The 57,671-nt window shown below is 60.9% G+C and carries 46 protein-coding genes and 3 pseudogenes (2 of these 49 running past the window's edge); 28 read left to right on the plus strand and 21 right to left on the minus strand.

Going from position 1 to position 57,671, the window contains the following annotated elements; all coding sequences use genetic code 11:
• Window positions 1-672, minus strand: partial view of a M23 family metallopeptidase gene (locus P9250_RS11455; protein WP_310393063.1) — the 5' portion only. 312 nt of this gene lie to the left of the window's left edge; 672 of the gene's 984 nt are visible here — the first part of the coding sequence; it begins with the start codon at window positions 670-672; its stop codon lies off the left edge, out of view.
• A gap of 207 nt (window positions 673-879) precedes the next feature.
• Window positions 880-1,842 (minus strand): LysR family transcriptional regulator, encoded by a 963-nt coding sequence (locus tag P9250_RS11460; RefSeq protein ID WP_250466796.1) that lies wholly within the window; start codon window positions 1,840-1,842, stop codon window positions 880-882.
• A 192-nt stretch (window positions 1,843-2,034) separates the two neighbouring features.
• Between P9250_RS11460 and P9250_RS11465 the strand changes: the two genes are divergently transcribed.
• The 3 genes from P9250_RS11465 (at window position 2,035) to P9250_RS11475 (ending at window position 5,112) form a co-directional block, all read left to right on the plus strand.
• Window positions 2,035-3,582 carry a CoA-acylating methylmalonate-semialdehyde dehydrogenase gene (locus P9250_RS11465; protein ID WP_310393065.1) on the plus strand — a complete coding sequence of 516 codons (1,548 nt, stop codon included), beginning with the start codon at window positions 2,035-2,037 and terminating at the stop codon, window positions 3,580-3,582.
• A 13-nt stretch (window positions 3,583-3,595) separates the two neighbouring features.
• On the plus strand, window positions 3,596-4,489 hold the full coding sequence (gene mmsB, locus P9250_RS11470; RefSeq protein ID WP_310393067.1) for a 3-hydroxyisobutyrate dehydrogenase: 894 nt from the start codon (window positions 3,596-3,598) through the stop codon (window positions 4,487-4,489).
• A gap of 266 nt (window positions 4,490-4,755) precedes the next feature.
• On the plus strand, window positions 4,756-5,112 hold the full coding sequence (locus tag P9250_RS11475) for a hypothetical protein (RefSeq protein ID WP_310393069.1): 357 nt from the start codon (window positions 4,756-4,758) through the stop codon (window positions 5,110-5,112).
• A gap of 70 nt (window positions 5,113-5,182) precedes the next feature.
• Here the strand turns inward: P9250_RS11475 and P9250_RS11480 are convergent, their stop codons facing one another.
• From P9250_RS11480 to glgC, 4 genes are all read right to left on the minus strand, one after another.
• A complete protein-coding gene (locus P9250_RS11480; RefSeq protein ID WP_310393071.1) occupies window positions 5,183-6,619 on the minus strand; it encodes a dihydrolipoyl dehydrogenase in 1,437 nt (478 codons plus the stop codon).
• Window positions 6,620-6,683: 64 nt separating this feature from the next.
• Complete coding sequence (locus tag P9250_RS11485) at window positions 6,684-7,484, minus strand: SDR family oxidoreductase (RefSeq protein ID WP_244828381.1); 801 nt, start codon at window positions 7,482-7,484, stop codon at window positions 6,684-6,686.
• Window positions 7,485-7,542: 58 nt separating this feature from the next.
• The gene (glgA, locus tag P9250_RS11490; protein ID WP_310393073.1) at window positions 7,543-9,006 is read right to left on the minus strand and encodes a glycogen synthase GlgA; all 1,464 of its coding nucleotides are present in this window, start codon (window positions 9,004-9,006) and stop codon (window positions 7,543-7,545) included.
• 37 nt (window positions 9,007-9,043) lie between these two features.
• Window positions 9,044-10,318 carry a glucose-1-phosphate adenylyltransferase gene (gene glgC / locus P9250_RS11495; protein WP_244828377.1) on the minus strand — a complete coding sequence of 425 codons (1,275 nt, stop codon included), beginning with the start codon at window positions 10,316-10,318 and terminating at the stop codon, window positions 9,044-9,046.
• A gap of 450 nt (window positions 10,319-10,768) precedes the next feature.
• On the opposite strand from glgC, the gene pdxY reads away from it, so the two are divergent.
• Together pdxY and P9250_RS11505 are read left to right on the plus strand one after the other, a co-directional pair.
• Window positions 10,769-11,647: a pyridoxal kinase PdxY gene (pdxY, locus tag P9250_RS11500; protein WP_244828375.1), complete on the plus strand. Its 879-nt coding sequence runs from the start codon at window positions 10,769-10,771 to the stop codon at window positions 11,645-11,647.
• Window positions 11,648-11,762: 115 nt separating this feature from the next.
• Window positions 11,763-12,722, plus strand: coding sequence for an MBL fold metallo-hydrolase (locus P9250_RS11505; protein WP_309960588.1), 960 nt, complete (start codon window positions 11,763-11,765; stop codon window positions 12,720-12,722).
• 30 nt (window positions 12,723-12,752) lie between these two features.
• Here P9250_RS11505 and P9250_RS11510 read toward each other — a convergent pair whose 3' ends face one another.
• Window positions 12,753-13,235 carry a hypothetical protein gene (locus P9250_RS11510; protein WP_244828372.1) on the minus strand — a complete coding sequence of 161 codons (483 nt, stop codon included), beginning with the start codon at window positions 13,233-13,235 and terminating at the stop codon, window positions 12,753-12,755.
• A gap of 512 nt (window positions 13,236-13,747) precedes the next feature.
• Here P9250_RS11510 and P9250_RS11515 point away from each other — a divergent pair.
• A complete protein-coding gene (locus tag P9250_RS11515; RefSeq protein WP_310393076.1) occupies window positions 13,748-15,085 on the plus strand; it encodes a hypothetical protein in 1,338 nt (445 codons plus the stop codon).
• A gap of 19 nt (window positions 15,086-15,104) precedes the next feature.
• Here P9250_RS11515 and P9250_RS11520 read toward each other — a convergent pair whose 3' ends face one another.
• From P9250_RS11520 to P9250_RS11530, 3 genes are all read right to left on the minus strand, one after another.
• Window positions 15,105-15,236 carry a hypothetical protein gene (locus P9250_RS11520; protein ID WP_310393078.1) on the minus strand — a complete coding sequence of 44 codons (132 nt, stop codon included), beginning with the start codon at window positions 15,234-15,236 and terminating at the stop codon, window positions 15,105-15,107.
• Between the two features lie 150 nt (window positions 15,237-15,386).
• Window positions 15,387-16,214 (minus strand): shikimate dehydrogenase, encoded by an 828-nt coding sequence (locus P9250_RS11525; protein WP_310393080.1) that lies wholly within the window; start codon window positions 16,212-16,214, stop codon window positions 15,387-15,389.
• A gap of 572 nt (window positions 16,215-16,786) precedes the next feature.
• On the minus strand, window positions 16,787-18,505 hold the full coding sequence (locus P9250_RS11530) for a SulP family inorganic anion transporter (RefSeq protein WP_310393083.1): 1,719 nt from the start codon (window positions 18,503-18,505) through the stop codon (window positions 16,787-16,789).
• Window positions 18,506-18,876: 371 nt separating this feature from the next.
• Between P9250_RS11530 and P9250_RS11535 the strand changes: the two genes are divergently transcribed.
• The 5 genes from P9250_RS11535 (at window position 18,877) to P9250_RS11555 (ending at window position 24,541) form a co-directional block, all read left to right on the plus strand.
• The gene (locus P9250_RS11535) at window positions 18,877-20,655 is read left to right on the plus strand and encodes an FAD-dependent oxidoreductase (RefSeq protein ID WP_310393085.1); all 1,779 of its coding nucleotides are present in this window, start codon (window positions 18,877-18,879) and stop codon (window positions 20,653-20,655) included.
• Window positions 20,652-21,263: an NIPSNAP family protein gene (locus P9250_RS11540; protein ID WP_244828366.1), complete on the plus strand. Its 612-nt coding sequence runs from the start codon at window positions 20,652-20,654 to the stop codon at window positions 21,261-21,263. Before P9250_RS11535 ends, P9250_RS11540 begins: the two co-directional genes overlap by 4 nt.
• Before the next feature lie 10 nt (window positions 21,264-21,273).
• A complete protein-coding gene (locus tag P9250_RS11545; RefSeq protein ID WP_310393087.1) occupies window positions 21,274-22,098 on the plus strand; it encodes a sugar phosphate isomerase/epimerase in 825 nt (274 codons plus the stop codon).
• 69 nt (window positions 22,099-22,167) lie between these two features.
• Complete coding sequence (locus tag P9250_RS11550; RefSeq protein ID WP_310393089.1) at window positions 22,168-23,028, plus strand: IclR family transcriptional regulator; 861 nt, start codon at window positions 22,168-22,170, stop codon at window positions 23,026-23,028.
• A gap of 67 nt (window positions 23,029-23,095) precedes the next feature.
• Complete coding sequence (locus P9250_RS11555) at window positions 23,096-24,541, plus strand: cytochrome P450 (RefSeq protein ID WP_310393092.1); 1,446 nt, start codon at window positions 23,096-23,098, stop codon at window positions 24,539-24,541.
• A gap of 13 nt (window positions 24,542-24,554) precedes the next feature.
• Here P9250_RS11555 and P9250_RS11560 read toward each other — a convergent pair whose 3' ends face one another.
• Window positions 24,555-25,160, minus strand: coding sequence for an XRE family transcriptional regulator (locus tag P9250_RS11560; RefSeq protein ID WP_310393093.1), 606 nt, complete (start codon window positions 25,158-25,160; stop codon window positions 24,555-24,557).
• Between the two features lie 199 nt (window positions 25,161-25,359).
• Here P9250_RS11560 and P9250_RS11565 point away from each other — a divergent pair, with 199 nt between their 5' ends.
• The 9 genes from P9250_RS11565 (at window position 25,360) to P9250_RS11605 (ending at window position 34,523) form a co-directional block, all read left to right on the plus strand.
• Window positions 25,360-26,859, plus strand: coding sequence for an aldehyde dehydrogenase family protein (locus tag P9250_RS11565; RefSeq protein WP_310393095.1), 1,500 nt, complete (start codon window positions 25,360-25,362; stop codon window positions 26,857-26,859).
• A gap of 18 nt (window positions 26,860-26,877) precedes the next feature.
• Window positions 26,878-28,050, plus strand: coding sequence for an FAD-binding oxidoreductase (locus P9250_RS11570; RefSeq protein WP_310393097.1), 1,173 nt, complete (start codon window positions 26,878-26,880; stop codon window positions 28,048-28,050).
• A gap of 255 nt (window positions 28,051-28,305) precedes the next feature.
• Complete coding sequence (locus tag P9250_RS11575) at window positions 28,306-28,506, plus strand: hypothetical protein (protein WP_244828357.1); 201 nt, start codon at window positions 28,306-28,308, stop codon at window positions 28,504-28,506.
• Between the two features lie 348 nt (window positions 28,507-28,854).
• A complete protein-coding gene (locus P9250_RS11580; RefSeq protein WP_310393099.1) occupies window positions 28,855-29,403 on the plus strand; it encodes a hypothetical protein in 549 nt (182 codons plus the stop codon).
• Window positions 29,404-29,573: 170 nt separating this feature from the next.
• Complete coding sequence (locus P9250_RS11585) at window positions 29,574-29,960, plus strand: PaaI family thioesterase (protein WP_250466828.1); 387 nt, start codon at window positions 29,574-29,576, stop codon at window positions 29,958-29,960.
• A gap of 11 nt (window positions 29,961-29,971) precedes the next feature.
• A complete protein-coding gene (locus P9250_RS11590) occupies window positions 29,972-30,889 on the plus strand; it encodes a LysR family transcriptional regulator (RefSeq protein ID WP_244828354.1) in 918 nt (305 codons plus the stop codon).
• A 107-nt stretch (window positions 30,890-30,996) separates the two neighbouring features.
• Window positions 30,997-32,190 carry a CaiB/BaiF CoA-transferase family protein gene (locus P9250_RS11595; RefSeq protein ID WP_250466830.1) on the plus strand — a complete coding sequence of 398 codons (1,194 nt, stop codon included), beginning with the start codon at window positions 30,997-30,999 and terminating at the stop codon, window positions 32,188-32,190.
• A complete protein-coding gene (locus P9250_RS11600; RefSeq protein ID WP_310393102.1) occupies window positions 32,187-33,119 on the plus strand; it encodes a hydroxymethylglutaryl-CoA lyase in 933 nt (310 codons plus the stop codon). The genes P9250_RS11595 and P9250_RS11600 overlap by 4 nt, the downstream gene beginning before the upstream one ends.
• Before the next feature lie 75 nt (window positions 33,120-33,194).
• Window positions 33,195-34,523, plus strand: a complete 1,329-nt coding sequence (locus P9250_RS11605) for an MFS transporter (protein ID WP_244828349.1) — start codon at window positions 33,195-33,197, stop codon at window positions 34,521-34,523.
• A 326-nt stretch (window positions 34,524-34,849) separates the two neighbouring features.
• On the opposite strand, the gene P9250_RS11610 is transcribed toward P9250_RS11605, so the two are convergent.
• From P9250_RS11610 to P9250_RS11620, 3 genes are all read right to left on the minus strand, one after another.
• Window positions 34,850-35,956, minus strand: coding sequence for an acetate/propionate family kinase (locus tag P9250_RS11610; RefSeq protein ID WP_310393105.1), 1,107 nt, complete (start codon window positions 35,954-35,956; stop codon window positions 34,850-34,852).
• Between the two features lie 4 nt (window positions 35,957-35,960).
• Window positions 35,961-38,360, minus strand: coding sequence for a phosphoketolase family protein (locus P9250_RS11615; protein ID WP_310393107.1), 2,400 nt, complete (start codon window positions 38,358-38,360; stop codon window positions 35,961-35,963).
• 180 nt (window positions 38,361-38,540) lie between these two features.
• Complete coding sequence (locus tag P9250_RS11620; protein WP_310393110.1) at window positions 38,541-39,839, minus strand: hypothetical protein; 1,299 nt, start codon at window positions 39,837-39,839, stop codon at window positions 38,541-38,543.
• Between the two features lie 123 nt (window positions 39,840-39,962).
• On the opposite strand from P9250_RS11620, the gene P9250_RS11625 reads away from it, so the two are divergent.
• Window positions 39,963-44,417 (plus strand): DEAD/DEAH box helicase, encoded by a 4,455-nt coding sequence (locus P9250_RS11625; RefSeq protein ID WP_310393112.1) that lies wholly within the window; start codon window positions 39,963-39,965, stop codon window positions 44,415-44,417.
• Window positions 44,418-44,575: 158 nt separating this feature from the next.
• Here the strand turns inward: P9250_RS11625 and P9250_RS11630 are convergent, their stop codons facing one another.
• Window positions 44,576-44,797 carry a hypothetical protein gene (locus tag P9250_RS11630; RefSeq protein WP_244828340.1) on the minus strand — a complete coding sequence of 74 codons (222 nt, stop codon included), beginning with the start codon at window positions 44,795-44,797 and terminating at the stop codon, window positions 44,576-44,578.
• Window positions 44,798-45,415: 618 nt separating this feature from the next.
• Here P9250_RS11630 and P9250_RS11635 point away from each other — a divergent pair.
• Window positions 45,416-47,560, plus strand: coding sequence for a protein kinase domain-containing protein (locus tag P9250_RS11635; protein WP_310393114.1), 2,145 nt, complete (start codon window positions 45,416-45,418; stop codon window positions 47,558-47,560).
• Between the two features lie 51 nt (window positions 47,561-47,611).
• Here P9250_RS11635 and phaP read toward each other — a convergent pair whose 3' ends face one another.
• From phaP to P9250_RS11660, 5 genes are all read right to left on the minus strand, one after another.
• The gene (phaP, locus tag P9250_RS11640) at window positions 47,612-48,034 is read right to left on the minus strand and encodes a phasin family protein (protein ID WP_244828337.1); all 423 of its coding nucleotides are present in this window, start codon (window positions 48,032-48,034) and stop codon (window positions 47,612-47,614) included.
• Window positions 48,035-48,508: 474 nt separating this feature from the next.
• Window positions 48,509-48,895 carry a DUF3564 family protein gene (locus tag P9250_RS11645; RefSeq protein WP_310393117.1) on the minus strand — a complete coding sequence of 129 codons (387 nt, stop codon included), beginning with the start codon at window positions 48,893-48,895 and terminating at the stop codon, window positions 48,509-48,511.
• Between the two features lie 724 nt (window positions 48,896-49,619).
• Window positions 49,620-50,954 (minus strand): ATP-binding protein, encoded by a 1,335-nt coding sequence (locus P9250_RS11650; protein WP_310393119.1) that lies wholly within the window; start codon window positions 50,952-50,954, stop codon window positions 49,620-49,622.
• Window positions 50,951-51,664: a response regulator gene (locus tag P9250_RS11655; protein ID WP_250466845.1), complete on the minus strand. Its 714-nt coding sequence runs from the start codon at window positions 51,662-51,664 to the stop codon at window positions 50,951-50,953. The genes P9250_RS11650 and P9250_RS11655 overlap by 4 nt, the downstream gene beginning before the upstream one ends.
• A 12-nt stretch (window positions 51,665-51,676) precedes the next feature.
• Complete coding sequence (locus P9250_RS11660) at window positions 51,677-51,982, minus strand: EF-hand domain-containing protein (RefSeq protein WP_244828329.1); 306 nt, start codon at window positions 51,980-51,982, stop codon at window positions 51,677-51,679.
• Window positions 51,983-52,221: 239 nt separating this feature from the next.
• On the opposite strand from P9250_RS11660, the gene P9250_RS11665 reads away from it, so the two are divergent.
• From P9250_RS11665 to P9250_RS32610, 4 genes and pseudogenes are all read left to right on the plus strand, one after another.
• A complete protein-coding gene (locus tag P9250_RS11665; protein ID WP_310393121.1) occupies window positions 52,222-52,551 on the plus strand; it encodes a hypothetical protein in 330 nt (109 codons plus the stop codon).
• A 532-nt stretch (window positions 52,552-53,083) separates the two neighbouring features.
• Window positions 53,084-53,398 (plus strand): annotated as a pseudogene (locus P9250_RS11670) (DUF3303 domain-containing protein); the annotation flags it as partial.
• Between the two features lie 50 nt (window positions 53,399-53,448).
• Window positions 53,449-54,285, plus strand: a complete 837-nt coding sequence (locus P9250_RS11675) for a 3-keto-5-aminohexanoate cleavage protein (RefSeq protein WP_310393123.1) — start codon at window positions 53,449-53,451, stop codon at window positions 54,283-54,285.
• A gap of 645 nt (window positions 54,286-54,930) precedes the next feature.
• Window positions 54,931-55,059, plus strand: a pseudogene (locus P9250_RS32610) (ESPR domain-containing protein); the annotation flags it as partial.
• Between the two features lie 473 nt (window positions 55,060-55,532).
• Here P9250_RS32610 and P9250_RS11680 read toward each other — a convergent pair.
• Window positions 55,533-55,952, minus strand: coding sequence for a hypothetical protein (locus tag P9250_RS11680; protein ID WP_310393125.1), 420 nt, complete (start codon window positions 55,950-55,952; stop codon window positions 55,533-55,535).
• Here P9250_RS11680 and P9250_RS32615 point away from each other — a divergent pair.
• Window positions 55,873-56,721 (plus strand): annotated as a pseudogene (locus tag P9250_RS32615) (hemagglutinin); the annotation flags it as partial. The gene P9250_RS11680 and the pseudogene P9250_RS32615 sit on opposite strands and share 80 nt — an antisense overlap.
• 804 nt (window positions 56,722-57,525) lie before the next feature.
• Window positions 57,526-57,671: the 5' end (the start) of a YadA family autotransporter adhesin gene (locus P9250_RS11695; protein WP_244828318.1), read on the plus strand. It continues 1,627 nt past the right edge of the window; the window shows 146 of its 1,773 coding nt (coding positions 1-146); its start codon is at window positions 57,526-57,528; its stop codon lies off the right edge, out of view.

Here is a 57,671-nt window from a genome sequence, read left to right on the forward strand (position 1 = left end):
CAGATCCATGCCGGGATGGAAACTGAGCCTGCCGGTGAACGGGTCGAAGCGATTGCCGTAAGGCGAGCCGAAGTGCGAGCCCGGCGCGGGATCGCGGCCGGGGTAGGCCATGTAGGCAGCGTAGTGTGCAAAGGTCTTGTCCTGGAGCAGCGAGAGTTTGTCGCCGATACAGTCGATGATCTGCTCGGCGCGCTTCATGCGCTGCCGGGGCGAGCCGGTCGCGCTGCTGTTCGTATCGCAAAGATGCGGCGGCAATTCGGGGCCGCCCGCGCCATCGAGTGCGGGGCCGCCTTCGTCGCTATCGGGCAGCGGCGGGACGTCGTGGACACCGGGTGCTCCGCCCTCGCCGCCGTTCGCGGCCTTGAGGTGAGCGTCGAAATCGTGCAGTTCGCCGACTTGCGCGGCAAGACTTTCCACGCGCGGCGCGAGTTCGATCAGCGAGGCATTGAGACGGCCGAGTTGTTCGATCTCGTAGGAATTGCGCGAGACGAGCGCGTGTTCCTCGCCGAGATGACTACGCCCGAAGATCGTGCCGATGGCAATGCCGAGCGCGAGCGCCGCGATGAGCAGCGCGATCAGCGCGACGACGGCGATTGCACGCGCGGTACGCGCTTCGACGAAGCGAATGCGCTTGCTCGATACCGATCGCCGTGACCAGATGACGAAAGCCATTAGCGAGACGCGCGAGCAGAACGGGCGTCGTGAGCCCATGCGGATTGAAGCAGGATGAAACTAGGCGAAAGCATGAGGATAGGAGGATCGCGGCGCGGATCGAACATGGAAACCGGCCGGCGATTATGCCGCACGAATGCGCGTATTTGAGGTCTCGAATCAAAATGCTACGAATTCCGTTTTTTGCCTTATTTCTCTCGGAATTAATCAGGATGCCTTGACGTCGACCCACGTCATGTTCGAGTCGCTGCCCATGAGAAACGCGCGGTTGGCGTCCGCTGCTTCGCGCAAGTAATCCCACACTGTCGTGATGCGTCTGAGCTTGCGCAAGTCCTCGCGGCAAGAAAGATAGAACGCCCGCGTCACTTCGACTTGCTCCGGCAACACCGCCACGAGTCGCGCATCCGGCGCGGCCATGAAGCACGGCAGGATGGCGAGCGCGCGGCCCTGCAACGCGGCGAAGTACTGCCCGATCACGCTCGTGCTGCGAAAGCGCGAAACCGCGCCCGGCACCGCGCGCTCCAGATAGAGCAGCTCGTAGCTGAAGGCGAGATCGTCGATATAACTCGCGAAACGATGACGCGGCAGATCGTCCTTCGTCTGGATGCGCGGATGCGCGTCGAGATATTCGGCGGTGGCGTAGAGCTTGAGCCGGTAGTCGCAGAGCTTTGTGTAGACGTACTGGCCTTGCTCCGGGCGTTCGAGCGTGACGGCGATATCCGCTTCGCGTTTCGAGAGACTCACGAAATGCGGCACGGGCAGCAGATCGATGGAAATGTTCGGATGCGCATCTTGAAAGCGCGCGAGTTGCGGCGCGAGAAAGAAGCAGCCGAAACCTTCCGTCGAGCCGACACGCACGTGGCCGGACAGCGCGTGACCCGTGTTGGCGATCTGCTCGGTGGCGGACTGTACCGTGGTCTCGATCGAATCGACGAAACCGAGCAGATGTTGTCCTTCCGCCGTGAGGACGAAACCGCCACTGCGCGATTTATCGAAGAGCAGCGCGCCGAGTGCGTCTTCCAGCACGCGAATGCGCCGCGCGACCGTCGTGTAATCCACGCCCAGCCGCTTGGCGGCGTGGCTCGCGCGCTGCGTGCGGGCAACTTCGAGGAAATAGCGCAGGTCGTCCCAGTTGAGTTTGCTTAGATCGAAGTTCGTGTGTTTTTGCATATCGATCGGGTGTTTTTATGGCGCGTCGATGGACTTTTGCATAACTATACTCAAGGGTACGAGTGCGCTGCATGACGGCGCGCCGATAACGATTTCGGAGACGACATGCTGATTCCCTTGCCGCTGGCCTTCTGGCGCGTCCCGTCGCTTCCGTTCGTCCTTTCTGCATGACATTCCAACAAGGAGACATTCGTGAATATTGCTGCTGAACATCCGGCTCAAGGCGCGGCTCGCGCAGACACGTCGACTCGCACGGCCAAATTGCTGATCGACGGCAAATTCATCGACTCGAAGACTGCGGATTGGCGCGATATCGTCAATCCGGCGACGCAGGAAGTCGTCGGCCGCGTGCCGTTCGCGACCAAGGAAGAAGTCGATGCCGCCGTCACTGCCGCGCACAAGGCGTTTCAGACCTGGCGCACCACACCGCTCGGCGTGCGCATGCGCCTCATGCTGCGCTTTCAGGATTTGGTGAGGCAGAACCTGAAACGCGTGGCGCAGACGCTGACCGCCGAGCAAGGCAAGACGCTGGCCGATGCCGAAGGCGATATCTTCCGCGGCCTCGAAGTCGTCGAACATGCGTGTTCCATCAGCACGCTGCAACAGGGCGAGTTTTCGGAGAACGTCGCGGGCGGCGTGGATACCTACACGCTGCGCCAGCCGATTGGCGTCTGCGCGGGCATCACGCCTTTCAACTTCCCGGCCATGATCCCGCTCTGGATGTTCCCGATGGCGATCGTCTGCGGCAACACTTTCGTGCTGAAGCCATCGGAACAAGATCCGCTTTCGACCATGGAACTGGTCGAACTCGCGGTCGAAGCGGGCATTCCGGCGGGCGTGCTCAACGTCGTGCACGGCGGCAAGGAAGTGGTGGATGCCATCTGCACGCATCCGCTGATCCGCGCGATTTCCTTCGTCGGCTCGACGGCGGTCGGCACGCACGTGTACAACCTCGCAAGCCAGCACGGCAAGCGCGTCCAGTCGATGATGGGCGCCAAGAATCACGCCGTCGTCCTGCCCGACGCCAACAAGGAGCAGACGCTCAACGCGCTCGCGGGCGCGGGTTTCGGCGCGGCGGGACAACGCTGCATGGCGACATCGGTCGCGGTGTTCGTGGGCGCGGCCAAGGACTGGGTGCCGGAACTCGTCGAACGCGCGCGCTCGCTCAAAGTCAACGGCGGCACGGAGCCGAATACGGATGTCGGGCCGGTTGTATCGAAGGCAGCGAAGGAACGCATCCTCGGGCTGATCGGCCAAGGCGTGGAAGAGGGCGCGACGCTCGCGCTCGACGGACGCGACGTGTCGATCGAAGGCTACGAGAGCGGTAACTTCATCGCGCCGACCATTTTCACGGGCGTCACCACCGAGATGACCATCTATAAGCAGGAGATATTCGGGCCGGTGCTGTGCGTGCTGGAAGCCTCGACGCTCGAAGACGCGATCGAACTCGTGAACCGCAATCCGATGGGCAACGGCGTCGGCCTCTTCACGCAAAGCGGCGCGGCGGCGCGCAAGTTCCAGAGCGAGATCGATATCGGTCAAGTCGGCATCAACATTCCGATTCCGGTGCCGGTGCCCGCGTTCAGCTTCACGGGATCGCGCGGCTCGAAGCTCGGCGATCTCGGTCCGTACGGCAAGCAGGTCGTGCAGTTCTATACGCAGACTAAAACCGTGACCGCGCGCTGGTTCGACGACGCCACCGTCAACGACGGCGTCAACACGACCATCGCGTTGCGTTAAACAGGAGACAGCGATGCATATCGGCTTTATCGGACTCGGGCACATGGGTGGCCCGATGGCGGCGAATCTCCTCAAGGCCGGTCACGCGGTGACGGCGTTCGATCTTTCCGCGCCCGCGCTCGATGCGGCGAAAGCGGCAGGCGCGACGCTCGCCGCGCGCCCGAGCGACGCGGTGCGGGACGCGGAAGTGGTCATCACCATGCTGCCCGCCGCCGCGCACGTGAAGGCGGTCTATCTCGGCGATGACGGCGTGCTCGCGGGCGTCAAGGCAGGCGTTCCGCTCGTGGACAGCAGCACGATCGACCCGGCGACCGCGAAGTTCATCGGCGCGGCGGCGGCGAAGCACGGCAATCCGTTCGCGGACGCGCCGGTGTCCGGCGGCGTGGTCGGCGCGCAGGCCGGCACGCTCACCTTCATGGTCGGCGCGGAAGAGGCGCTCTTCGAAACCTTGCGTCCCGTGTTGGCGGGCATGGGTAAAAACATGGTGCGTTGCGGCGAAACCGGAACGGGCCAGATTGCAAAGATCTGCAATAACCTGCTGCTTGGTATTTCGATGATCGGCGTTGCCGAAGCAATGAAACTCGGAGAAACGCTCGGTATCGATCCTTCGAAACTGGCGAGTATCGTCAATACATCGACGGGGCGTTGCTGGAGTTCGGATACGTGTAATCCCTATCCGGGTATTGTCGAAACCGCGCCGGCTTCGCGCGGATATAGCGGCGGCTTCGGTGCGGATCTCATGCTCAAGGATCTCGGCCTCGCCGTCGATGCCGCGCGCGGCGCGAGACAGCCCGTCTTCATGGGCGCTCTGGCACAACAGTTGTATCAGTCGATGAGCCAGCAGGGATTAGGCGGACTCGACTTTTCGGGCATTATCAAGTTATACGGAAAAACCCAGGAGCGGTAACGCAGATTAAGCCATAGGTTAATTAGGCACGCACGTGCGTGCCTAATTCGTCTTAACGTAATAATCGCTTTATTAAGCTGCACTGCACCATGTCGCTTTAAACCCCTTACTGGGTGGAATCATCGGGATAACGATGATTCGCTTTCTCGAAAATTGTCCTATTCTGAAAGCACGACGCCCTTGTACTGTTAAAACACGGCTGCAATGGCGTTACTGGATGCAGGCGATTAGCCCGGCCTGTCGGGCGCTCAGACGAGGAGTACGCGATGCAAGTAACACGACACTTAAATATGGAATTGCGGCACGCCACGCTGCCGACTTATGTAGCCAGCTACTTTTTCCCGTTGCTGTTATTGGCATACGAAATCTGGCGAGTAGGGTCTTACGTTGCGGTCAACGGCTTTAATTTCATGAACTTCAACGCGATGGGTTATGAGTTCGCGCTGATGGTCGCCGTGTTCGCCATGCAGGTCATTGTTGAAATTGCTTTCCTGGCGGGCGCGGTATTGACGAAGCATAAGGACGTGGGGCATCGTCTTGCGAATTTGTCGCTGGGGCTGTTCTGTTCGCTCGTCGTGCTCGGTTTTGACCTTGCACTGCAATATGGCTTGAGCCAAAGCTAAATCACGCGTTCTTGCTCTGAGTCAAAAAGGGCCGGCTGCTTTTGCAGCCGGCCCTTCTCGTTTCAGGCGTTCAATAACCTGCGGCGCTGGGCAATCCCGGTGGCGTCTCCGAGCGTTCTTCATAGCACTTTCTATTCGCATCTTTTAACGCGGTGCGCAATCCTTCTTCGACAACCGGGTGATAGAAAGGCAGCTTCAGCGTTTCGTCCAGCGTCAAGTCGAGTTGCAATGCCCAGGCGAGTAAATGCCCGAGATGTTCCATCGCCGGGCCGCAGCCTTGCGCGCCGCGCAGCTTGCCGGTTTTTGCATCGGCGTAAATATGGAGAAGGCCGCGATTCTGCCGCATCACACGACTGCGTCCTTGCGTCTCGAACGATACTTCGCCCGTCACCGTCATCTGCTTGTCGAGATCGTCGTAGGCTGCGCCGACGATCGCCACCTGCGGCTCGCAGAACACGATGGAAAAGGGCACCTTGCGCTTGACCGGCTTCACGTCCGGGAAGCGCGCGGCATTGTCGCCAGCGAGCTTGCCTTCGTCGGCGGCATCCTGTAGCCAGGGACGGGTGCCGTCGCAATCGCCTGCAATGAAAATCGCGCTCTTGCCGCATTGCATGGTGTTTTCGTCGAAGAGCGGCACGCCCTTGTCGTTCAGCTCGATGCCCGTTTTGCCGAGGTCGAGTGGCTGCAGATTCGGCGCGCGTCCGGTCGCGGCGAGCACGAGATCGAAGCGCTCGATGCGCTCGTCGCCTAGGGGCGGCTTGAAGCGCAGCGTCGGTTGCCCGTCCATGAGCGACATTTCGTCGATCTTCGCATCCGCATCCAGATAGAACTCGTCGGCGAGCGCGGCGGCGAGCGCATCGCGCACGGGCGTGTCGCTGATCGCGCCGACGCCGCCGCCTTTCGCGAACATGAATATTTCGACGCCCAGCCGCGACAGCGCCTGTCCGAGTTCCAGCGCGATCGGTCCCGCGCCGAAGATGGCCATGCGCTTTGGGAACGTGTGCAGTTCGAACAGATCGTCGCTCGTGATGAGTTTGTCCTCGAAGACCTTCAACTCGTCGGGAATCACGGGCGCCGCGCCCGTCGCGATCACGATACTTTTCGCCTCGATGCGCGTCTCGTCGCTAACGACGAGCGTCGTCGGCCCGTCGAAGCGGGCGTGGCCGCGCAGGATCGACCCGTCGGGAAACGACTTCGTTTCCTCGATCACGCTATTCACGAAGTGATCGCGTTCGTGCCGCACATAGTCGAGCACTTGCGCGAGATTGGCATCGAGCGCATGCGTGCCTTCGATACCGCGCGGAGCCAGCGCGTGCGCGTCGTGCAGGCCATTCGCGGCGGCGAGCAAGAGCTTCGACGGCATGCAGCCGATGCGCGCGCACGTCGTTCCCAGTTCGCCGCTTTCAATCACGACGGCCTTCGCGCCAGCCTCGCTTGCCGCGCGAAACGCGGCGAGACCGGCCGTGCCCGCCCCGATCACGGCGACGTCTACTGTGATTGTCTTCATCGTATGTCCCGTTGGTTATGTGGTTGCGGCCCGCTGGCCTTCGTTTGTTGTCGGGACGAACAGATCATCCGTTGTCGGCGAAACCGGGGTAAAGCGTCATGCCGCCGTCGACGAAGAGCGTCGTGCCGATGACGTAATCGCTGTCGTCGGAGGCGAGCCAGACCGCCGCGCGCCCGATGTCTTCCACTTCGCCGACGCGCCCATAAGGCACGAGCGTGAGCAACCGGTCGAGCGCTTCCTGCGTGTCCCACGCGTCCTTGTTGATCGGCGTGCGGATGGCACCGGGCGCGATGGAATTGACGCGGATGCGCAGCGGCGCGACTTCCTGCGCGAGCGACTTCATCATCATCTGAATGCCGCCTTTCGACGATGCGTAGTTCACGTGCCCTGCCCACGGAATGATCTCGTGAACCGAACTCATGCAAATGATCTTGCCGAGCGCCTTCGACACCGGCCGCGGCCCGCGCCGCTGAAACTCGCGTACCGCGCGCTGCGCGGTGAGAAATTGCCCGGTCAGGTTCGTGTCGATAACCCGGCGCCAGTCGTCGAGCGTGAGTTCGGTGAACCTCGCGTCCTTTTGCAGGCCGGAGTTCGCCACGACGATATCCACCGTGCCATAGCGCTTGACGACGGCATCGAACATGGCGTCGGTTTCGTGTTCGTCGGAGACGTCGGCGGCGACGGCGAAGGCATCGCCGCCATTCGCCGTAATCTCGGCGGCGAGCTTTTCGGCAGGTTCCGCGTGCGAGTGATAGTTGATGGCGACTTTCGCGCCGGCATCGGCGAGCGACTGTGCGACACCCGCGCCAATGCCGGAACTCGCGCCCGTGACGAGCGCGATCTGGCCTTCGAGGGATCGTTGCATGAGCGTTTCCGTGTGATTTGCGTCACGTGGCGGCAAGCAAGGTGCGCGCCCGGCACGCTCACGCGCCGAGCAAGCCCTGATAGACCTCCGCGTAGCGCAATGCCGCCGTCTCCCAGCCGAAGTTCTGCGTCATTGCGCGTTTCACGACGGTCTTCCACTCCGTGCGACGCGCTTTCAACGCGAACGCGCGCCGGATTGCACCGACGATTCCCGCGCGGTCGAAGACATCGAAGGTAAAGCCGGTCGCGAGTTCATCCGCGAGATTTTCCAGCGAGCAATCGACGACCGTATCCGCAAGCCCGCCCACGCGATGCACGAGCGGCGGCGCGCCATACGACAGCGCATAAAGCTGCGTGAGTCCGCAAGGCTCGAAGCGCGACGGCACCATGACGACATCGCTGCCCGCGATGATCGAATGCGAGAGCGTTTCGTCGAAACCCAGTTCGACGGCCACCGCGCCCGGATGCGCGAGCGCCGCGTTCTTCATGCCGGTTTCGAGCGCCGGGTCGCCCGTGCCGAGCACGACGAGCTGGCCGCCGCGCTGCACGATATCCGGCACGGCGGAAAGCAGCAGGTCGAGACCCTTCTGCTCGGTCAGGCGGCTGACGACGCCGAAGAGCAGGGCGTCGTCATCGCGCGCGAGGCCCATGCGCTCCTGCAAGGCGGCTTTGCATTTGCTTTTCGCCGATGGCTTCGCGGCCGTGTAGCGCGACGCGATGGAGTCATCGACGGCAGGGCTCCAGATCGAATAATCGACGCCGTTCAGAATCCCGGTGATGTCGTGGGTACGCGACTGCAACAGGCCATGCAGACCCGCGCCGTGGGCTTGCGTCTGGATCTCGCGGGCGTAAGTCGGACTCACCGTGGTAATGCGGTCCGCGTAGTAAAGCCCGGCCTTCAAAAACGAGACATGACTATAGAACTCGACGCCATCGACCGCGAAAAAGTCGCCAGGCAATTGCAGCGCGCCGAACTCGGACGCGGGAAACACGCCCTGATACGCAAGGTTGTGCACCGTCATCACCGTGGCGACGCGCGGCGCGCCTCCACGCTCGAACGCGCGCATGTAGGCGGGCGCGAGGCCCGCATGCCAGTCGTGCGCGTGCACGATCTGCGGCTGCCAAGCGGGATCGGCGCCGCCAGCGATACGTGCCGCGCTCCAGCCGAGCAGCGCGAAGCGCCGGTCGTTGTCCGCATACGGCCGATGCGCGGCATCGAGATAAGGATTGCCCGGACGGTCGTAAAACTGGTCGGCCCGCACGACGTAGACGATCACGCCATGCGGCTGCAACACACCGCGTTCGAGCCGCACATTGCCGGCACCGAACGCAGCGCCCAGATCCGCGACGGGCTCGATGCCGGTGAGACCTTCGAGCACGGCGGGAAAGCCCGGCAGCACCACGCGCGCGTTCGTGCCCAGTTGCGATTGCGCCGGCGGCAGCGCCCCGACTACGTCGGCGAGGCCGCCGGTTTTCAACAGCGGAAACATTTCTGCTGCAACATGCAGCACGCACACGGTCATCGGCGCTCCCGTAGGTTGAGTTGACTACTTCGTGGCTTCAACGATCCGCGAGCCGCTGCAACGCTTCGCGCGTGACGAGCGTGACGCCGGACTCCGTGCGGAAAAAGCGCGCGGCATCGTCGTCCGGATCTTCGCCGATCACGAGACCTTCCGGCACCGTGCAACCGCGATCGATCACCACGCGCTGCAATCGGCAACTCGGTCCTATCGTCACCTGAGGCAACAAGACTGCCTCATTGATGTTACAGAATGAGTGCACCCGCACCGCCGACGAGAACACCGACTTCGAAACTTGCGAACCCGAGATCACGCAGCCGCCGCAGACGAGCAGATTGGTGATCGCGCCCTGCTGGCCGTTGAGATCGCGCACGAACTTGCCTGGTGGCAACTGTTCCTGATTGGTCCAGATCGGCCATTTGCGGTCGTACAAATCCAGTTCGGGGATGGTCGATGCAAGGTCGAGGTTTGCGGCCCAGTATGCATCCACGGTGCCGACATCGCGCCAGTAAGCGGGCGCTTCGGGATCGGCGCTGGAGGTCACGCACGACATGCTGAACGGATGCGCGATGGCCGTGCCGCTCGTCACCACGCGCGGAATGATGTCCTTGCCGAAGTCGTGATCCGTGTTCGACGCGGCGATGTTCTCTTCGAGCAGGTGGTAGAGATACTTCGCGCTGAACACGTAGATGCCCATGCTCGCGAGCGCCACGTCGGGCTTGCCGGGCATGGCGGGCGGATCGGCGGGCTTCTCCAGGAAGTCCGTCACGCGGCGATTTTCGTCGACATGCATCACGCCGAAGGCGGTCGCGTCCATGCGCGGCACTTCGATGCAGCCGACCGTGCAATCCGCGCCGCTCTCCACGTGGTCGAGCACCATGCGCGTGTAATCCATCTTGTAGATGTGATCGCCCGCCAGCACGATGATGAACTCCGGCGCAATCGACCGGATGATGTCGAGGTTCTGGAACACGGCGTCGGCCGTGCCGCGATACCAGCTCGAATCGACGCGCTGCTGCGCCGGCCAGATATCGATGAACTCGTTGAACTCGCCGCGAAGGAAACCCCAGCCGCGCTGAAGATGGCGCAACAGCGAGTGAGCCTTGTATTGCGTGACGACGGCAATACGGCGGATGCCCGAGTTGAGGCAGTTGGATAAAGCGAAATCGACGATGCGGTACTTGCCGCCGAAATGCACGGCAGGTTTGACGCGCCTGTCGGTAAGCGGTCCGAGACGAGTGCCGCGCCCTCCGGCGAGGACGATTGCCAGGGTCGACTTTTGCAAATCGGTGCGATTCTTTGACGACGTCTCCATGTCAGCTCCTGATTTGACCTGCGACTAGTGAATTGATGCTGCTCTCTTGTTCGTCCTCGTATGCTGGCGGCGCGCGAGCTCGCTGGCTTGGGGTAGGTCCATGAGTTCGCGCGCACGAACAGGGTGGAAGCATTATCCGGTGCGCGTCGGCATTCGTGTACCGATGTCGCTCTTTTTTTGTTCCACCGATCCGCGCTGCCGCGCTCAGTGCACGGAATGCTGGCGGCATTTTCGAGCAAACAGCGTGCCGAACGCCCGTGCGGCGGCCTTCTCGGGTGTTGCAGTTGCGCAATTTATCGTGCGTGGACGATGCCGCGGTGCGTTAAGGCACGGCACAATACGGCTATGCAAGCTTCGCGATCAACACGCAAACGCTTGCGAGCACGAAGAGAAGCCGCATGCCATGCGGCATTCTCCTGACCGAACAAGCCGCACCCGGGAATCAAAAACATGAACAACGTCCTGAGTATCCAGTCGCATGTGGTGTTCGGCCACGCCGGCAATAGCGCGGCGGTTTTCCCAATGCGCCGTCTCGGCGTCAACGTCTGGCCGCTCAACACGGTGCAGTTCTCCAATCACACGCAATATGGCCGCTGGACCGGTAGCGTGGTCGACGCCGACGAGCTTCAGAGCGTGATCGAAGGTATCGGCGCGATCGGCGTGCTCGGCCGCTGCAACGCCGTGCTGTCGGGCTTTCTCGGCGCGACCGAGCAAGGCCGCGCGGTGGTCGAGATCGTGAAGATGGTGAAGGCGGTGAATCCGCGCGCGCTCTTCTTTTGCGATCCGGTCATGGGCGTGACGGGCGGCTGCACGGTGGCGCCGGGCATCGAAGACTTCCTCGTGACGACCATGCCCGAAGTCGCCGATGCCATGATGCCCAATCACCTCGAACTCGAAAAGCTCGCGGGCCGGCCGATCGAGACGGTGGAAGAAGCCGTCGATGCCTGCCGCGAAGTCATCGCGCGCGGGCCGCGCACGCTGCTCGTCAAGCATCTGCTCGACCGCAACAGTCGCGCCGATACCTTCAACATGCTGGCCGTGAACGCGCACGAAGCGTGGTTCGCGCAGCGTCCGCTGTATCCGTTCGCGCGTCAGCCAGTGGGCGTCGGCGATCTGACGAGCGGTGTGTTCGTCGCGCGCACCTTGCAGGGCGATTCCTTGCGCCACGCGCTCGAACACACGCTCGCGGCCGTCAACGCGGTGGTGAAGACGACTTACGATGCAGGGCGTTACGAGCTGGAGATCGTCGCCTCGCAGGACGAGATCGCAAAGCCCACCGACTGGTTTCCGGCCATTCGCGTGTCGGGCACCGAGATGGCGCGGCGATAGTCCGGCCACGCGCCCCGTATTTACCCTTGGTTGGCTGACAGGACGCGCGGTTGCTTTTGACAAGCCGCCAGATGGGCGTCGATGATTCACCGACTCTCACTCATGGAAGCGCGACATGGCAAAGGCATTCGCATCCCAGGCGGACCTGGAAGAGAAGAAGATCACCTTCACGCAGCTCTCCGAGAACGCCTACGCCTATACGGCAGAAGGCGATCCGAACTCGGGCGTGATCGTCGGCGACGACGCCGTGCTGATCGTCGATACGACCGCGACGCCCGCAATGGCGCAGGATCTCATCGCGAAGATTCGCAGCGTCACCGACAAGCCGATCAAGTACGTCGTGCTGTCGCACTATCACGCGGTGCGCGTGCTGGGCGCATCGGCGTATTTCGCGGAAGGCGCGCAGCAGGTCATCGCGAGCCGAGGCACGTACGAGATGATCGTCGAGCGCGGCGAGGCGGACATGAAGTCGGAGATCGAGCGCTTTCCGCGCCTCTTTGCAGGCGTCGAGACGGTGCCGGGCCTGACATGGCCCACGCTCGTGTTCGATCGCGAGATCACGCTTTGGCTAGGCAAGCTCGAAGTGCGCATCGCGCATCTCGGCGCGGGTCACACGAAGGGCGATACGGTCGTATGGCTGCCATCGCAGGACGTGCTGTTTTCGGGCGATCTGGTCGAATACGACGCCGCGTGTTATTGCGGCGATGCCCAGCTCGCGCAATGGCCCACGACGCTCGAAGCGTTGCGCGCGCTGAATGCGCGGAAGCTCGTGCCGGGCCGTGGCCCCGCGTTGCTCACGCCTCAAGATGTGCACAAGGGTCTCGACTACACGAAGGACTTCGTCACGACACTGCTTGCCGCCGGGCGCGAAGCCGTTGCGCAACGACTCGACCTCAAGGGCGCGATGGCGCTCGCACGCAAGTCGATGGACCCGAAGTTCGGCCACGTCTTCATCTACGAGCATTGCCTGCCTTTCGATGTCTCGCGCGCCTTCGACGAAGCGAGCGGCATCACGCATCCGCGTATCTGGACCGCCGAGCGCGACAAGGAAATGTGGACCGCGTTGCAGGAATGACGCGCGCGGCCGTTCGCGTTTGGTCGTCAATCACGCGGTCGCGGCGGCTGCGGCCATTGCCTTGAAGTTCTCCGGCGTGGCGAATGCGAGGTACTGCGCCTGCATGTCGGGCGTGAGGAATTCGAGCATCGTCGAGTTTTCGATCCATAGTTCGATTACGTCGAAGAAATTGCGGCCGCGCGTGCAGCGCACCGCGCGCCAGCCTTCGCGTTCGCCGATGGCGATCACTTGCGCCGCGTCCATCTGCGTGGCAATCGCCATATGAAACGCGCTGTATTGCGGACGGTCGACCTTGCCCGCGCCAAAACTCACGCTGGTTTCCGCGCCGCCGCCGGGCGTGATGACGCGATCGCCCGGATAAACTTCGATGATGCTGCCGCGGTCATCGCCGGCGACGGCCATCCACGAGTCGGGAAACGATGGAAACGGCGCGGCGAAACCGTTCCAGAGTTCGGCGAGCACGTTGGCGACGTGTTGTGGATCGCGGGCGGGAATAGATGCGTGGTAGATCATCGCGAAGGTCTCCGGTGGCTTTGAGGAAGATCGACGGCGATGCTTTCATGCTTCGCAAGTGGCTGTCAATTGGCACTGCTACGAAGCGCGGATGAGTGCTTAATTTTGGCGTTATTTTGTCACTAAGCGCTGATAGAAAAACGCTTGAAGTGTCTGAGGAAAATCCGTCGATTAGTTAGCAAGACAGACGGATAAAAAAATGCCGCCCGGGGTAGGCGGCGAGAGCGCGTCCAGTTGAAATCCCGTTAGGGTGAACGCGTGAGGAGACAACATTGAGGAGTATGGCAAACGCCCGCGCGGCGCTCAACCTCGATTCGGAAGCACACCATTTCATGGTCGTCGTGATTCCGTTCAGGCTGAAACCTCGTCGTCGCAAGGTTCATTGCTTGAGTAAGCGCTTCGGAACGATGTGCATCATCGTTGCGCTTTCAAACATATCTTTGCGTTTCTGAACGCGCGCAACGCCATGCGTTGGCTACACTGATAATCCGCTTCGTTTCCACGCTTCATTCATGCCTTGTCTGCTCGTTGATTCATTCGATTTCAAGCAGTATCCCGACGCGAACCACGCACTCAAGCACGCTTTGGAAATACGTGATTCCGGCGATTGGGCGTTGCTCGAGCACTTCTGTGCAAACGCGCTGCAGTGCTTTCCTGGCGATGTCGAACTGTCCTGGCAACTCAGTCATAGTCACTGGATGCGGCATGACTGCATGAAGGCCGAAGCGGTCATGCGCGATGCCGCAAGGCTGCATCCGGACAACGGTCTCGTCACGGGCGCGATCGCGATGTATCTGAACGAAGAGGCGCGTTATGAGGAAGCGGAAGCGCTTTACCGCCAGGCTATTGTGCAGAGTCCAAATGCGCCGCATCTCCCGATTGATCTAGCCGATCTCGAATTGCGTCGCGGCGCGTGGCGTGACGGCTGGACGCGCTTCGAACATCGTTTGACTAACCCGCATCATGGCGACAAGAGCGTCGTCACCCGCGTGGAACGTGAAGCGCCGCGCTGGCGCGGTGAATCGCTCGCGGGAAGGCGCGTGGTTGTGTATAGCGAGATCGGTCATGGCGACGATATCCAGTTCGTGCGTCTATATCCGCGATTCGCAGAGTTGGTGCGCGCGCACGGCGGCGAGCCGATGCTGGCTGTGCGCCATGTCCTTCACTCGCTCATCGAGCGTGTCGTGCCTGATTGCGTGCTGGTCGCGGAACATGCATTCAGCGGCTGCGATTACTCCATACCCATGATGAGCATGCCGTTCTGGCTAGGCTTGATGCCGGCGGAAATCGAGGGCCGCGCGTATCTGCATGCCGATGCGGAACGCGTTGCGGCGTGGCGCTGCTTGCTCGAAGAAGAAGGCGCCGATAACTTGCGTGTCGGCATCGTCTGGGCGGGCAGTCCGACGCATCGGCGCGATGGTCAACGCAGCATTCCCGTCGATGCGCTTGCGCCGCTTTGGCGTCTGTCGAACGTGACGTTTTATCCGGTTGCTCCCGGCCGCGATGACGATATCGCAAAGATGCGCGCGGCAGGTGCGTGTGTCGTCGAGGTTGCGCAGCGCTATCGAGACAATTTTCATGACTCCGCTGCATTGCTCACGGCGCTGGACGTATTGGTGACTATCGATAGTTCGCCCTTGCATCTCGGTGGCGCGCTTGGGCGGCCGGTGCTGGCGATGATCGATCTTGCATCGCACTGGTGTTGGGGAACCGGCGAGACGCAGCCGTGGTACGACTCGGTGCAACTGCTGCGTCAGCATGCGGCGGGCGACTGGCGGCCCGTTGTGGAACGCGTTGCGGATGAACTGGCGCAACGCGTCCGCATGCATCAAAGGACGGCGGGCAAATGAGTCGACCCGCCGTTGCCGCTCATGAGCACTCGTTGGCAGGCATGGGCCGCGCATAGCCGCGCTGGGCGGAATGGATGGTGGTCACGCACTGACCGTCTTGCGGTTCAAGCGCGCTGTCGATATCGCGCGTGGCGCCGTCGTGCATCTTCATGCTGTAGCGACTCTCGCGGTGCGCTCCGGGCTGCTACGAAGAGGCCGATGAGATCGGCACGCGCTTCGGAAGGAAGCGAATGCGCGGCCATCAAAGTGCAGCAAGGATCATGGAATTAAAACCGGAAGCCTTTATTCGGCTGGCGCGGCTTCAGCGCTTCAACAGATAGTCCACGATTTTGTCGCACACGCGCCCGAACATTTGCGTGCCGGTGACGGTGCGGCAACCTTGCGCGCGCGCCGCTTCGATGAACGGCGTAAGCGGTGGCTTCGTGACGACATCGCCGACGAAAGTCTTTGCATCGAGCTTCGATACATCGATTGGCAGCGGATCGCCTTCGCGCATTCCGGCAGGCGAGGCATTCACGACGATGTCGAAGTTCTCCGCGCCCGAGTCATTATCGACCCTTACGGCGCCGCGACCCAGACTCGCCAGACGCGAGGCGAGGGCTTTGGTGCGCGCGGCATCGAAATCGCGGACAGCGAGCGATGCGACGCCCGCATTTACCAACGCATGACCGATTGCCGATCCCGCGCCGCCCGCGCCGATTAGAAGCGCGCGTTTTCCTTGCGGATCGCAGCCTGCGTCGCCAAGGGCCGCGACCATCGCGGCGCCGTCGGACATGCCGCCGTGCCAGGAGCCGTCCGCGTTGCGTCTTAGCATGTTGGCCGCTCCGAGGAACGCGGATTCTTCCGCGAGCGACGCGCAGAAGCCAGCGGCGCTGAACTTGTGCGGCACGGTGATGATGACGCCATCGACGTTTTGCATCGGCGTGACGCCGGCGAAGAAAGCGGCGAGGTCGGCAGGTGCGACGTGAGCCGGGATCACGATTGCATCGTGTCCTGCCTTGCGCAAGGCGGCGGTCACGCCGGAGGGCGAACGTACTTGCGCAATGGGATCGCCGACGATGAAGTAGAGGCGAGTTGCGCCGCTTAAGCCCGCATCGAGCGATGCGGAGAAGGATGTGTCCTGCGCCATGCTTTGAATGTCTCCTTTGTGCGCTTCGGTCGGTGGACGTTGCGCGGATGGGTGTCTTAGCTCAAAAGCGTTGATGAACTGTAGTCTAAATTGGAATTGGATTCAATCTTCTGTCTGCGTTGGCAACTAACGGTCTTTAATTTCGGCTTACTTGAAATATGCAGAGTGAGTGGTCGGAGGAAGTGCCTCACGGCTCTCTACGCCAGCGTGGGCAAAGTGCATGCAGTATGCAACTTGCGGGTATCTAAAATACAAATCCAATGCAAAACGAGTGTGAACGTGCCGAAGCCGAAGCCGAAGCCGAAGCCGAAGCCGAAGCCGAAGCCGAAGCCGAAGCCGGAGCCGGAGCCGAAGCCGAAGCCGAAGCCGAAGCCGAAGCCGAGCGCCGAGCGCCGAGCGCCGAGCGCCGAATGCCGAATGCCGAATGCCGAATGCCGAATGCCGAACGCCGAACGCCGAACGCCGAATGCCGAATGCCGAATGCCGAATGCCGAATGCCGCAGCCGCAGTCGCAGCCAGATGCTGAAGCCGAATTCCGAGCCCTGAGTCCTATGTGCCGAACGCGCCTCACCTCAAAGCGCCCCCGCCTCATGCGCCTCGGCACTCACCTCCGCAGCCTCAAGCGCCTCGTGCAGCGTCGCGAATACATTGGACTTGCCGATCACTTCCGTTAGTCCATGCCGATCCATGTCGAGCCGAAGAAACGGATTCACTCGTCCAAAGATCATCGCGATATCGCGATGCCGCACGCTTGCGACTAAATCGCTCAACGTGCGCGCGGCCGAGTAGTCCAGATCGGTGATCGCGCCGGCATCGACGACAAAATGACGTAGTTTAAGAGGCGCCGCATCGATCAACTGCTTCACTTCCGCCGCGAAGAGATGATCGTTCGCAAAAAACAGATCGGTGCCGAACCGATACACGATCAAGCCAGGCGCGGTGACGACGCCGGGACGCGTCGGTACGAACTGCCATCGGCGGTCCGGCGCGACGGGCGCGAGTACCATCGTATGCGGACGATAGCTGTGCCGCACATGCCGCATCAGCGACAACGCCACGGCAAGCAAGATGCCATGCTCGACCCCGATCAGAACGACCGCCGCCGCCGTGATCAGCGCCAGCGTGAACTCTCCCGGACTCTCGCGCCGAATGGCCTGCAGGCTTTGCACATTGACGAGCCCGACGGCGATGGTGAAGACAATCGCGGCAAGCACGCAATGCGGCAGGTACTGCAAAAAGCCGCTCAAAAACATCAAGACGACGACCACCACCGCCGCGAAGGTGAGTTGCGCGATCTGGCTGCGTGCGCCGGCGCGATCGGCCATCGCTGTCTGCGTCGGGCTGCCGTTGACCACGAAGGCGCCGCTGAACGCGGCAGCCGCATTCGCGGCGGCGAGGCCGAGCAAGTCGCCGTTGGTATCGGCGGACTCGTGGTGCTGCTGTGCGAAGACGCGCGCCGCGGCCGCGCTTTGCGCCACGATCATCACGAAGCACGACGCCGCCACGGGCACGAGATCGAGAAACTGCTGCCACGTGACGTGTGGCACGCGCAGCGGCGGCAATCCGCCTGCGACCGGGCCAAGGACCGCGATGCCGTGGGCCGCGAACCCGAACGTCTTGCTCGCGAGGATGCTGCCGATGACCGCGACGAGCGGTATCGGCACGCGCGGCCAGATACGTCTGAAGCCAAGTATCGCGACGATCACGAGTAACGAGAGAGCGAGCGTCGGCAAGTTCGCTTCGACGATATGGTCGACAACATACCAAAGCTGCGCAAGGCTGCGCGACGACGGCACCGGCACGGTCATGCCGAGGATATCGCCGAGCATGGCGATCGACACCTGTATGCCGACGCCCGCCAGGAAACCGGCCAGCACCGTGCGCGAAAGGAAATCGGCGAGAAAGCCGAGCCTGAAGAGCCGTGCGAGCAGCAACAACGCGGCAGTCAGCAGCGCGACCATGCTTGCCAGTTCGACATATTCGGCGCTCGCCATCGGCGCGATGGTCGATACGCGGCTCGCGAAAATCGTGGCGGTGGCGGAATCCGCGGCCACCACGAGATGGCGCGATGCCCCGAACAACGCGAACGCGGCTAGCGGAATGAATGCGGTATACAAACCTGTAACCGCAGGCATGCCGGCAATGCGCGCATAGCCCAAGACTTGCGGGATATCCATCGATGCGAGCGAAAGCCCCGCAAGAATGTCGCGTCCCGCAGCGAGCCGGTCGATCGGCAAGATGCCTTTCAGGAAACGCGGCGGCACGGGAGGTCGCGGAGTTGAATCTTGCATGCGTTATACCGGTCGCGGGAAGAGCGCATCGTGCCCCATGACGGCCGCAATGCCAAGCGACTTGATCACTCACGCCGAGCAATCTAAAAAGGTCTTTGCGCGCGATCGGAAAATGGAATAGGATTCCAATATCAAAGACAGTTCTACAGCTAAAGGCAGCTTCGAGTCGCGTATCACTGCGATCCGAATCGGAAGGAGCGAGACAAAAATGATGGAGACGCTGGTTAGATCGAATACAAGCGGCCGTATGCGCGAGGTTGTTTCTCGGCTGTCTACGCGACATCGAACGTCACCAGACAGCATGCGTTTGCTGCACGAGGACTCTTCGCCGCGTGCGCCGGCAAGCAATAGGCATCAACCCAGGCCTAGCGATGAAGCCTGACCCGGTACTGGAATGCGACGTCCTCGTGCTCGGTTCCGGTGCGGGCGGACTATCGACGGCCGTGACAGCGGCCACGCGCGGACTCTCCGTTTTGGTCTGCGAGAAGGAAGACGTCTTCGGCGGCACGACCGCGTGGTCGGGCGGCTGGATGTGGGTTCCGCGCAGTCCGCTTGCGACGCGCGCAGGAATGATCGAGGAAGCAGACGCGCCGCGAACGTATCTAAAGGCCGAACTCGGCGCGCAATACGACGCGGCTAAAGTCGACGCGCTCATCGAACACGGTCCGCGCATGGTCGAGTTCTTCGAGACAAATACGTCGATGCGTTTCATCGATGGCAACCGCATTCCGGACTTTCATACCTCGCAAGGCGCGGGAACGGGTGGCCGCTCCGTGTGCGCCATGCCTTTCGATGGTCGCGAACTCGGGGCGCTCATCGACAAGCTGCGGCCACCGCTTCTCGATACGACGATCAACGGCATGGCGATCTCTCCAGGACAAGAGCTCACGCACTTTCTGAACGCCACGCGCTCGATGCGCTCCGCGTGGCATGTCACCAAACGCTTCGCCAAGTTCGCGCACGACAAGCTTCGCTATGGCAGATCGATGCATCTATTGAACGGCAATGCGCTCATTGCAAGACTCTTGAAGTCGGCGGCGGATCGTGGCGTCGATCTGCGCACGCGCGCTAAAGCGGTCGGTCTCTTGCGCGATGGCTATCGTGTGATCGGCGCTCATGTCGAGATCGAAGGCGTAAAGCATGAGGTCCATGCGCGACGCGGCGTGGTGCTCGCGTGCGGTGGATATCCGCACGATGAAGCACGTCGCGCGGCTACGTTCGCTTATACGCCGACGGGCCGCGAACATTGGTCCGCGGCGCCGCGTTCCAACACCGGCGACGGCATTCGCATGGGCGAGGCCGCAGGCGCATACTTCAACGCAATGCTCGAAAATCCCGCGGCTTGGGCGCCCGTTTCGCTCGTTCCGAAGCGCGATGGTCCGCATGTCGCGTTCGCGCATCTGATCGAACGCGGCAAGCCTGGTCTGATCGCGGTGACGCGTGTGGGGAGGCGCTTTGTGAACGAAGCGTCGTCGTACTACGACTTCATGTCCGCGTTGATGGACATCACACCCGCAGGCGATGAAGTGTGCGCGTGGCTCGTCTGCGATCATCGTTTTCTGCGACGCTATGGCCTTGGTGCCGCGAAGCCGTTTCCATTCCCGTTGCGCGCGCACGAACGCTCGGGCTATCTGAGAAGCGCTCCCACGCTCGAAGCGCTCGCGCGAGTTTGCGGCATCGAGACAACTGGTTTCATCGAAACCATCGCGGCGTATAACCACTACGCTCGCGACGGCTTCGATCCGCAATTTCATCGAGGCTCGACACCCTACAACCGCATGCAGGGCGATGCATCGCATAAGCCGAATCCATGCGTTGCACCTATTGCCGATGGCCCGTATCACGCAGTGAAAGTGCTGCCCGGCAGCCTCGGTACATTCGCCGGCCTCGCTACCGATTCGAGCGCCCGCGTGCTGGACGAAGCGCACATGCCGATTGCCGGCCTCTACGCAGTTGGCAACGATGCCGCGAGCATGATGGGCGGCCACTATCCCGCAGGCGGCATCACGCTCGGTCCGGCGATGACCTTCGGTTATCTCGCGGGCCACGCACTTGCAGATCAAAGCGATGACAGCAGTGAACGAGAAGCGCATCGCATCGAAACCATGACCACTCTCTCTCAATTCAATCAGGCAAGGACATTTCAATGACCCTGTACGACACAGTCACACTCACCGTGAAGATCGGCACGAACGCGCAGGTCTTCGAAAACATCAAGTCGAGCGGCGAGCAAGCAGGCGCGCGCTTGCTCGGCTGCTGGTATTCCGATATCGGTGCCTTGGGCAAGGTGATGGTCTTGCGCGGCTACGCATCCGAAGCGGCACTGATCGATGAACGCAGGCGCCTTCTGCTCGAAGGCAATCCGTTCGGCTGCGGCGAATTCATTACGGATGTCGAAATAAATAGCTATGCGCTCTTTCCATTCCTGCCGCCGATCGAGCCTGCCGAACACAACGGCATCTATGAAATGCGCGTCTACGGCACGAAGCTCGCGAGCCTGCAGCACACCATCGACGCGTGGCAGAACGCCTTGCCCGAACGCACGAAGCGTTCGCCGTTGATCGGTGCAATGTACGCGCTCGATGGCACCGTGCCGCGTTTTCTGAACATCTGGCCGTACAAGAGCGTGGATGAACGCTCGCGTATTCGCGCGGAATCGGTGAAGGATGGCGTATGGCCGCCGAAGGGCGGACCCGCCCATCTGACGACGATGGAATCGACCATCTATGTGCCCGCACCGTTCTCGCCACTACGCTAAGGAAATCCATATGTCCACACGAAAACTTTCGCTCTCAGCTTTGACCGTGCTCGAATTGACGCCGCCGCAGATGGTCGAATGCGCGGCGAACGCCGGCTATGACTATGTCGGCCTGCGCCTTCTTCCGGCGACCGATACCGAAGTGCGGCACGACATCATGGGCGATACACCGCTCGTGCGCGAGACGCTCGCGGCGTTGAAGGACACCGGCATTGGCGTGCTCGACACGGAAATTCTTCGCCTCAAACCCGACACCGATGTAACCGCGTACGAGCCGATGCTTGCGACCGCCGCCGAACTTGGCGCGCGCTATGTGCTCGTCGCGGGCAACGATCCCGACGAGTCGCGCACCGCCGAGCGTCTCGCGCAGTTGTGCGATCTGGCGCGTCCGTATGGCCTCTCGCCATCGCTCGAACCGATGCCGTGGACCGACGCGAAGGACATCGTGCAAGCCGCGCGCATCGTGAAGGCGGCGGAACGCAACAACACGGGGCTGATCATCGATCCGCTTCACTTCGACCGCGCGGGGTCGTCGACCCAGACGCTGAGTGAGTTGCCGCGCGAGTATTTCGGCTATGTGCAGTTCTGCGACGCACCCGCCGAGCGCCCGACCGACCTCGAAACACTACTTTTCCAGGCGCGCTGCGAGCGGATGATTCCGGGTGAAGGCGGTATCGACTTGGCTGGCATTTTGCATGCACTGCCGGAAGGCTTGCCGCTTTCACTCGAAATACCGACGCAACAGTGGGCCAAGACCGCCAGCGCGCTCGAGCGCGCGAAGCGCATGCGCGAAGCGACGCTTGCGTTGCTTGACGAGGTTTATGCCGGGCATTGAACGATGGCGGTTGAATTCCGAGGTGGAATCATGTTCAAATTCCGAATCGGAACTTCGAGGTAACGAAACATGGCAGGAAATCTTGAGCGCGCGTTGTCCATCATCGAACTGCTGGCGAAGAACGGCGGACGCATGCCGCTTGCCGCCATCGCGGATACCTTGAGCATTCCCCGCAGCGGCACGCATCGTCTGCTCGCGATGTTGATCGACGAAGGCTACGTGCGCCAGGACGAGAATCACGGCGAGTACATGCTCGCGCTGAAGCTCGTGTCGCTTGCGCTGATCTACCTTTCGACGGGCGGCGTGCTCGATGTGTCACAACCGGTGCTCGACCGCCTCGCGGCGGCGTCGGGCGAATTGGCGCGGCTTGGCGTGGTGGAGGACGATCACATCACCTTCGTCGGCAAGGCGCAGGGCGCGAAGTCCGGGCTGCGCTACGACCCGGACATGGGCAGCCAGCCGCCCTTGCATTGCACGGCAAGCGGACAGGCGTGGTTGTCGTCGCTGACCGATGAGGAAGCGCTCGAACTCGTGTCGAAGCAAGGCGGACTCGGCAAGCCCGGACAAGGCGGTCCGAAGGCGCCGAAGACGATTCAGCAGTTCCTGACCGACTTGCGCGCGGCGCGCGAACGCGGTTACGGCATCGCGAGCGAAACCTACGAAGCCGGCATGACGTCGATGGCCGCGCCGATTCATCATCCGATGACGGGCGTGGTCGTGGGTGTCGTCAGTCTCGCGGGTCCGACGAGCCGTTTGCCGGAAACGCGTCTGAAAGAGCTTGCGCCCGCGCTGCTCGAAGCGGCATCCGATATGAGCGCGGCAACCTTGAGCTCGCCTTATTTCAAGCGGCCGTTGACTCAAGCTCCGGTCGTTACCGAAGCGCCGGCGCCTGCTGGCAAGAAGCGGGCAAAAAGCGCTCTCGTTCAATAAGCGCAACGGCCGTCGCGCGCGTCGCGCTTGCACTATGCTGTGCACATCAGCGCTTGCGAGGCCGATCATGAATGCCGCGTCCGTCACAGCTTCTTTGCGCGAAATCGACGACTTGCCTTCGCCGCGCGGCTTGCCGCTCGCGGGCAATCTCTTTCAATTGCCGCCGTCGACTCATCATCTGACGCTCGAGCGATGGGCGAAGGAACTGGGCACGCCGTATCGCTTCAAGCTCGGCCGCGTGCCTATTGTCGTGTGGTCGGATTTCGAGCTGTCGCAAGCGGTTTTGCGTGAACGTCCGCATCGTTATCGGCGTTACGGTCCGCTCGAAACCTTGTTCGATGAAGTCGGCTGTAATGGTCTCTTTTCCATCGAGGGCGAAGCGTGGGCGCCGCAGCGTCGGCTCGTGATGCAGGCGCTGTCCGTGCCGCATATCAAGGCGTTTTATCCGACGCTGGCCGCGATCACCGAGCGTTTGCGGCGGCGCTGGGAGTCGGCCGCGCGCGAGGGACGTATCGTCGAGATGAACGACGATTTGAAGCGCTATACCGTCGATGTCACGAGCGCGCTCGCATTCGGCGAAGACCCGAACACGCTGGAAAAAGAACGCGGCGTCATCCAGGAGCATCTCTCGCAGCTTCTGCCGATGATCATGACGCGCCTCTCCACGCCGTTTCCCTACTGGCGCTATATGCGGCTGCCGCGCGACCGCCGATTCGATCGTGCAATGGCCGAAGTGCATCGCTATGTGCGTGGCTTGATGTCGAGATCGCGCGAACGCATGCGTGACGAGGCATCTGCACTCGAGCCGCGCAATTTGCTCGAAGCGATGCTCGCGCTGCGTGACGCGCCCGAGTCCGGCCTCACCGATGACGAAGTCGCCGCCAACGTCATGACGATGCTCGTCGCGGGCGAAGACACGACGGTGGCATCGCTCGCATGGGGACTCCTGTTCCTCGGCGGCGATGAAGCCTTGCAGACGCGCATCGCGATGCATGCAAAATGCACGTTCGGCGACGCGCGCGTTTGTCCGAATTATCAGGCAATGCGCGAACTCGATCTATGCGAGGCCGTCTGCACGGAGGCGAGCCGACTGCATCCGGTGGCGCCGTATTTGTCGCTGGAACCGCTGGAGGAAGTGGAGTTGCAGGGCGTGCGGCTACCCGCGGGCACCAAGCTCTTTTTTCTAAATCGTCCCGCGATGCTCGACGAAAGCCACTTCAGCGATCCCGCGCGCTACGATCCGGATCGCTGGCTGCGCGAGCATCGGCTGCAGGCGGGCGAGCACGCAAATCAGGGAACGCACGATCCACGCGCTTATCTGCAATTCGGCGCGGGGCCGCGCGTGTGTCCGGGACGGCATCTGGCAGCGGTCGAAATGCGGCTCGTCATTTCGATGCTCACGGCGAATTTCACGGCGCGCCTGGCTCAGGATGCCGCCGATATTCACGAAGTCTGCAACTTCACGGTGGTGCCGAATCGCATGCCGATGCGGCTCGCTTTGCGGCCCGCCTGAACCGCGTCATCGTTCATTGAACGTCGGCGGCACCGGTTGCCATCCACAGAACTTCGGCATCTTCCGTGCTGGTCGATATCGCCGCGTGGCCCGTGCGGCTGTCGAAATAGATGCTGTCGCCCGCATTCAGATGCGTCGGCGCATAAAGTTCCGAGTAGAGGCATACGCTACCGCTGATCACGTACAAGAACTCTTCGCCTTCGTGACGGCCCCAGTCGTCGAAGGCATCCAGTGTATGCGCCGAGATGCGGATGCGAAACGGCAGCATCGCCTTGTGCGCGAGTTCAGTCGCCAGCAATTCCATCTGATAGCCGCGGTACGCGTGCCTTTGCCCTTCGTCGCGTCGCGTGAGTGCGCGCCGGCCGCTTGCGCTGGCAGCGGGCGCGCTGCCGAACAGTTCCGCGAGATCGATCTGCAGGCCGCGTACTATCTTCTGCAAGACATCGAAAGTCGGCGACATCAAGCCGTTCTCGATCTTCGACAACGCCGAGCGCGACACGCCGCATAGCCGGCTCGCGGTTTCCAGCGTGAGATTCTGAGCGCTGCGAGCGTGCTTTACCCGTCGTCCGAGATCGGCTGCGGATTGCTCAGTCGAATTTTTGGCGGGCAAAGTGGACATGGGAGGTCGAAGGTGGTTTGTTTCCGATAATACCATCGACTTTTCAGGCGTTTGCATTCGGTATGCAAACCGAGACTGGTGAGAACCCCAATATTGACAGCGTTGTGGGCATCGGAGGCTGCGCGTATAGTTTCCGAACTTGACCGTTGTTTCGCATCGGAAACGGCGAAGCTAATTTTGCATGCAAAAGGAATTCACTGTGGACGCAAAGACCATTCTCTCCGACCTCGGTATCGCAGGCATCGCGAACGAGGGCGACATGACTGTCACTTCGCCCATCAGCGGCGAAATCATCGGACGCGTGAAACGCCATACTTCCGCCGATGTCGATACCGCGCTTGCGCAAGCCCGCAGCGCATTTGCCGTGTGGCGCAACGTTCCGGCGCCGCGACGTGGCGAACTGGTGCGTTTGCTCGGCAATCGCCTGCGCGAAAAGAAGGCTGCGCTCGGCCGGCTCGTCGCGCTCGAAGCGGGCAAGATCCTGCAAGAGGGCCTGGGCGAAGTGCAGGAAATGATCGACATTTGCGACTTCGCCGTCGGCCTGTCGCGGCAACTGTATGGCCTGACGATCGCCTCCGAGCGGCCCGGTCATCGAATGGCGGAAACGTGGCATCCGTTCGGCGTCTGCACGATCATTTCTGCATTCAATTTTCCGGTCGCGGTGTGGTCGTGGAACGCGGCGCTTGCGCTCGTGTGCGGCAATGCGGTCGTGTGGAAGCCGTCGGAAAAGACGCCGCTTACCGCGCTCGCCGTCGATCGCATCATGCGCGATGTACTCGACGAGTTCGGCACCGCGCCGGCCGGCCTGGCATCGGTTCTGATCGGCGACCGTGAAGTGGGCGCGAAGCTCGTCGCGGACAAACGCTCCGATATCGTCAGCGCGACCGGCAGCACGGAAATGGGCCGCGCGGTGGGCGTGGAAGTGGCGCGCCGTTTCGGGCGCTCCGTTCTCGAACTCGGCGGCAACAATGCCGGCATCGTCTCGCAGACGGCCAATCGCGACCTCGCGCTGCGCGGCATTCTGTTTTCGGCGGTCGGCACCGCGGGGCAGCGCTGCACGTCGCTGCGGCGTCTTTTCGTCCATGAGAGCATCTATGACGAAACCGTCGCTCGCCTCAAGGATTTGTATGCAAAAGTCCCGGTCGGCAATCCGTTGAACGACGGCGTGTTGATGGGACCGCTCATCGACGTGCAGGCTTTTGCGCGCATGCAGGACGCGCTGGAGCAGGCGAAGGGCGAGGGCGGCAAGGTGTTCGGCGGCGAACGCGTGAGCGTGACGGGTAACGAGAATGGCTATTACGTGCGTCCCGCGCTCGTCGAAATGCCCGCACAAAGCGAAGTCGTGCTGAAGGAAACCTTCGCGCCCATTCTCTATGTGATGCGCTACACCGATTTCGATGACGCCATCGCCGCGAATAACGCCGCCGCGCACGGCTTGTCCTCATGCGCCTTCACGACGGATCTGCGCGAGGCGGAGCGCTTTCTGTCGGCATCGGGCAGCGATTGCGGCATCGCCAATATCAACATCGGGCCGAGTGGCGCGGAGATCGGCGGCGCGTTCGGCGGCGAAAAGGAAACCGGCGGCGGACGCGAATCCGGCTCGGACGCGTGGAAGGCCTACATGCGGCGCGCGACCAACACGATCAACTATTCGTCGGAATTGCCGCTTGCACAGGGCATCGACTTCAATCTCGGCTAGTCCTTAAACGGAGGCGGCGTGGTGTCTAAGGTTGTGATCGTTGGCGGCGGCGTGATCGGCAGTTCGACCGCGTACTTTCTTCGCTTGATGGATCCAGGCGTGCAAGTCACGGTGATCGAGCGCGATCCGACTTACGCGCGCTCGTCGTCGGCGTTGTCGGCGGCGTCGATCAGACAGCAATTCTCGACGCCGCTTTCCGTGCGTATGTCGTTGTTCGGTATCGAGTTCCTACGGTCGATTGGCGAGCGGCTCGAAGTGAACGGCGAACGGCCTTCGGTCGATCTGCACGAAGGCGGCTATCTCTTTCTAGCGACGCCGCCGGGCCTGTCCACGCTGCAAGAGAACCATGCGCTGCAACGCGAACTCGGCGCGGATATCACCTTGCTCGATCCCGCTTCCCTGCGCGCGCGCTTCCCTTGGTTGAATACAAAAGACCTTGCGGCGGGTGCGTTCGGCGAGACCGGCGAAGGCTGGTTCGACGGCTATGGTCTCGTCCAGGCGCTACGACGCAAGGCTCAGGCCCTGGGCGCGCGTTACGTGGCGGCCGAAGTGACGGATATTGAATGCCAAGGCGGCCGGGCGAAGCGCGTGCTTGCCTCGAACGGCGAAGCGTTCGCATGCGATGTCGTCGTCAACGCGGCGGGCGCTTGGTCGCGCCGGATTGCGGCAATGCTCGACATCGATATTCCGGTGTACGCGCGGCGGCGCAGCATTTTCAACGTATCGTCGCCTGCGGTGCTCGAAGGCTGTCCGTTGTTGATTGATCCGAGTGGCGTCTACTTTCGCCCTGAGGGACGCACGTTTATCTGCGGCACATCGCCTTCGGCGGACAACGATCCGGACGACCTGCCGCTCGATGAAGTCGATCACGCGCTTTTTGACGATGTCATTTGGCCGACGCTTGCGCATCGCGTTCCGGGATTCGAAGCGCTGCGCGTGGAACGATGCTGGTCTGGGTATTATGAATACAACGTGTTTGACCAGAATGCGATCATTGGGGCCCACCCGCACATCGAGAATTGCCTTTTTGCCAATGGGTTCAGCGGACACGGCTTGCAACAAGGACCCGCAACGGGACGGGGCTTGAGCGAACTTATCTTGCATGGAAAATACATCACGCTGGATTTATCTTCGCTCGATTGGGCGCGTGTGTTGACCTGCCGGCCGATCATTGAAAAAAACGTGGTTTGAAAAAGCTATATGCAGTCGAGTTGCATAAACCAGCATGGCTGCATTACCGTCTGCAAAAGCAGGCGCTAATATGGCCGTCAGAGAAATTAGCAGATTGCTGTCAACGACATGGGCACGCGGTAAATAGCAATTTTTTCGAGCAAGTCACAAAAATGCCGTTCGTCCATTAATGAAATCCACTAGGGCCAATAGACGCCGATAAGCGCATGCTTAAACCGTCAGACGCAACTTGCGTTTTTAGTACGGAGACAAGACATGGAAGCCTATATGAGCGCCCGGCTCGCACAATGGCTGGAAGACGAAGCCGACACCGCGTCGGCAACAACTGCCCCGGTGTGTCACAAGTCCAGCCAGGTCAGCGGCGCACCACAGTACGTTGCGGAAATCTGCGGTCGTTTTGCAGGCGAGAAAACCGAAGAGGAACAAAAATCCTGCGTGATTCGCGGGTATAACTGATCATTTTCTTTTCCGATTCGTTGCGCGTGCGACACGCTTTACGGCACGCGTAGCGCAACTCTGCCCGATAGAAAAAGCTATTCACGCGAGAAAAGGATTTTGCTTATGATCGCTTCAGGTCATTAAGCTTCCACGATTCACGCGCATCAATCGGCGCTGGAAAATTATTTCCATTGCAAGCTAAAAAAACGCGGCTGACGCATTTTGGCAATGTGGCGTCGCGTGAGAACGTGGAGCGAGTTTTTTTGATCGCCTACGCTGACGCTTGTGAATGGAGAATTCCAATGAAAGATATCGGGGAGCGGCAAGATTTGACCGCTCGGCAACCGCATGTTTTGCGAGCGTGTCATGAGCGGCGGTGACGATCCCGGGCCACTGGAACTGATGTCGCCGCCCGCCCCGCGCATGCGCGACAGACCAGCCGACTTGCCGCCGGTCGCGTTCGAGCTGCCTGTCACGCCACCGTTCGAACCGCCGTCAGGCAAGCGCTCGCTTCAAGATCTCGTGGCGGACGCGGATCGTCTGCGCCGTGCGGTTGCGGCGTCGGCGTGCGTGGTCGTTGCATGGTCGATATTCGAGGCGCCTTGGGAAATCGACGCCAACAGCACCACGGAGGAGATTGCCGGCGTCATCTTTTCGAAGGCGATGCTCGGCGCTATCGCAGCCTTTGCGCTTGCCGGACGCAAGTCGGCGCGCTATCTGCTGCTCTTTGTATGCTTGACGAGCGTGCTGGCCATCGTGCCTGACTTGCCTGCCGAATTCATTCACGCGCCATGGCTGGCGTTCTTATCCAGCGTCGAGTCTTTGGCAAAGCTCGCGACTTTTGCCATGCTCGCGTGGTATCTCAAGCTCGTCAGCCGAATCGACGCTTTGCGCGCAGTTGCGCCGACCAAATGAAGGCCTAAGACTTGAACGACCTCTTCAAAACCCGCCTCGCGCGGGTTTTTTGATGTGCGCGAGAAACCCAACGTGGCGGCACGTTGCGCGCCCCGATGGCACAATCGCATGCAATATTCCAAATCCGCGCAGCACCCGCAAGCATCGACGATGCAAGGAGATCCGCAAACGTGGCGAACCTGGATCTGGACAATCCGTTTCTCGAAGCGCTTGGCGCGACCCTTACGGCATGGCGCGCCGGGTATGCAGAATTCAATATGCCAATTCACGCGGGGCATTTGAACCGTCAACGTATTCTTCAGGGCGGCGCGATCGCTACCTTGCTCGACGCCGCCTGCGGTTACGCGGGTCTTTTCACGAGCGGTTCCACGCCCATCCACGGGTTCACGCTTTCGCTCACGGTCAACTATCTGGATCGAGGTATTGGCGACAAGGTGGTCGCCAAAGGATTCCTTGAGCGACAGGGACGCTCGGTTTACTTTGCGCGCGGCGAAGCGTGGATAGACGAGCGCGTGATGATTGCGAGCGCGCAAGGCACATTCAAGTACGCGCGCTGAAGCACCATGCCATGACCTCTCGCAACCTGCTCCGGCGCCTCGACCTCACCACGCTGCAACTCTTTCTCGCGGTTTTCGAGGAAGGCACGCTCACACGCGCGGCGGAACGTGAAGCGATCGCGGTATCGGCGGCGAGCAAGCGGTTGCTGGAACTCGAGCAAGCGGTCGGCGCCGTGTTGTTCGAGCGCAAGGCGCGTGGAATGGAGCTCACGCCCGCGGGCGAAACGCTTCTGCACCATGCGCGCCGCGTGTTGCGCGATGTCGAGAATATCGGCATCGAACTGGCGGAACATGCGAGCGGCGTGCGCGGGTATGTGCGGATGATGGCGAATCTTTCCGCCATCGTCGAATTCCTTCCGGAAGATTTGCGCGCGTTCATCACCGTGCACGATCAGATCAAGATCGATTTGGAGGAGCGGCCGAGCGGCGGCATCGTGGAAGGCGTGCTGGATAGTCTCGTCGATCTCGGCATTTGCTCGGGCGATGCCGACACGCGCGGACTTCAATCCACGCATTACCGCCATGACCGTCTCGTGATCGTGACGCCGGGCGATCATCCGCTGAGCCAACGCGAGCACGTCACTTTCGCCGATACGCTCGACTTCGACCATATTGGCCTGCATTCGGCCAGTTCCATCAATATGCGCACGCATCTGGCCGCGCGGCAAGCTGGCAAGGCGTTGCGGCTGCGCATTCATGTGCCGGGCTTCGATGCCGTTTGCCGCATGGTTCAGGCGGGCATGGGCGTGGGCGTGTTGCCGCATCGCGTGTTCGAGGCGATGGGGCGACAGCTTGGACTCGCTGCCGTCGCGCTCGACGAGGAGTGGGCCGCGCGCAGCCTCGTGATCGTCGTGCGCGATACGGGCGCCTTGTCGCCAGTGAGCCGTCTTTTGTTCGATCATTTGCGATCGGTGGAAGCGGGCACATAAGCGAGCGTTCGTCATTCGCGAACGATGCTTGCCAAAATGCGGTTGGACGCGGTCGAGCGTTCGCCAATAAGCTTGTCTCAAGCAAATCATAAATGGAGACAAGCACCATGAGCGGACCCCTCAAGGGCATTCGCGTCATCGAGATCGGCACCCTCATCGCGGCGCCTTTCGCGGCGCGCATGCTGGCCGAATTCGGCGCCGAAGTCATCAAGATAGAAACCCCCAACGGCGGCGATCCGTTGCGCAAATGGCGCAAGCTTCATGAAGGCACGTCACTCTGGTGGTATCTACAGTCGCGCAACAAGAAATCCGTGTGCGTGAATCTCAAGTCGCCGGAAGGCGCGGACGTCATCAAGCGTCTTGCGGCGGATGCGGACGTCGTCATCGAAAATATGCGGCCGGGCGCGCTCGAAAAGCTTGGCCTTGGCTGGGACGTTTTGCATGCAATCAACCCGAAGCTCACGATGGTACGCATTTCCGGCTACGGTCAGACGGGCCCGTATCGTGACCGGCCGGGCTTCGGTGCAATCGGCGAAGCGATGGGTGGCATTCGGTATACAACCGGCGATGCCGATGGCCTGCCCGCGCGCGTCGGTGTCAGTCTTGGCGACTCACTCGCGTCGCTGCATGGCGTGATCGGCGCGTTGATGTCCCTGTTGCGCGTCAAGACCGGACAAGGCGACGGTCAGGTGGTCGATGTCTCGCTCGTGGAAAGTGTTTTCAACCTGATGGAGAGCCTCGTACCCGAATACGATTTGCTCGGGCATGTACGCGAGCGCAGCGGCGGCGCGCTGCCGGGAATCGCGCCATCGAACACCTATCGGACCGAGGACGGCGGCTTCGTCGTGATCGCAGGCAACAGCGACCCGATCTACAAGCGTCTGATGAACGTGATAGACCGCCCCGATCTCGCCGACGATCCCGCGCTCGCGCACAACGATGGTCGTGTGCGGCAGAGTGCGATGCTCGACGAAGCCATCACGGCGTGGACCACGCATCATGCAATGGACGATGTGCTCGACACACTCGCCGTTGCGGAAGTCCCTGCGGGACGCATCTATTCCGTTGCGGACATCATCGACGATGCGCATTACCAGGCGCGCGATATGTTGCTGCAGGCCGACTTGCCGGGCGGTGCATCGGTGAAGATGCCGGGAATCGTGCCGAAACTGTCGGATACGCCAGGCGAAGTGCGCTGGCAAGGACCGACGCTTGGCGAACATACGCAATCGGTGCTGGAATCGCTCGGCTTCGATGCAAGCGAAGTGCAAAGGCTTCGTGCCGAAGGAGCGGTTCAATGAACGATGATCGTTTGCTCGTTCAGGAAGTCGCGCCGCGCGACGGCTTGCAGATCGAATCGAAATGGGTCGAGACTGCCGACAAGATTGCATTGATCGATGGTCTCTCGGCGTGCGGCTTCACGCGCATCGAAGCGGGCTCGTTTGTATCGCCGAAAGCCATTCCTGCGTTGCGTGATGGCGAGGCCGTGTTCAAGGGCATCGAGCGTCAAGAAGGCGTGATCTATGTCGCGCTGGTGCCGAACGTGAAGGGCGCGCAGCGTGCGCTCGATGCGAACGCCGACGAACTGAACCTGGTGATGTCTGCAAGCCAGACGCACAATCGCGCCAACATGCGCATGAGTTGCGAGGCATCGCTTGAGGGCTTCGGGGATATCGTCGCGCTCGCGCAAGGTACGAAGGCCATGCTCAATGCAACGGTTGCCACCGCGTTCGGCTGTCCGTTCGAAGGGCATATCGATGAAGACCGCGTGGTGTCGATCGTGCGGGCATATCGCGAGTTGGGTATCGATGGCATCACGCTTGCCGATACGACGGGCATGGCGAATCCGCGACAGGTCGCGCGGCTCGTTACGCGCGTGCTGGAGCAAGTGCCGGCCAGTGCGTTGACGTTGCATTTTCATAATACGCGAGGGCTAGGCCTTGCCAACGTACTCGCCGCATACAACGCAGGCGCACGCCGGTTCGATGCCGCGCTCGGCGGCCTGGGTGGCTGTCCATTTGCGCCGGGTGCATCGGGAAACATCTGTAGCGAAGACCTCGTGAACATGTGCGACGAGATGGGCATACCCACAGGCGTCGATTTGCAGAAGCTCATCACGTTGTCACGCACTTTGCCTGCGCTCGTCGGCCATGACGTGCCGGGACAAGTCGCGAAGGCAGGACGCAACTGCGACCTGCATCCGGTTCCCGATTACGTGCGCGCAATCTGAAATCATCGACGACAAACCATACGACCGGATATCACAAAACAATCCGGCCACTTTGCTTCGAGCAAGGAGACAAACATGAGTGACTTGAGCGTAGGTGCGCCGCGTGAGCAAGCGCTAGGCAATACCGCGGACATCATCCGCAAGGTGGCATGGCGTCTCATGCCGCTCATCATGCTGTGTTATCTGTTCGCGTTCTTCGACCGCATCAATATCAGCTTCGCGAAGTTTCAACTGCAAAGCACGTTGGGTTTCTCCGATACCGCCTACGGTCTCGGCGCGAGTCTCTTCGTGATCGGCTATGTGCTTTTCGAAGTGCCGAGCAACTTGCTGCTCTACAAAGTCGGTGCGCGTCGATGGATAGCGCGCATCATGATTTCATGGGGTATCGCAACGGCGCTGATGGTTTTCGTGCAGACCGAGTGGCAGTTCTATGGCTTGCGCTTCATCATCGGCGCGATGGAAGCGGGCTTTGCGCCAGGCGTGCTTTACTACCTGACGCTGTGGTTTCCGGCGAGCTATCGCGGACGTATCACGTCGCTGCTGTTTCTTGCATCGGCGTTCTCGGGTTTGTTTGGCGCCCCGTTGTCCGGGCTCGTGCTGGGGCATATGAACGGCGTGTTCGGTATCGCCGGATGGCATTGGCTCTTTCTGCTTGGCGGCCTGCCTTGCGTGCTGCTTGGCATCCTCGTTTTGAAGGTGCTGAAAGATCGTATCGACGATGCCGCGTGGCTCACGGGCGCCGAGAAGACTTACCTGAAAAGCCAAATTGCGACGCAGAGCCAACACACGGACTCCGGGCACTCGCTCTTCGGCGCGATCAAGACACCCGGTTTTCTGATGCTCGGACTGATCTACTTTCTGATTCAAGTCGGATCGTACGGTCTCAACTTCTGGGCGCCGCATTTGATTCGCGCCGCCGGGACGGAGAATCCGACGATCATCGGTCTGTTGACGGCGGTGCCTTATATCTGCGGGGCGATCTGCATGGTCGTGGTAGGGCGCATGTCGGATCGCTCCGGCGAGCGGCGCAAGTTCGTTTGTGTATTGCTTCTGATGGCGGCTGCAGGCTTCTTCGCGGCCGGCGTGTTCGACAAGCAGACGGCGTTGTTGATCGCCGCGCTCGGTGTGATGGGTGCGGGCGTGATTGCATCGATTCCGGCGTTCTGGGCGTTGCCGCCCAAGCTATTGACGGGAGCTGGCGCGGCGGGCGGGATCGCGCTTATCAATACGCTTGGACAGCTTGGAGGCATCGTGAGTCCGGTGATGGTCGGACGTATTCGTGATGTCACCGGCAGCACGACGCCTGCGCTGTATGCCATCGGTGCGATGAGCCTGATTTGCGCGCTGCTGCTCTTGTATGGGCTGCCGCAGTCGTTGCGGCAAAGGGATCATTCGGAGAAATAGGACCAAGGTGGTCCGAGGAAGGTTGAAGAAGCGCCCGGCGATGGTTGTTCACCGGGCGCTTTGCCTATTGCATGCTGCATTCGGTACGTTGAATGCAGAATGGGATTTGTCGACACGTGGCCGTTCTTCACGCTTGGTGCTTTCACGTTGTGCAGCCTTTTGCATGCAAAAGTCAAAGAAACTCGGCGTGCAATAGGATCGTGGTTAGCGCGTTGCGTTGCTTGTACGAGTGCACGCAACGTAAAGATCTACGTCTTGTCCGCTGCACTCTGCATGCAAAATGCCGCCGACCATCCGACGGCACACTGCATGCAAAATGCAACCAGTCACGCATCAAGCAACCGCCGACAATGCCTTGCAATCTGCCGTTCCTCCTCGGTCTCCACCACCCGATGCGAAGCCCCAAGAAACGAAAGCCCATCGAGAACCTGCGCACGAACCGCCTCGCTATGCTCGCCAATTCCTCCGCTGAACACGATCTCATCCAGCCCGCCGAGCAAAGCCGCATACCCGCCGATAGTCTTCCGTATCGCCGTGCAAAACACGTCGATGGCAAGCGTTGCGTTCGCATCGCCGTGATCGCGGCGTTCGATCAGCGTTTGCATATCGTCGTCCGATTGCGATAACGCTTTGAGACCGCTTTGCCGATTCACGAGCGTCTCCAGCGCATCCGCGTCGAGCGATTGCTGGCGCAAGAGATGAATCAGCACACCGGGATCGAGGTCGCCGCTGCGCGTCGCCATCGGAATGCCGCCGGTGGGCGTCATCCCCATCGACGTATCGATTGAATGGCCATTCTGCAACGCGCACAGGCTTGAGCCGCTGCCAAGATGCGCGATGACCGTGCGCGGCTTCAGCTTCGCGCCAAGCGCGTTGACGATGGATTCATACGACAGCCCGTGGAATCCATAACGCATGACACCACGCTCGGCAAACTCTCGCGGTAACGCATAACGCGTCGCGCGCTCCGGCATCGTGCGATGGAATACCGTATCGAAGCATGCAAAATGCGGTATGCCAGTGAAGATGCCCTGCGCTTCGTCGATGAGGGCAAGCGATTGCGGTAGATGTAGCGGCGCAAACGGCACGGCGTCGCGCAACGTGTCCTTGAGCGCGGGTGTAATCTCGCGATGCTCCCGCACATCCGGCCCGCCATGCACCACGCGATGCCCGACCGCTGCAAGCGGTTCGCGCATATGCTCGCGCAGGGCATCGGCGACACGCTGCAACGCGTCGTGCTGCGACTCCATCAGATGGTCCTGCGCGACATCGATCTGCTTGTCGGAAGAACGCATCGTCAAGGAACCGTTGTCGCGGCCGATGCCCTTCGCGCTGCCCGTGAGCCACGCCTCATCGTCGCCGTCGTTCGCCATGAATACGCCGAACTTGAGCGAAGACGAGCCGCTGTTCAACACGAGAATGCCCTGTGTCATGGTGTCAGTCCTTCCATGTCCACTCGCGGATCTCGTCGCGGTCGATACCTTCCGCATGGGCATACTGCACGCTCTCAATGATCTGATTCTTGAGCCATTCCTTCGTATGCGCGGCGGTATCGGAGATACGTTCCACGCGGTCGATCACATCGATGGCAAGCGAGAAGCGATCGACGCCATTGATGATCGCAAGCTCGAACGGCGTGTTGATGTTGCCACGCTCGCAGTAACCATGCACGTGCAGATTGTCGTGATTCGTGCGGTTGTACGTGAGTTTGTGCACGAGCGACGCATAGGAATGGAAGTTGAAGATGACCGGTTTATCACGCGTGAAAATGGAGTCGAAGTCGCGATCGGAAAGACCATGCGGATGGTCCGTATCCGGCATCAGCCTGAAAAGATCGACGACATTGACAAAGCGTATCTTCAGATCGGGGCATTGCGCCTTCAAAATTTCGACGGCAGCGAGCGCTTCCATGGTCGCGATATCGCCCGCGCTGGCAATCACCACGTCGGGCTCGTGGCCCTTATCCGTCGATGCCCAATCCCAGATGCCAATGCCCTTCGCGCAATGCACGATGGCATTTTCCATGTTCAGATACTGTAGATGCGGCTGCTTGTCCGCGACGATCACGTTCACGTAATCGTGCGAGCGCAGACAATGATCCGCGACGCTCAACAGGCAATTCGCGTCGGGCGGCAGATAAATTCGCACGACACCCGGGCTTTTGTTCGTGACGACATCGAGAAAGCCAGGATCCTGATGCGTGAAGCCGTTATGGTCCTGCCGCCATACCAGTGACGTGATCAACAAATTGATCGATGGCACCGGCGCGCGCCACGCAATCTCATTCTTTGCTTTTTCGAGCCACTTTGCGTGCTGATTGAACATGGAGTCGATCACGTGCACGAAGGCTTCGTAGGTCGCGAAAAGACCGTGGCGACCGGTCAACACATAGCCTTCGAACCAGCCTTCGAGCGTGTGTTCGGAGAGCATCTCCATCACGCGGCCATCGACGGAAAGGAAGCCGCCGTCTGCATCTTCGGGCAGCGTTTGCGCAAGCCAGCGCTTGCCCGAAACTTCATATACGCCGTCGAGTTTATTGCTCGCGGTTTCGTCCGGACCGAATAGACGGAAGCGCGTCATGTTGCGACGGATCACTTCGCGCAGATAAATGGCGAGCACGGCCGTTGGCGACTGATACGTCCCGGCCGCGCTTTTGAATTCGAATGCAAAATCACGAATGTCGGGTAGATCGAGCGATTGCCGCAACACGCCGCCGTTTGCATGCGGATTCGCGCTGATGCGGCGCGCGCCTTCCGGCGCAAGTTCGCGCAGCGGCTCGATCAGCCGGCCGTTCTCGTCGAACAACTCCTCGGGCTTGTAACTGCGCATCCAGGTTTCGAGTACCTGCAGATTTTTGCGATTGGTCGCCGGATCGGCCACTGGCACCTGATGCGAGCGCCAGAAATTTTCGACCTTGTGACCATCCACTTCTTTCGGACCGGTCCAGCCTTTCGGCGAACGCAGCACGATCATCGGCCAGCGCGGACGCTCCACCTTTTCCTTGCTCGCGCGCGCACGCTCTTGAATTGCGCGAATCTCGCCGATGCAATGTTCCAGCGTCGCCGCCATCTTCTGATGCATGGTGTCGGGGTCGTCGCCCTCGACGAAATAGGGCGTGTAGCCGTAGCCCTTGAAGAGCGCTTCGAGCTCCTCGTGGGGAATGCGCGCAAGGATGGTCGGATTGGCGATCTTGTAGCCGTTCAGATGCAAGACCGGCAGCACGGCGCCGTCGGTTATCGGATTGAGGAACTTGTTCGAATGCCAGGACGTGGCGAGCGGTCCGGTTTCGGCTTCGCCGTCGCCGACCATCGTGGCGACGATCAGATCGGGATTGTCGAAGGCTGCGCCGAACGAATGCGACAAGCTATAGCCGAGCTCGCCGCCTTCGTGAATCGATCCTGGTGTTTCTGGCGTGCAATGCGAGCCGATGCCGCCCGGCGAAGAGAAGGCGCGAAAAAGCCGCTGCATGCCGTGTTCATCGGCGCTGCGATCGGGATAGATTTCCGAGTAATGGCCTTCGAGGTAAGAGTTGGAAAGCGTGGCGGGCGCGCCGTGTCCAGGGCCCGAGACGAACATGACGTTGAGATCGTCGCGCTTGATGAGACGGTTTAAATGCACCCATACGAACGATTGCCCCGGGTCCGAGCCCCAGTGGCCGAGCAAACGCCGTTTGATGTGTTCGGGCTTGAGCGGTTCGCGCAGCAACGGATTCGCGCGCAAATAAATCATGCCGACCGAAAGATAATTGCAGGCTCGCCAATATGCGTCGAGCTTACGCAGGAGGTCGGTGGAAAGAGGCGTCTCGGTTGCTGTCCTGCCTTGGACGTCGTCGTTCAATTGCATCTCCTTGCGGTGAAGTGAGAAATCGAGCGTCGGGATACGGCCTGGCGCGTGTACTTGCCATGTTCGAGCTTTATTGTTGCGCTTTAGTTGCAGCGCCGTGCGGGAGTGTGACGCGATGCCGCGAACATCATACTTGGGTTCGCCAGATGATGTCCGCAAGCATGCAGAGGCAGGTTAATCGCGGGCGGATTGCCTGAGATCGTAGTCCATCAGCAGCGCTTTATGGGTTTCCCATATGCCGATGTAATGCACCATGAAGCTCGTCGGCCGCTGATAAATCCAGGGTGTGTTGAAGTCGATAAGACTGGCTACCTGCGTTGCGTCGAAGTCGGGGCGCGCGGCAAATTCGGCGTTGAAATAATATTGATCGCCCTTATTTGCGTAGACAGTGGATTTGTCGTCGATGCAATTGCACGCTTCGAGTATGCGATGAAGCGAATCGTAATTACGTTGCGTGCGCTTGAGTCCCATGATGCCGGAATTGAAGCGCCAATAGCCGATATCGCGTGCAAACACCGCTTCCTTGTCGTGCATGATGGATTCGAGCGGCCGGTTCATGTCCTTGAAGAGCACGTCGGCATCGACCCAGAAAATCCATTCGTGATTCGGGAGGGTTTCGCGCAGTAAGGCCGCCTTGAGCCAATTGCCCGAAGTTTTACCGTCGTTCAGATGCGCGGGAATTTCGCGGTGCACGTAAAGTGTATAGCCGTGGCGTTCGCAGTATCGCGTGAAATTGGCTTCGGCAATACGGCCGTAAATCGCGATGTTCGGCGTGTATAGCGTCACTATCGCGACCGACCGATTCGGCTGTCGAATACTGACGGCGGATGTATCGGTAATGCCGGTGTCGTTTAGCGAAAGCAGTGGCAGGCCGCGCGTCTGGCAGTCGTTGATATGTTCGAGGAGCGCATTGCGGAATCGCCGATGATGCTTCTGGTCACAAATCTTGACCGAGAAAGCAGACCAGTGCGCCCAGACGCTCTCGACGTTGGTGGAGGCGGGCACGACAGCCATGACATCACCAACGCGGTAACGCGACGGACAATACGCAAATGCCTGCAAGAGGAGCGCTTCTTCCTTCGGAAGCACGACGCCATTGCGGCATCGCGTGACTATCTCGAACAACTCACGCATGACGTGCTCGGTCTTGCGCCAAATCTGCATGTCGAGTTGCGGCAGATCGGACTCGATGCAGGTTAGAAGCCAGTCGCGGCCCTGCATGAGTTCCGGCAAAGCGAGCGGCCTGAGAATCGCGGCATTCTCGTTCAACAGCAAGACGAGTTCGTCCTCATTCGCCAAGCCGAGCTGATGCAGCAGCGTTTCGTATTTGATGATCCAGCGTGTTTCGTCGCTGCAGCCGCTGATTTCGGACATATCGATTTCGATGTGCCGATAACCATGCCCGCGCGCATAACGCCGATGATTGGCAAGCGCGGCAGGCGCATGGTCGAAAAGCAGGCTGATGACGATCATAAGACGTAGAAATGGCCAGAAACGCGGAGCCGTAAGGATCAGTGACAGCCTACCTTTCTCGCATGGGATTCGTCCGAAAAAGCCTGATAAACGCAGTTTCAAAACCCCTCATACAATGACCGCATGACCCGCACCGACGCCCTGAAGGGCTTTCATCCCGCCGTCGTCAACTGGTTTCGCGCGCATTTCGAAACGCCGACCGCCGCGCAGGCGCGCGCGTGGCCGCTCATCCACGCGCGCCGTTCCACGCTCGTGGCTGCGCCAACTGGCTCGGGCAAGACGCTGACGGCCTTTCTCGCCGCGCTCGACGAACTCGTGCGCGAAGGCGTGGAAAGCGCGGCAAGCGGCAAAGTGCTGCCCGACGAGACGCGCGTGGTGTATGTGTCGCCGCTCAAGGCCTTGTCCAACGACATTCGCGTAAATCTGGAAGAGCCGCTTGCGGGCATTGCGCGCGAGCTTGGCCCCGACGCGCCGCTGATACGCGCCGCCGTGCGCACGGGCGACACGACCCAGCAGGAACGCAGCGCCATGCGAAAGCGCGCGCCGCATATTCTCGTGACGACGCCTGAATCGCTTTACGTGCTGCTTTCGTCCGATTCCGGCCGGGCGATGCTGTCGACCACGCGCACGGTGATCGTCGATGAAATCCATGCCGTGGCGGGCAGCAAGCGCGGCTCGCACCTGAGTCTGAGCCTCGAACGGCTGGATGCGTTGTGCGAGGCGCGCGGCGCGGCGCGGCCGGTGCGCGTCGGTTTGTCGGCGACGCAAAAGCCGATCGAGCTCGTCGCGAAGTTTCTCGCGGGCGTCGGAAAGCCGTGCGAGATCGTGGACGTCGGTCACGTCCGCGCCCGCGATCTCGCCCTCGAAATACCGCCGATGCCGCTCGAAGCGATCATGTCGAACGACATGTGGGAGCGCGTCTATGACCGGCTGGCCGAGCTTTCCGGCATGCATCGCACGACACTCGTGTTCGTCAATACGCGACGCATGGCCGAGCGCGCGGCGCGGCATCTGACCGAGCGCCTTGGCCGGGACGCAGTCGCGGCGCATCACGGCAGCCTTGCGCGCGAGCAGCGGCTTTCCGCCGAACAGCGCCTGAAGCGCGGCGAATTGCGTGTGTTGATCGCGACGGCATCGCTGGAATTGGGTATCGATATCGGCGATGTCGATCTCGTCTGCCAACTCGGCTCGCCAGGATCGATCGGCGCATTCTTGCAGCGCGTCGGGCGCTCGGGGCATCACGTCGGCGGCGTGCCGAAAGGGCGGCTCTTTCCGACTTCGCGCGACGACCTGATCGAGTGCGCGGCCTTGCTCGATTGCGTGAGGCGTGGCGAACTCGACGCGCTTTCCATTCCGCGCGCGCCGCTCGACGTGCTCGCACAGCAAATCACGGCGGAGGTCGCCTGTCGCGAATGGGGCGAGGATGAATTGTTCGAGCTGATCGGGCGTGCGTATCCGTACGCGACGCTCGAGCGCGCCCGCTTCGACGAAGTGGTGCGCACGCTCGCCGAAGGCTATACGGGGCGGCAGGGCGTGCGCGCGTCGTATGTTCATCGGGATGCGGTGAGCCGCACGTTGCGCGGACGGCGCGGCGGCAAGCTGACGGCCGTGACTTCCGGCGGCGCGATTCCCGACAACGCCGACTTCGCCGTGCTGCTGGAGCCGCAGGGCTTGCAGATCGGCACGGTGAACGAGGACTTCGCGGTCGAGAGTCTGGCTGGAGACATCTTTCAGTTAGGTAATACGTCGTACAGGATCATGCGGATCGAAGGTGGCCGGGTGCGAGTGGAGAACGCGAATGGTCAGCCGCCGAACATTCCGTTCTGGCTTGGAGAGGCGCCGGGGCGCAGCAGTGAGCTTTCCTTCGCGATCGCGCGGTTGCGGGCGGGGGTGGATGCGCGGTTGGCGGGTGTCGGGGCCAAGGGCGCGAAGGATTTAAGCCTCGCGCATGGCGCCATTGACGCGAACGCGGCGAAGGACGCGCGCAACGCCGACAGCGCGAAAGACGCACTTAGCGACTCGCTAGCTCCCACCATCGCATGGCTCGCCGATGAAACCGAAGGCATCGGCGCCGATGCCGCGCGTCAGATCGTCGAATATCTCGCACGCGCACGCGCCGCGCTGACCGTGCTTCCGACCCAGGACACGCTCGTCATGGAGCGTTTCTTCGACGAGTCCGGCGGCATGCAACTCGTGATTCACGCGCCGTTCGGCAGCCGCGTCAATCGCGCGTGGGGTCTCGCGTTGCGCAAGCGTTTCTGCCGCACCTTCAATTTCGAACTGCAGGCGGCGGCGACGGAGGATGCCATCGTCCTGTCGCTCACGGGCAGCCACAGCTTCGCGCTCGATGAGGTCTGGCGTTATCTGAAATCGGCAAGCGCGGAACATGTGCTGATCCAGGCGTTGCTCGACGCACCGCTTTTCGGCGTGCGCTGGCGCTGGAACGCGACCAACGCGCTCGCCTTGCCGCGCTATTCGGGCGGCCGCAAAGTCGCACCGCAGTTGCAGCGCATGCGAAGCGAGGACTTGCTCGCCGCCGTTTTCCCGGATCAGGTCGCGTGCGCGGAAAACATCGCGGGCGAGCGTGAGGTTCCGCGGCATCCGCTGGTCGAGCAGACTCTCGACGACTGTCTGCACGAAGCGATGGACAGCGAGGCTTGGCTTGCACTTTTGCGTCGTATCGAAACGGGCGATGTGCGGCTCGTCACGCGCGAGTTGCCCGCGCCGTCGCCGCTTGCCGCCGAGATTTTGTCGGCGCGGCCGTATGCTTTTCTCGACGACGCCCCGCTCGAAGAGCGCCGCACGCAGGCTGTCTTGGCGCGCCGCTGGACCGATCCGCAATCGACCGATGATCTCGGCGCGCTCGATGCCGACGCTATCGAAAGCGTGCGCGCGGAAGCCTGGCCCGCGGTGACGAGCGCCGATGAGATGCACGAAGCGCTGACCGGTCTCGCGTGCATCGCGCATGGCGAGGCGGCGCGTTGCGACGGCTGGCCAGCGTGGCTCGACGCGCTCGCACGCGCCGGGCGTGCGACGCGCTTGCAGATTGCGGAGCACGACGCGCTGTGGATCGCCGTGGAGCGGCTTGCCTGCCTGCGCGCGGTCTATACGCATGCGCCGATGCATCCCGCACTGCAGCCGCCGCCCGGTTTCGACCATGCCTGGACTGAAGACGACGCGCTCGTCGAGATCGTCCGCGCGCGGCTTTCGGGATTCGGTCCGCTGACGGTGCCGGAAATTGCGCGTCCGCTTGCGTTGCCTGCGTCGAGCGTGGCTTCGGCGTTGACGCGTCTGGAAGCCGAAGGCTATGTGATGCGTGGCCGCTTCACGCCCACGGCTAAAGACGAGGAATGGTGCGAGCGGCATCTGCTGGCGCGGATTCATCGCTACACGGTGCGGCGTTTGCGTCGCGAAATCGAACCCGTGGAGCGGCAGGATTTCATGCGTTTCCTGTTCGAATGGCAACGCGTCGCGCCGGATTCTCACGGCGAAGGCCGCGATGCGCTTCTCGGCGTGCTCGAACAGCTCGAAGGTTTCGAGGCGCCCGCCGTGGCGTGGGAGGATGACATCCTGCCGGCGCGCATCGCCGATTACTCGGGCATGTGGCTCGACGAGGCTTGCCGTGCGGGCAAGATCGTATGGACGCGTCCGGCCGGCCGTGCGCGCGCGACGGGTGGCCCGGTGCGCGGCACGCCGATCGTGCTGCTGCCGCGTCGCCATCTGGGGGCATGGAATACGCTGATGCGCCCCGACGAAGCGCCGCAGTTGTCGTCGCGCGCGCAACGCGTGTTCGAGGCCCTGAGCACGCACGGCGCGATGTTCTTCGACGAACTTCTCGCCGATGTACGGCTCCTGCGCACGGAACTCGAAGATGGGCTCGGCGAACTAGTCGCGCTGGGCCTCGTCAACGCGGACAGTTTCGCGGGCTTGCGCGCGCTTCTGGCGCCGGCCGCCAAGCGCAATGTGTTCGCGCGGCGGCAGCGGCGCGGCGGGCTTTTCATCGGCGGGATGGACGATGCGGGCCGCTGGGCGCTTTTGCGTCGAGCCAATTCCAACGATGATGCGGACATCGAGCACGTCGCGCTTGCGCTGTTGCGCCGGTATGGTGTCGTGTTCTGGCGACTGCTCGAACGCGAAGCGCAGTGGCTGCCGCCGTGGCGCGATTTGCTGCGTGTCTATCATCGGCTCGAAGCGCGTGGCGAGATTCGCGGCGGGCGCTTTGTTGCAGGCCTCGCGGGTGAGCAGTTTGCATTGCCGGATGCGGTGCCGCTGTTGCGTGACGTCCGCAGGCGGGCGAAAGAGGGCGCGCTCGTCGCGCTTGGCGCGGTCGATCCGCTGAACCTCGTGGGCACGTTGCTGCCGGGCGAGAAGGTGCCGGCGATTGCGGGCAATCGCGTGTTGTTTCTGGATGGCTTGCCGGTTGGGGCGGTCGTGGCCGGTAAGACGCGATATCTCGGCGATTTCGATGGCGATACACGCGAACGTATCAGGCTTGCGCTTGTGAAGCGGAGCGGGCGGTCGATCGGTACGCCATTGACCGGCGGGATGGGCACGATCGGGATGACGGTGCGTAGTTGACGCACCGCTCGCTGGCGTTTTGCATGCATGATGCAGCGCGGTGGCATTTTGTATTACGACCACCGTGCCTCGCGTTGCTGCTTGCTTCAATGCATAAGCAGCACGCTAATCGTTCACCCCGCGAACATCGACGGACGTAAGCGCCGTGTCCTCAAACGCTACTTCTTCGACACGATCTTGGTCGTGAATGGCCCAGGCTTTTCAGCGGGCACATCGTTCACCGGCACGCCTGGATAATCGACCACGCGATTTGCGTTCGCTTTCGGCCTGATACGAAAGAGCGGACGGGCACCGCTGCGTGCGCCGCCCGTGATCGCGGTCATTGCCTGACGGTCCAACTCGATGCTGTCCGCGAGATCCTTGATTTTGACGATGGCCATGACTGTGTCCTCCAAAAAAGTGAGAAGCCTGAAGCCGCGCCGATCCCGGTCAGATGCGGCGCGTCGACTTACCTTGCATGCAGCATGCACATTCGACGAACGCAGAACGCATTCAGTATATGCATTTCGTCTGACGCTGCCACGCAAGGCTACTCGTGACGCCGCGACCGTTTCATTCTGACCGGATGTGCCAAGCGGCAAGACGGCGGAGGGGTGAAACCCTTGGCCGTTTGTATGATGCATGCGTGATTCACTGAATGCACCATGCCTGATCGAGAGTGCAACGTCGTAGCCTTTCCGGTCATGTCATGCATCAGGTATGCCAGTCGAACGCCTTGGCATGAACGAATCGACGGACCCCATGTGAAGCGTGCTTTACGCGGCGACGAGCCGCTTGGCCAACCGCGCGCAACAAGACGCAAAAGCCCGTACCTGACTCAACCGAACCAACACCCGAACCAAACATGTCGGTATCCGAACGACATGTGCGCGATGCCGCGCATCATCGAAAACGCCATTTGCGTAAGGCGCATGCGGAGGCTAGTATCAAGCGATTACTGGGTATTTGTTACGACAAGTGAATTGTCGGTCGATTTGGAGCCGCGTCGCGTCGCACAGATGACAAGCTTTGCGCAAGCGATTCGTACATATCGGGGCGACGGCGGGTCGCGCGACGAGTTCTTTGCCGGGGTCGATGGCGCGCTCGCCATCGAACGAACTCCGGCCAAGCGGCTCATGGAGATCCTCGACGAGGAGCACGCGGCTCGGCCTCTGCCACCCGATATCTACGTTGCCATTCGACGCCGCATCGAACATGTGGCGCTCGCTCATCCCGAAACAGAGTTCGGCACCGGCTTCGCGCCCGGCCGCGACGAGACGCGCATGCAGACCACGCCGGGTTTCCCGGCGCCTTTGCCGCCGCGCGCATCGGGCGACGCGAGCGCATCGACGTCCGGCCACGCCACGCAGGTGCTCACGGAAGTCGTTCAGGTCAAGGGTGTCGGCGACACGCTGAACAATCGCTTCGTGCTGGAGGAATGTCTCGGCATCGGCGGGATGGGAACGGTCTACAAAGCGCTCGACTTGCGCAAGCTGGAAGCGTCGGATCGACGGCCGTACGTGGCGATCAAGGTTCTCAATCTTCAATTTCGCGGCAACCCGAAATCGCTGATCGCACTGCAGCGCGAGGCGCGCAAGGCGCAGCAACTCGCGCATCGCAACATCGTGACCGTGTACGATTTCGATCGCGATGGCTCGATCGTCTATCTGACGATGGAATATCTTTCCGGCCAGCCGCTTTCGAGAATGCTTCGGAACCCGAACTTCAAGGGTCTGCCGTTTGCCGAAATGTTTCCGATCTTCAAGGGCATGGCGAACGCGCTTGCGTACGCGCACGAGCGAGGCTTCGTCCATTGCGATTTCAAGCCGCCGAACGTTTTTCTCACCGATACGGCGGAAGTGAAGGTGATCGACTTTGGCATTTCGCGTGCAATCACGCGCCCCGAGGACGAAAGCGAGGCCACGGTCTTCGATCCCGGCAGCCTGGGCGCGCTCACGCCTGCCTATGCAAGTCCGGAGATGCTCGAGCATCGCGAGCCCGATCCGCGTGACGATATCTACGCGCTTGGCTGTATAGCGTACGAATTGCTGGCGGGGAAGCATCCGTTCGAGCGCGTTCCCGCGCTGCAGGCAAAGAGCGCCAACATGAAGCCGCAGCGGCCCGAGAATCTGGGCAACAAGCAGTGGAAGGCGCTCAAGGGCGCGCTGGCGTTCGAACGCGAGGCGCGAACGCCGAGCGTCACGCAGTTCCTGGATGAGCTTAGCGAACCGCCTGCCGCTGCGCCCGCAAGCAATAAACCGAAGCGCGAAGGCGGCCCCAGGATTGCGATCGGAGCCGTAGCAGTTGCGGCGATGATTGCTGCCGGCGCGGGCTATTACTTCTTCGAGCAGTCAAAAAACAGCGAACAAGCGCCACCCTCGAACGCGAGCGCAAGTCCGGTCGAACCAGTAAGACCGTCGAGCGCCGAACCCCAAGCGAGCGCGTCGGTGGTCGCGATCACGCCTGCCGTTCCCGTCGCCGCCGCGCCGCAGCTTACGATGGCCGCGGTCACGCCGGTGCTGGCGAGCGCGCCGTGTTCGGCGCTCGTGGCATCGGTTCACGATCAGACTGTCGATGTGCAGGGTTTCATATCGGAGAAATACGGGCTCGCGCGTTTGAAGGACACGCTTGGACGCGTGCCCGGCGTGAAGACCACCAACTTCGGCGTGCAGCAAGTCGTCGACGACAAATGCGATCTGCTCAAAGTCTTCGCGCCTTACTGGACGGCGAACCGGCAGTTGGGACATCCGGCATCGGTCCATACGCGGTCGAACCAGTTGCGCCTGACCGAAGGCGATCCGCTGATCGTCGATCTGATGACGCCCGCGTTCGAGTCCTACGTCACAGTCGATTACTTCATGCTCGACGGCAGCGTGGTGCATTTGCTGCCGACCGAAAGATCCCGCGACAACCAGGCGCCTGCAAACTACGCGGCCACACTCGGCTCGATGGGCGATTGGGTCGTCGGCAAGCCGTTCGGCTCGGAGATGATCGTATTGACCGTGACGCCCGCGCCGCTCTTCGATGACATCCGCCCGGACAGCGAAGCGAAGAGCGAATATCTGCGCGCACTCGACAAGCGTCTTACGGCGCTCACCGGCAAATACGGACGCGATAAAGTCGTCGTGGACATGTTCCAAATCACGACGCAGGCGAAGAAGTGAGCGTCGCCACGTAAGCGACGGCTCACCGGACCGTTAGCTGATCTCGCGCGATCAAGCTTGTGGTTTGTTGACCGACGCCTTCAGTTCCTGCAACGCATCCTCCATGCGCTTCGTGACGAGCGCATAGGCTTCGGCCTGCGTCTGCTGCGTGGTGCGGGCGATGTCCTGCATATCGGCGAGCGCATTGTGCAATGCCCGTTGCACGACTTCGTTGGCGTTGAACGGCGGTTTCGCGGCCGACGATGCCATTTGCTTGGCGATATCCTCCAGATCGCCCAGCGTGCGCCGCAAGATTTCAAGTTGCTTGTCGCGCAAGGCCTCGATGCCGCCGAACGCAACGCGATTGGTGGCCGCGAGCGCCTCGACGTCTTTGCGTCGCGATTCCATGATCGCGGTGACATCGAAACCGGGAAGCTGATACTGCTGAAACATGGCGGCAAACTGGCTGAACGGATCGCTGAATTTCTGATTCATCTTGCCTCCCAGGTCGTTCGGTGGAGCGCGTTCTCATGCATGGAGCCATTCGATCGCGCGGCAACGTGCGCCGTGTGCCACGTCTTCTCGACGCGCGGCCCGGCCCCTGATACTACCAATTTAACCGTGCTAAATGGGGCAAGGGAAAACACCAGAGCGATTGCATTCAAACGACCAACTGTCGGGATGCTTAATGCAAATCAAGGCGCGTCGCGTCGCAGCGAGCACGCAATAGAGCGGCAGTTGACAGGCCGCGCGACTGGCGGCCAGGATCGGAGGCGAGGGGGCGTTACGACGGTCCGCGTGGTCTTCGTTTAGTTGGCCGGCGCGGCACGGGCATGGTGTTTCGACCGCCACGCAGTTTTCCAACTACCGCGCGATAGCGATTGCGATTTGGACGGCAATCTTCGTCAGGCCGCTCATGCCGCTACCGAACGGCAACCCATTATCTTCGAGATGTCGTGCCTGCCCGCTTCAGAGCGCGGTCCAGTTGACCTCCTCGCCAGCGAATACGCCGTGCTCCGCCTTGATCTGCGCGCGGTCGATACATTGCACGTGCCAGCGTCCCTCGCTCTGTGCGCCGGATTGATCGGTGTACCAGAGCGCGCGTCCGGCGAGCCCTTCGGGCGGACCGCCCGGTATGTCGAAATCGAGTTGTTCGAGCACGCAGATCGGTTGCGGCGCATCCTGCCCGCAGATCACGGTGTCGCCCGCGCCTTTGGTCAGACCGCCCCAATCGGGCACGTCCATCGATTGGTGACCTTCGCGTGACCAGCGGCTGGATTCTCTGTCGAGCCACAAAACGGCGTAGGCGGCCGATTGAGCGCCTTCGAATCCATCCAGCTTGACGGTGATACGCATGACTTCCTCCATTACATCGATTTGGCGGACGGGACGCTCGAGCGCTTATTCGCGCTGGCCATGAGCGTCTTCGATTTGAACGGTGGCGTCGCGCGCCACGCTGTAATACGTGTCTTTGCTATTTTTGTATTCGGTACGCACTTAAACACTCGCGGGTTTAGGCGCAATGTCTGGTTCGAGCGCGATACTGGCGATCGGTTCGATAAGCCGAAAGAAATCGCAAATCGGTCGGTGCTGTATGGCTCCACGCCATGAGTGCTGCGGCGCACAACAACGCGGTCAACTTAAAGCAAGTGCGATGCCGACCTCAGCTCCTGCACGATGGTGAAGCTTAGTACGCCAATCTGACGCTTCGGAGGCATGGCGGTATTTTTGCGTTGTCGATGAATGCACTACCTCGTCAGCCCGCGCCCCAACAGCATGCCTGCGTGCCCCACACCGGACCTACACGCCGAACACGCTCATTGCACTGCAGCAACTCAGATTCGCTATGGGTATTCGGTCGACGATATGCGCGGTCCATCTATTCAGATTGATAGCGTCTTCAAGTTGGAGCGTCGATGGCAACCGGCTGACGATTTTTGATTCAAGGGATGTGGGCGCGAGTCATAGGCACCGCAGGCAGTTTGATATTTCGTCCTGCTGCGCGACCGTTTCATCTTACGAGAACAGTATGGGCTCACCGGGGAACGAATGCAAAATACTGTTGAGCCGCGCATGAATTCTAAATACCAAGCGGCAAGACAATGCACGCCTCAGCGCCACCACCATCGCGTGCCCGCAAAACTAGCGTTCCGCCGTGCTGCCGAGCGATGCGCTCTACGATCGCCAGACCCAATCCCGTGCCTTTTGGCTGCGCTTCGCCGCCGCCGCGCTTGAACGGCTGTTTGAGCGCTTCCGGGTCCTGACCGTCAAGCCCCTTGCCGCGATCCGCGATCACAATGCATGCAGCATGCAATCGCGTATCGGTCCAGCTACGCACTTCGAGTCCGACGACGCCATAGAGTATGGCGTTCTGCATCAAATTCATCAGTACGCGCATCATGCCGATGGGACGGAAGGCGAACGGCTCTATGGGCTCGAGCGTAAGCGCGAACTCGTGGCCAAGGCCCGCAAAATCCGCTGCCAGATTCGAGATCAATGCGTTTATGTCTCCCACGACCGGAGCTTCCTTGGCACCGCTCCCTGCATAGTCCATGAACTGCTGAAGGATGCTGTCGATCCGATCCAGATAACTTTCCGCCGATGCCGTGAAGTGAGCGTCCGCCGCACTCGCCGAGGACATCGCCATCGCAAGGCGCAGCTTCGTCATCGGGGTGCGAATGTCATGCGAAATACCAGCGAGCATCAGTGCTCGCGTGGCGTCCGCTTCGCTCAGGGCGGCGCTCATTTGGTTGAACGCGCGACTAACCTGGGCAATCTCGGTGGGGCCGTCTATCGGCAAGACGCCGGGTTCATCGCCGGCAGAGAGGCGCCGCGCGGCATCGGCGAGGTGTTCGAGCGGGCGGTTCAAATGCCGCTGGATCAAATACGCGGTCGCGATTGCGAGCGCCCCTAGTCCGAGCGAAAGCAGCAGGGCCGTGGCGAGGCCGTCGTCGTGCGCGGCGTCCGGCACGGGCAGGGCGACCCAGCGTGGCTCGCCGGACAGATGCGCACGTATCCAGAGGCGCTGCTGGCCATCCGCCGCCGTCGCGCCGCTTTCCCAGCGCACTAGCATGTCTGGCGGCAGATGCGCTCGCAAACTATCGATGAAAGTCTGACGCTGATACGTGCGATAGAAGCGCAAGCGCGACTCTTCGGGCGTCTCGCGCGCGTCCTCGGGCAGGGCGGCGCGCACTTCGAGATAAGCGGCGATGGAATTCGATGCTTGCGGCGGGCTTGCTTTCAGAAGGGTATCGAGCGTCTCGATGTAGGCCGCGAATGTGGTCGCCGCCCGTTCGATGCGCGGCGTCTGAATGAAATGGAGCAGCACGGCGAGCGCGCATACCTGACTCACCGCCACCAGCGCCACGAGCAAAAGAATATTGCGTGCAAAAAGGGACCGCGGCGCGAGGCTCACGTTTCCACGTCCGCAAGCAACATATAGCCGACGCCCCATACCGTTTTGATGAAACGCGGCTTGCCCGGATCTTCCTCGATGAGCTGGCGCAGACGCAGCACCTGGACATCGATGCTGCGATCGAGTGCATCGTGATCGCGTCCGCGCGTGCGGGCGATGAGGTTGTCACGACTCACGGCGCGGTTCGGTGACGATCCAAGTGCATGCAATAACTGCATCTGCGCGGAATGCATTTCGAATGCATTACCGCTGCGCGTAATCTGCTGCTTGCCGAGATCGAGCCGAAACTCGCCGAAACGCAGTACTTGCGAGGTGAGCGTGGGATCGCCCGCTGCAATCTTCTGACGGCGCAGCAGCGCTCGCACGCGCGCCACCAGTTCCTGCGGCAGGAAGGGCTTGGCGAGATAGTCGTCGGCGCCTGTCTCCAGGCCGACGACCTTGTCCACCGGATCGCCCTTGGCCGTCAGCATGAGAATGGGCAGCGTGTGTCCTTCGGTGCGCAGACGCCGGCATATCGAAAGGCCGTCTTCCGGCTCCATCATCCAGTCGAGCACGAGCAGGTCGTATGGTTCGCGTTGCAGATAGCGGTCGAGCCGCTTGCCGTTTTCCACGACCCGCACCTCGAAGCCTTGCGATGTGAGGAAACGTTGCAGCATGTTGCGCAGTTCGGCTTCGTCGTCGAGCACGATGATTTTCGGAAGTGCTTCCATCGGCCATCTCCGTTAGCGTTGCGCGGCATGCTGATGCATGAAGGCTTCGATCTGCGGCAGCGTCACGTAGCCGGCTTTTTGCGTGTCGATTTCGTCAAAATGTCGAGCCACCATCGGCATGCTGGACGATGCTTGCGCGCGCGTAAGCTTGCCGTCGTGCGTGGTGTTGGCGCTTGCGAAGCGCGTCTGCAGACCGTGCATGACCTGCTCGATATGCGGACTTGCGCCCATTGGCTGCGTGGCGGTTTGTGCGAAGACCGCCGTGGCGATTGTGAAGCCGAGAATGCCGGCCACGCACGCTCGTGGAATCTTTTGCATGTCGGTTCTCCGTGAATTCGATGCAGCCAGACAGTGACGACATTTTATTGAGCCGCGTAGCGAAGGCAATCTCGGGGAAACGACGAATCATGTCGCGATGTGTCATGCATCGCCCGGCAAGTCTTTCTCGACATCCAGTGAAACATGTTTGCGCTCACGTTTTTCGCGGTCCTTCGATATCGTTCTGCTGGCCGGCATTGCTGGTCGCCGCCTTCCTCTCAAGACTCAAGGACATCGCCATGAAAGTTCGTCTGCTCAGTATCTCCGCTCTTGCCGCCCTTGCCCTCACTTGCGCAGGGAGCGCATGGGCGGGAACTTCAGTCGTCGTTTCGTATGCTGGGCCCGCGGTGATTTACGCGCCACCGCCGCGCCCGGTTTATTACTACGCGCCTCCGCCTGCTCCGACTTATTACGTGCCAGGGCATGCGGTGGTTGTGACGCCCGTCGCGGTGCCGCCGCCGCGTACGGTCGTAGTGGCGGCGCCCGCGCCGACCTATGTCGTGACGCCGGCCGCGCGCGTGATCTATGCGCCGCCGGTTTATCGCCCGCCTGTCGTCATCGTTCGATAGGCGCATTGGATTTTGAATGCCAATGGGCGGTTGCACTTCGTCTGTGCCAAGTGCTTTGGTGGCGTTTGGTTCCCTTGAGCCGCTCGTGCGCCGCGTCAATTTGCATTCTGCATTTGGTCGATGAATGCAGCATACGCATTGAACCGACCGTTTGAAGGTCACGGGCAAATTCACTGCGCGCGGTTATGCACCGGCACTGATTAGCCGCACTAGACGTTTTTTGCAGTCTCGCACTGTGTGACACACAATTCGCAAATTCCAAGCGAGAGCGCCAAATGCGATTTTGCATGCCATATGCGGCGTCGCGGCATACAAAAGGCAACGTCACATCGACAGCTTGCAAATGCCGCCTTCTATACTGTATGTAAGCGTCAGGGCGTCTACTGGCGGAGGCGGCTATCGGATTTTCTTGCCGTTGTCTTGGCATTCTCGAGGTCGGGGCGAATACGCGACCTATCGTGAACTGACGGCATTTTGCCGGAAACAAATGACCTCGAAGGAGCGCTTACTATGAACACGCGGTTCGCCGCCGCAAGGCGTGCGATTGCCGGGGCGCTGGCACGCAGTTGGCTCGGTAAGGGGTGTCGCCATCTGCGAATGCGACAGTTCCCAGTGGCTCAGGCAAAAAACGCAAGACCGGGCTCGCTCGTTTCAGGCGATTTATGGCCGGCGATTACCGACTAGTCGTTTGACAAGACGGTTGCTGGCCCAGAAGCGACAATCGCTCCACTGTCGGAGTCAGAAAAAGCACGAACGTGAGATCGATTGGATCCATAAGAATAAGGGTTTGCGCGGCTTGCAACGGTTCGTACGATCCATCAACATATTAAACGTACTAGTTAGTTAAAATTAACCGAACCGCCGGCGACTAGATCGGCGCCTCACAGGAGCACGAACGTGACGCAATCGCCTACAACTGATCCTTGCATCATCTCGGTCGCCATCACGGGCTCGGTACCGAAGAAAAAAGATAATCCCGCTGTGCCAACCACGATTCCCGAGCAGATCGAAAGCACGCACGAAGCCTATGAAGCCGGGGCAACGCTGGTTCATCTGCACGTACGCGATGAAGACGAGAAATCGAGCTCGGATCGTCACCGCTTCGAAGAATTGCAGGACGGCATCCGCAAACACTGTCCGGACATCATCATTCAGTTTTCGACAGGTGGACGCGGCCGATCTTTCGAGCAGCGTGGGGCGATGCTCGATCTGAAACCCGACATGGCTTCGTTGGCGACGGGTTCGGTGAATTTCCCGACCATCGTGTACGAAAATCCGCCAGACTTCGTGCGTTCGCTCGCGCAAACCATGCTCGACCACGATGTAAAGCCCGAGATCGAAATCTTCGATCTGGCGATGCTCTACAGCACTTATGATCTCGTCAACCAAGGTTTGCTCAAGTCGCCGGTTCACGTGCAGTTCGTACTTGGTGTAAAGAATGCATTACCGGCGCGTCGCGAAATCCTCGAGTTCGAAGTGGAGCAGTTGGGCAAACTCTTGCCCGACGCGACATGGACGGCTGCGGGAATCGGCCGGCATCAACTCGAAGTGAATCACTGGACGCTGGAACTCGGCGGCCACTGCCGCACGGGTCTGGAGGACAACGTGCGTTGGGACAAAGACACGCTCGCCAGGAGCAATGCGCAACTGGTGAGTCGCGTGGCGTCGCTGTGCGCGGAGTATGGCCGGCCGGTGGCGAGCGCAAAGGAGGCGCGGCAGTTGTTGTCTCTTTGAAGTTTCAATTGCTTGAAAAGGCGCGTCGACGAGAAATCGCGACGCGCTTTTTTTTGCTGTCTTGCTCGCTCATCGCAAATTTATATGCGATGTCATCGCATATGTTTGACGATTAAACGGTCCCGCGCGTGCAGCGTCGCTCACCGCGTGGCCTGCGTACTAGTAACGCTTTCCAATACACACGAGTTCTGTTTATTTTCCTGTCCGCCGGCTTTTATATAGCCTTATGGCAATTGAATAGTCACATCGCCTGCTACATCTTCTTCGTGTTTATACATTGCTGATTTTCGGCAAATACATCGTTCAGTACATTCAGATATTCGATGCATTTTTAAGACTTTCTGAATGGAAAAAACGCTTCGATAAGACAAAAATCCAAGCGTGGATAGAGACTTCTTGCCGCGCGATTGAGGAATGTCAGAGGCTCCATGTCCTGGTGACACTCTGACATGCGTGATTAGGTTTTGGAAACCTAAATAATCGAAGCTCTGACGATTATTGCTTCTTCATGTTTATCCGATGGCCCCGAGCCAAGCGGTCTATGTCGCGTTTGGTCAAGCGCCGTGTTGCTCATTACGAGCACATCAGTCCGTGTCGGAAATCACGAAGAAAAAGAATTTCAACTTGAACTCGAAGAAGGTTTTGATGAATAAGACGTATCGCGTGGTTTGGAGTCAGGCATCCGAAAGCTGGGTTGCCGCAGCGGAAAATGCGCGGACCAAAAGCAAGCGCGGCCGAACGAACGCAGCAGTGTTGGCGGTGTTCGCACTCGCTGCGGGCAGCGCGCAGGCGGGGAGTGGGTACTCCGTCGGTGTGTTATCGGACGGATACACGCCGGCCAGTTGCCTGAGTGACCAAGGCGCAGGCGTGGTGCAAACATCTACCGTTGCTTGCGATGGCACAAACCATCCGGGAGCTGGGCTGGTCGCGTACACGACAAGCGGGGGAATGGGAGCCTACGCGGTAGCCGTGGACCCCAACACGCTCGTCATGGGGGCCGGAGGAGCGACTCTCATGACGATGACTGCGGGCACAGTATCGATTGGTGCCGGGACAATGTTCGACATGGGCTACAACAAGGTTCAGAACATGGCGCCGGGCGCATTGACGGCGGGCAGTCGTGACGGTGTGACGGGTGTTCAGTTATACCTGGCCCTTTCGACGACCGCGTCGAGTCTAGGCGGTGGGGCTTCGATGAGCGGCGCAAGTATCTCTCCCCCGTCTTATTCAGTAGCCGGAACGACCTATCATGACGTAGGCGGGGCGATCAACGGACTGGACACGCAGGCCAGCTCTTTATCGACGACAGTCAGTTCGGTGTCGACAACGGTTGCTTCCCTTTCCACCACCGTAGATTCGGTTTCCACTGGTCTCAATTCGTTATCCACAACGGTTTCGACGACGGCCACTTCCTTGTCGACGAGCGTGGACTCGTTATCGACGTCGACTTCAAGTACTTTGAACTCGCTGTCTACCTCTTCATCGACGGCGGTGACGTCACTGTCCACGACCGTCGATTCGGTATCCACGAGCGTGACTTCCCTATCCACGGGTGTCGACTCGCTCTCGACCTCGGTTTCCACGGGGATGAACTCGCTGTCGACCGGGTTGACCTCGGTGTCGACTACCGTCGACTCACTGTCGACAAACGTCGGTTCGCTGTCCACCGGTCTCAATACGTTGTCGAGTTCGACATCGACTGCCGTAGGATCGCTGTCGACGGGTCTCGCGAACTCGGTTCAGTACGACAACGCAAGCCATGACTCCGTCACGCTGGGCGGTGTCGCCGCGCCTACCGAAGTGAAGCTGACCAACGTCGCCAAAGGCGATGTAACAAACTCAAGCACGGACGCCATCAACGGTAGTCAGTTGTATTCGCTTTCGACGTCTGCTTCAACGGGCCTCGACTCGCTCTCGACCTCGGCTTCGTCGAGCGTAGCCTCCTTGTCGACCTCCGTTTCGACCACGACCACCTCGTTATCGACAAGTATCGATTCCTTGTCGACGTCGGCTTCGACCACTGTAGGCTCGCTGTCCACCTCGGCCTCGACCGCGGTAACCTCACTGTCTACAACTGTCGATTCAGTGTCGACGAGCGTGAACTCGCTGTCTACGGGCGTCGACTCTCTTTCGACTTCGGTTTCCACGGGCGTGACCTCGCTGTCAACCGGGTTGACTGCAGTGTCGAGCACGGTCAACTCGCTGTCGACTAACGTCGGCTCGCTCTCCACGAGTGTGGACACGCTGTCCATCTCGACTTCGACCGCTGTCGGATCGCTGTCGACGGGTCTCGCGAACTCGGTTCAATACGACAACGCAAGCCATGACTCGGTCACCCTGGGCGGTGTCGGCGCCTCTGAAGTGAAGCTGACCAACATAGCCAAGGGCGATGTAACAGACTCGAGCACGGACGCCATCAACGGCAGCCAACTGTACTCGCTTTCGACGTCGGCTTCGACCGGCCTTAACTCGCTTTCGACTTCCGCTTCGACGAGCGTCGCTTCGCTTTCGACGAGCATCGATTCCGTGTCGACAAGTGTTGGATCATTGTCCACAACTGTCGATTCTGTGTCGACTGGCGTCAATTCGCTGTCCACGAGCTTCGACACGCTTTCGGCTTCAGTATCGACGACCACGGGCTCCATCTCGACCAGCGTCGAATCGCTTTCGGCTTCCACTTCGACCTCTGTCAATTCGCTGTCAACCAGCGTCGATACGCTGTCGACATCCACTTCGACCGCAGTCAACTCGCTTTCAACGGCAACCGCGACCAGCGTTAGTTCCCTGTCGACGAGCGTCGATTCGCTTTCGACGTCGGCCTCGACGAGCGTTGCCTTGGTGTCCACGAGCGTCGGCTCGCTTTCGACCTCGGTGGATTCGATTTCGACAAGCGTAAGCACACTGTCCACAGCTGTCGATTCAGTGTCGACGAGTGTCAGCACGCTGTCCACGTCCGTGGATTCGCTTTCGACGTCGACATCGACGAGCGTTGCCTCGCTCTCGACGGGCGTGGACACGCTCTCGACCTCCACCTCTACGGCAGTCGCCTCGCTCTCCACCGGTGTCGATACGCTTTCCACTTCGATGTCCACGACGGTCGGGTCGCTTTCAACAGGTATCGACACACTGTCGGGATCGACGTCGACATCGGTGGCGTCGCTTTCCACCGGTCTCGCGAACGCCGTCCAGTATGACAACGCGGCCCACGACTCGGTCACGTTCGGCAACGCCGGCACGCCCGTGAAGCTTCACAACGTTGAGGACGGCGTTGTAGCAGCAGACAGCAAGGACGCGGTCAACGGTGGTCAGTTGTACAACTTGTCGTCATCCGTGTCGACGGGCATGACCTCGCTTTCGACCAACATCGACGGCATTTCGACCAGCGT

The organism is Caballeronia sp. LP006, from assembly GCF_031450995.1.
Taxonomy (GTDB): Bacteria; Pseudomonadota; Gammaproteobacteria; order Burkholderiales; family Burkholderiaceae; genus Caballeronia.

Excerpts from the sequence above, each read along its gene's own strand:
- P9250_RS11460 (WP_250466796.1), bottom strand. The coding sequence starts at position 1,842 with ATGCAAAAACACACGAACTTCGATCTAAGCAAACTCAACTGGGACGAC.
- mmsB (WP_310393067.1), top strand. The coding sequence starts at position 3,596 with ATGCATATCGGCTTTATCGGACTCGGGCACATGGGTGGCCCGATGGCG.
- P9250_RS11475 (WP_310393069.1), top strand. The coding sequence starts at position 4,756 with ATGCAAGTAACACGACACTTAAATATGGAATTGCGGCACGCCACGCTG.
- P9250_RS11480 (WP_310393071.1), bottom strand. The coding sequence starts at position 6,619 with ATGAAGACAATCACAGTAGACGTCGCCGTGATCGGGGCGGGCACGGCC.
- P9250_RS11485 (WP_244828381.1), bottom strand. The coding sequence starts at position 7,484 with ATGCAACGATCCCTCGAAGGCCAGATCGCGCTCGTCACGGGCGCGAGT.
- glgA (WP_310393073.1), bottom strand. The coding sequence starts at position 9,006 with ATGACCGTGTGCGTGCTGCATGTTGCAGCAGAAATGTTTCCGCTGTTG.
- glgC (WP_244828377.1), bottom strand. The coding sequence starts at position 10,318 with ATGGAGACGTCGTCAAAGAATCGCACCGATTTGCAAAAGTCGACCCTG.
- pdxY (WP_244828375.1), top strand. The coding sequence starts at position 10,769 with ATGAACAACGTCCTGAGTATCCAGTCGCATGTGGTGTTCGGCCACGCC.
- P9250_RS11505 (WP_309960588.1), top strand. The coding sequence starts at position 11,763 with ATGGCAAAGGCATTCGCATCCCAGGCGGACCTGGAAGAGAAGAAGATC.
- P9250_RS11510 (WP_244828372.1), bottom strand. The coding sequence starts at position 13,235 with ATGATCTACCACGCATCTATTCCCGCCCGCGATCCACAACACGTCGCC.
- P9250_RS11515 (WP_310393076.1), top strand. The coding sequence starts at position 13,748 with ATGCCTTGTCTGCTCGTTGATTCATTCGATTTCAAGCAGTATCCCGAC.
- P9250_RS11520 (WP_310393078.1), bottom strand. The coding sequence starts at position 15,236 with ATGAAGATGCACGACGGCGCCACGCGCGATATCGACAGCGCGCTTGAA.
- P9250_RS11525 (WP_310393080.1), bottom strand. The coding sequence starts at position 16,214 with ATGGCGCAGGACACATCCTTCTCCGCATCGCTCGATGCGGGCTTAAGC.
- P9250_RS11530 (WP_310393083.1), bottom strand. The coding sequence starts at position 18,505 with ATGCAAGATTCAACTCCGCGACCTCCCGTGCCGCCGCGTTTCCTGAAA.
- P9250_RS11535 (WP_310393085.1), top strand. The coding sequence starts at position 18,877 with ATGAAGCCTGACCCGGTACTGGAATGCGACGTCCTCGTGCTCGGTTCC.
- P9250_RS11540 (WP_244828366.1), top strand. The coding sequence starts at position 20,652 with ATGACCCTGTACGACACAGTCACACTCACCGTGAAGATCGGCACGAAC.
- P9250_RS11545 (WP_310393087.1), top strand. The coding sequence starts at position 21,274 with ATGTCCACACGAAAACTTTCGCTCTCAGCTTTGACCGTGCTCGAATTG.
- P9250_RS11550 (WP_310393089.1), top strand. The coding sequence starts at position 22,168 with ATGGCAGGAAATCTTGAGCGCGCGTTGTCCATCATCGAACTGCTGGCG.
- P9250_RS11555 (WP_310393092.1), top strand. The coding sequence starts at position 23,096 with ATGAATGCCGCGTCCGTCACAGCTTCTTTGCGCGAAATCGACGACTTG.
- P9250_RS11560 (WP_310393093.1), bottom strand. The coding sequence starts at position 25,160 with ATGTCCACTTTGCCCGCCAAAAATTCGACTGAGCAATCCGCAGCCGAT.
- P9250_RS11575 (WP_244828357.1), top strand. The coding sequence starts at position 28,306 with ATGGAAGCCTATATGAGCGCCCGGCTCGCACAATGGCTGGAAGACGAA.
- P9250_RS11580 (WP_310393099.1), top strand. The coding sequence starts at position 28,855 with ATGAGCGGCGGTGACGATCCCGGGCCACTGGAACTGATGTCGCCGCCC.
- P9250_RS11590 (WP_244828354.1), top strand. The coding sequence starts at position 29,972 with ATGACCTCTCGCAACCTGCTCCGGCGCCTCGACCTCACCACGCTGCAA.
- P9250_RS11595 (WP_250466830.1), top strand. The coding sequence starts at position 30,997 with ATGAGCGGACCCCTCAAGGGCATTCGCGTCATCGAGATCGGCACCCTC.
- P9250_RS11600 (WP_310393102.1), top strand. The coding sequence starts at position 32,187 with ATGAACGATGATCGTTTGCTCGTTCAGGAAGTCGCGCCGCGCGACGGC.
- P9250_RS11605 (WP_244828349.1), top strand. The coding sequence starts at position 33,195 with ATGAGTGACTTGAGCGTAGGTGCGCCGCGTGAGCAAGCGCTAGGCAAT.
- P9250_RS11610 (WP_310393105.1), bottom strand. The coding sequence starts at position 35,956 with ATGACACAGGGCATTCTCGTGTTGAACAGCGGCTCGTCTTCGCTCAAG.
- P9250_RS11620 (WP_310393110.1), bottom strand. The coding sequence starts at position 39,839 with ATGATCGTCATCAGCCTGCTTTTCGACCATGCGCCTGCCGCGCTTGCC.
- P9250_RS11625 (WP_310393112.1), top strand. The coding sequence starts at position 39,963 with ATGACCCGCACCGACGCCCTGAAGGGCTTTCATCCCGCCGTCGTCAAC.
- P9250_RS11630 (WP_244828340.1), bottom strand. The coding sequence starts at position 44,797 with ATGGCCATCGTCAAAATCAAGGATCTCGCGGACAGCATCGAGTTGGAC.
- P9250_RS11635 (WP_310393114.1), top strand. The coding sequence starts at position 45,416 with ATGACAAGCTTTGCGCAAGCGATTCGTACATATCGGGGCGACGGCGGG.
- phaP (WP_244828337.1), bottom strand. The coding sequence starts at position 48,034 with ATGAATCAGAAATTCAGCGATCCGTTCAGCCAGTTTGCCGCCATGTTT.
- P9250_RS11645 (WP_310393117.1), bottom strand. The coding sequence starts at position 48,895 with ATGCGTATCACCGTCAAGCTGGATGGATTCGAAGGCGCTCAATCGGCC.
- P9250_RS11655 (WP_250466845.1), bottom strand. The coding sequence starts at position 51,664 with ATGGAAGCACTTCCGAAAATCATCGTGCTCGACGACGAAGCCGAACTG.
- P9250_RS11660 (WP_244828329.1), bottom strand. The coding sequence starts at position 51,982 with ATGCAAAAGATTCCACGAGCGTGCGTGGCCGGCATTCTCGGCTTCACA.
- P9250_RS11665 (WP_310393121.1), top strand. The coding sequence starts at position 52,222 with ATGAAAGTTCGTCTGCTCAGTATCTCCGCTCTTGCCGCCCTTGCCCTC.